Below are 40817 nucleotides of genomic sequence, written 5' to 3'. Positions count from 1 at the left end.
GGGTGGCCGGCATCCGCGAGACGGCCGCCCAGCTTCCCGGCCGCGTCGAACTCGGCTACACCTCGGGCGCCGGCCCGCGGGTTCCCGACGTCGTGACGAACTCAACACGCTGGTTCTCGCACGCCGCCGGAGGGGCTGAACGGCCGAAGCTCCCGGGCGATCTCCGCGCGCAGCGCCCCGGGGGTGTCCTGCCGTCCGAAGATCGCCACCCGGACGGTGGCGCTGACATCACGGCCGGCGGAAGGGCTAGACGGCCGAAGCTCCCGGGCGATCTCCGCGCGCAGCGCCCCGGGGGGGCCCTGCCGTCCGAAGATCGCCACCCGGACGGTGGCGCTGACATCACGGCCGAGCCGATCACGCACCGGGCCAGGCAGTCGCGGATGCCGGGCCGGATCGACCTGTGCGTATGAGCCGGATCCTGGTGAGCCGGTCAACGGCATTCCGCGGGCGGCCCCGGTGCCCGACGTGCTGCGGTCGGCCGCGCTGATGTTCGTCGGGGTTCCTCGCGGTACGCGCCCGCTGGAGGGCTCGCGGTACGCGCCGGCTGGAGGGTGAGTGGGCGGCTCAGCCCGGCGGGCGCGACGCGGGCCCGACCCGGCAGCGGGTCGCGGTCTTCGGCGCGGCGGCACCTGTTCCGCGTACCGGAAAAGGAAGCGGAAGAGGTGCCGCCGGAGGGACCACCGGGGGTTTCAGCACCAGGTCAGCGTGGAGTTCGTCCTGGTGACGTTGCTGATGGTGTTGTTGCTGCCGGTGCAGGGGCTCCAGGTGATGCCGGTGTTGGACACCGTGAGGTTCTGCAGGCGGATGCCCGACGAGGGGGCGAATTCGGTGCGGTTGGCGATGCGGATCTCGCCGCCGCCGCTGACCGTGCCGGAGACGCCGGCGATGGTGGTGTTGTAGCAGTTCTCGAGCAGGATCGAGTTGTTGCCGGTGTTGGCGATGTCGACGCGGTCGATGGTGGCGCCGCCGCTCTCCGAGACGCAGAACACGCCCCGGCCGCCGCCGCGCGCCTTGACCGTGCCGACCTTGATGTTGTTGGGGTAGGCGTCGCCGATGCGGCCGTTGCGGTTGGCCATCCGGAAGGCGGCGTACCCGGTGCCGGTTCCGGCGTTGTCGGCGTCGACCGTGCCGACCGTCGCGTTGATCGTCTGGTTGAGCAGCAGGCCGGACTCGCCGACGCTGCGGGCCGTGACCGTGCCGATGGTGATGCCGTCGACGCCGTAGGTCTCGACCGCGTGCGAGCGGGCGCCGGAGACGTAGACGTTGTCGACGCGCACGTTGCGGGTCCACTGGCTGGTGTCGCCGCGGTTGTCGATGCGCACGCCGAGGCCGCCGCTGAGGCGCATGTCGATCTGCCCGAGCCACACGTTGGTGACGTTGCGCAGGAAGATGCCGTAGATCGGCGCGCCGGTCACGTTGAGGTACGGGACCTCGATGTTGCTGACGCCGCGCGCGTAGACCGGGGCGTAGTCGCCGCTGCCCGAGCCGGTCACGTTGATCGTGCCGCAGACCGACAGCGACGTGTAGCTCGCCAGGGAGATGCGGCTGCCGGCGGTCATGCTGCCGTTGCCGCGGACCACGACCCGCTGCATCGAGGTACGCCCGGCGGTGAGGCTGCCGATGCCGGCCTGCACGGCGGCGCGGAAGTCGGTGCCGGTGTAGACGGCGGTTCCGGCGCTGTTGCGGGCGGTCCAGGTGCTGCCGTTGACGGTCACCTCGGACTGGAAGGCGCCGCTGCCGCAGCCGGCCGAGCCACCGGTGCCGGTGCCGACCTGGACCATCTGCCACTGCTGGTTGGGGTTGCCGAGGTCGGCGTACTGGGCGATCTTGGCGCCGTCGGTGGTGGAGTGCTCCCACACCTCGACGGCCTTGCCGCTGTGCCGGTTGAGGAGGCGGACGTGGCCGCTGTCCGAGTCCTTCAGGGTGAACTGCTGGCGGGTGGTGCCGTTGTCGGTGTTCTGGACGAGCTGGGTGCCGTCGGTGGCGTTCGGCAACTCCAGGACCAGGCCGCTGTGCCGGCTGCGGATCTTGTAGTAACCACTGCCGACGTCGGTGAACTGCCACTGCTGCCGGTTGCCGTCGTTGCGGGTGAACTGGGCGATGCCCGCGCCGGCGGTGGTGGCCAGGTTGTAGACGTCCATGGCCTTGCCGCTGTTGCGGTTGACGAGGACGTACCAGGCCGCCGTGTTGACGGTGGCGGCACTGGCCTGCTGGATTCCGAGGGCCGCGCCCGCTCCGGCGAGCGTCGTGACCACGAGGGCGATGAGGGCGGCGCGCCAGCGCCGCCTCCGAACCGGGGATGACATTGGGGGATCCCTAGCTCAGATCGGGGAATGTGAGCGCTCACAGGATGCGCATCCGCCCCCATCGCAGTCAAGTTCGTCGATGCGTCAGCCGAGGGTGCAGCTCAGCCCGGCCGGCGTGGCGGCCGGTCCGTTGCCGACGAAACCGAACGTGGTGCTCGCGGCGGGCGCCAGCGCACCGTTGTGGGCCGCGTTGCGAACCGTCACCGCGGGCGTGCCGACCACCCCGTTCCACAGTGAGCCGACCGTGGTCCCGGCCGGATAGGTCCACTTCACCGTCCACGCGGCCCCGGCCGTCGTGCCGGTGTTCTTGACCGTGACCTCGGCCTGGAACCCACCGGTCCACGAGCCGATGGTCTTGAACGTGGCCGAGCAGCCCTGGTCGCCGCCGCCTCCCCCACCGCTGCCGGTGGTGACGGTGCGGCCGGCCGAGGCGGCGGAGACGTTACCGGCCGCGTCGCGGGCCCGGACGCTGAACGTGTACGCCGTGTTCGCGCTCAATCCGGTCGCCGTGTACGAGGCGGCCGACACGGTCGCCACCACGGTCCCGTTGCGCAGCACCTCGTAGGACGTCACGCCCACGTTGTCGGTCGACGCCGCCCAGGTCAGGGCCACGCTGTTCGCGGTCACCTCACCGGCGGCCGGCTGCCCCGGCGCGGTCGGCGCGGTGGTGTCGCCGTCCTCGCCGCCGTCGCCGTAGCGCTGACCGAGACTGATCCCGGTGGTGCTGCCGTCGCCGCCGAGCGGCACCTGATGGTCGAGTCCGACGAACTTTCCGTCGTGCTGCCACAGCGCCGGCTTGAGCAGCGCGTACTTCTGCTCGTCCCAGGTCTTCCAGTCGTCGAGCAGCAGACCGCCGGTGTCGCCGGAGTTGGGGTTGAGCACCCAGAACGTCTGGTGCAGCCGGTGCTCGGCGATCAGGTCACGCAGCGCGGTCATCCACTTGTCCTGGCGCACGTCCTGGCCGAGACGGCCGCCCCACTCGCCGATCAGCAGCGGCGCGGTGCCGTTCTCGTGCAGGTAGAACCAGTTGGGACGCCACACGTCGTCGGTGAGGCTGGCCTTGTCGAACGGCTTGTCGAACCACGGCTGATTGAAGACGAGCGGCCCGTAGTCGTGCGGCGAGTAGACCAACTGGTCCTGGTGCTGACCGAGATTGATCGGGTGGTCCTTGACTCCGCGCAGGTTGCCGCCCCACCAGTTGTAGTAGTAGTTCGGCGACAGGTCGGGGTCGGTGTTCGGCGAGTTCCAGGTCTCGCCCTCGCGCGGGTAGACCTCGTTGCCCTCGACCAGGATCAGCACTTTCGGGTTGATGGCCAGGATCCGCTTGGCGGCGGTCTCGGCGGTGTTCTTCCAGTTGTCGACGTCGGTCGAGTTGTCCCACTTGGCGCGGGCGGTGTCGTTCGGGGTGCCGTGCGGCTCGTTCTTCAGGTCGAAGGCGACGACCGTGTCGTTGGTCTTCCAGCGGGTGGCCGCCCACTCCCAGGCCTGGTAGTACAGCTCCGGGGTGATCGAGCCCTTGTACCAGACCGGGTGGATGTGCCCGGAGTTGTCAGCCTCGGCGGAGTGCACGTCGAGGAGGACCTTGATGCCGTACCTCTCGCACAGGTCCAGCCAGAACTCGAAGATCTCCAGGCTGTCCATGCCGGTCAGCTCGGGGTTGGCGTAGGTGTTCACGTTCGGCGCGGCGGCCTGCCCGTTCTTCCACTCCAGCAGCAGCTGGGTGGAGATCGGAACCCGGACCAGGTTGATGCCGCGGTCGGCCATCGACTCGGTGACCTGGGTGATGTTGGCCGACCACAGGCCGTGGAAGACCCGTTCGGAAGCGTTGAATCCGAACCAGTTCGCGCCGGTGAGCCAGACCGGATCTCCGGCTTCGTCGACGATCTGGTTGCCCTGCACGTGGAGCCAGTCGGATGCCGGCTCGGCCGCTGCCACCCCGGGCGCGGCCACGGCTGGCGCGGTGACGCCGCCGGTCAGCGCCAGGGCAAGTCCGGCTGCTGCGGCGGCCACGCGTCTCCTTGCTTGCCTGTCGAACACGCTGGAACTCCTTCATGGGGGATCGGGGACGGGTGCGCGGGAGCGCTCCCACGACATCCTGTAATCTCCTGGACACAAAACACAACCCTCAGCCATCAATGAACACCGAAGTCAGGAGAAGAGGCCCCGGCCTCTGAGTCCCTGCGCGCTCGCCCCGTCGGCACGGACCATGAATCGCCGACGGTCCCAGCCGGCGCCGCCGACACGCCGGCCGGCCTTCGGGTCGCGTCGCTGACCGCACAGGGCCGCTCGTCGCCTGATGGGAACGGAGGTGCCGGGTCAGCCGCCGGCAGACTCGGTGGGCTGCGGTCATTCGCGAATTCCGGGACGGATCGGACTGGTCGTGCCTACGGTGAAAGATGCCGCGCGATTGATATCCGGGAAGAAGGCCAACCATGTGGCGTAGCCCTCCGGTTTCCGGACATGGAGGCGCAAACTATCGAGCCATCATGATCATTCTTGCCTTCCTGACCGTCACCGTGCTCGCCATGGTCGACTGGTTCGCCGGCCGTGGGGTCATCATTCTGGGCAACCTCGTGGCGGGGCCCGCAATCGTCGCGGGGACAGGCCGCCCGAAAGCGGTATTGGCGGTCAGCGCATACACCGGCGTTGTGCTCAACGCAATGGTTTGGCATCCCAACCGGATTTGGGGTTCCGAGACACACATCTTCTACAACATCACAGGCGTGGCGGTGACGGTGTTGAGTTACCTCATCGCGGTGCAGGTACGGGCCGTGGAACGCGCCGGAGAAGTTGCGGACAGCCAATGGCGCATGCTCGCCGCTGTCGTCGCTCATTCAGACGACGCGATCGTCGCAGCCGACCTGGACGGCCGGATACTCGCGTACAACACAGGGGCCGAACGCCTGTACGGCTATCCCGCCGACGAGGTGGTCGGGTCCTCGGTCCAGGCGTTCGACGCGCTTACCGTTCCCGAGGGTGCGCCCGGCCCGAGCGCCGGGGAGATCATGGGCCGGATCGCCCTCGGTGAGGGCAGCATCCGGTTCGAGTCGGTTCGCGCTCACCGGGACGGGACCACGAAAGACGTCTCGATCGTCATATCGCCGGTACGGGATGAACATGGCGCCGTCGCGGGGGTGTCCGCGGTGACACGCGACATCAGCGCGGTCCGACGCGCCGAGGAACAAGCTCATCAGGCCCAGCGAATGGCCTCGCTCGGTCAGCTGGCCGGCGGCGTCGCCCACGATTTCAACAACCTGCTCGGCATCATGTTGACTTTCATCACTTTCGCCGAGGAAGCGGTCGCCGACCCGAGGGTGGCAACCTTGGCCCCGGACGCTTCCAGTGATCTGAACAAAGCCCGGCTGGCGGGACAACGTGCCGTCGATCTGACCCGGCAATTGCTGATGTTCACCCGTCAGGACACGGTGCGGCTGGAAAACCTCGACATGAACAGCTGCATCGCCGAAGTGCAGGCGATGCTGGGCCGGACCATAGGCGAGAACATCCGCCTGGTCGTCAGACCGGCACCCCAACCGTTGATCATTCACGCTGACGCCGGGCAGATCCAGCAGGTCCTGTTGAACCTCGCCGTCAATGCACGGGACGCGATGCCGGACGGCGGCACCCTCGTGGTCGAAGCGGCGGAAGCCACCTTGGATCGCGATCACGCGGACCTGCATCCCCCGCCGGCGGGTGGACGGTACGCACGGCTCCTGGTCAGCGACACCGGAACCGGGATGCCCCCCGATGTCGCAGCCCGAGTGTTCGAGCCGTTCTACACGACGAAGCCCAAGGGGCATGGCACCGGAATGGGGCTTGCCACCGTTTACGGCATCGTCACCGAATCCGGTGGCAGTATCAACATTTACACCGAACCAGGAATCGGCACGACCTTCCGGGTCTACTTCCCGATAGCGACCAGCAAGGTGGCCACCCAGGCCACCGCAGCGGGACCAGCCCTGACGTTGCCGGACAGCGCCGGGCGTACAGTATTGATCGTTGAGGACGAGGTCCTGCTCGGCGAATCCGTCAGCCGAATCCTGCGGAGCAGCGGCTACCGGACGCTGGTGGCGGACAGCGGCGAGAAGGCACTCGCTCTTGACGCCGAGCATGGCTGCGACCTGTTGCTCACCGACGTGATCATGCCGGAGATGTCCGGCCGCCAACTCGTCGAAAGACTGCAGCACCGGCATGGGCGTCGCCTGCCGGTGTTGTTCATGTCGGGCTACTCCGACGGGCTCCTCGGCCCCGCCCAGATCCTCGACGCGGGGATCGACTTCATCGAAAAGCCGTTCACGGCCGAACAGTTGCTCACCAAGGTCGGAGCTGTCCTCGCCGACCTGGACGCCGTCGCCACCGCGCCTCGAACCAACGGCGACGGAGACGGTGACGGCGACTGAACCGGCGCCGTGGGGTGGAGGCCACGGGGCCGGCTCCGCCCTCGCCGTCGGCGCGGATGCCCCCAGCCGGGCCCGCCGACCAGGCGCCTCCCCATCCAGCAGGATCACCGCGACGCCCAGCGCCGCCCACCCGAGCGCGGCGTAGCACCGGTACGGAGCCGGGAGCGCTTCCACTGACGGTATTTGATCTTCCGGTAACCGGGTTCGAGGCTTTCGGAAAAATGTCGGTGGCCGCTGCTACGGTCTGCGCCGTGACCATCAATCACTTCCTGACGACGTTCGCGGGTCTGCCCGTTGTAGATTTCGGCGGCGGGCCCGATCCGGCCGATCCCGCCGCCGTGGCGTGGCGCATCGACATGGAGGATTTCGAGGCCTCCGAGGAGGAGTTCGCCGCCGCCTTCGAGAAGATGCTGGAGCGCAGCGGCCCCGCCGGCCCCACCGCGCTCATCGTCGGCGAGTGGGGGTCCGCCTACGAGACCACCGCGCCGATCGAGCTGCTGGTCGGCAACGCGTCGCGGCTCACCGGTCTGCGCGCGTTGTTCCTCGGCGAGATGAGCTCCGAGCAGTGCGAGGTCTCCTGGATCCGGCAGGGCGACATCACCCCGCTGCTGACCGCCTTCCCCGCGCTGGAGCGGCTGTGGGTGCGCGGCGCCGAAGGCCTCGATCTGACCCCGCTGCGCCACGAGGGTCTGCGTGAGCTGGTCATCCAGTCCGGCGGCCTGCCCGCCTCGGTGGTCCGTGCGGTCGGCGCCTGCGACCTGCCCCACCTCACCCACCTGGAGCTGTGGCTCGGGGTGGCCGCCTACGGCGGCGACGCCGGGGCCGACGATCTCGAGCCGGTCCTGTCCGGCCGCACGCTGCCCGCCCTCACCCACCTGGGCCTGCGCAACGCGGAGATCGCCGAGGAGCTGGCCGCCGCGGTCGCCGCCGCGCCGGTGGTCTCACGTCTCACCAGCCTCGACCTGTCCCTCGGGGTCCTCGGCGACACGGGCGCGGCGAGCCTGCTGGCCGGGCAGCCGCTCACCCATCTGGAGTCACTGTCGCTGCACCACCATTTCATGACGCCGGAGATGGCCCAGCGCCTCGTCGACGACCTGCCCGGCGTCACGGTCGACGTCTCCGACCCGCAGAGCGAGGAGCGCTGGGGCCGCTACACCGCCGTGGCGGAGTAGATGCGGCTCGCCGTCGTCGGCAACCCGGCCAACCGCCGGGTCACCCTGTTCACCGCCGCCGCACGGCGGTCCGGGCTTCCCTCGCCGGCCGTCTATCCGTGGCGTGACCTGCTGCTCTCCGGCCACGGCCCCGGCCCCGGCGAGCTGGTGCGCATCGACTCGCCCGGCGAGGACGCCGAGGTGGACCGGCTGCTGCGCTCCCTCGGCAGCGGCCACCCGCAGACGACGGCCCGGCACGGCGAGATCCTCGGGACGGCGGCGGCCTTCGCCGGCCTGCGGGCCGCCCTCGACCGGATCACCGCGGGCGGCGGGCTGCCGCTCAGCCTGCCCGCGGACATCCTGACCATGACCGACAAGCGCCGGTGCCATGCCCTGCTGTCGTCGGCCGGGGTGCCGGTGCCGCCGGCGCTCACGCCTTCCAGCGTGGCGCCTCCCGCTCCCGCTTCGCCCTCCGGCGCCACCTTCTCCCCCGCCTCGCCGGCCTTTCCTGCTTCGCCCTCCAGCGCCACCTTCTCCCCCGCGGCGCCCGCCGGTTCCACCTCGTCGGCCTCGCCTTCTTACGCAGCGCCTTCCTGGCCCACCTCGTCGGCCTCTTCTGTGACGTCTTCCTCCCTCTCCTCGGTGTCCTCGCCGCTGCGCGCTCTCCCCACCTCGGCCAGTTCGGCGGCCGACCGGAGCCCTTTCCCGGCCGGGGGATTCGACGGCTACGGGTCGCTGCGGGCGGCGATGCGGGCGGCCGGGTGGAGCCGGGTGTTCGTGAAGCCCGCCCACGGCTCGTCAGCCTCCGGAGTGGTGGCCCTCGCCACCGCCGGGCGGCGGGTCACCGCGATCACCTCGGTCGAGCTGAGCGGCGGGTCCCTCTTCAACAACCTGCGGGTGCGCCGTTACGACGACGAGTCCGCCATCCGCACGATCATCGACCGGCTGGCGCCGGACGGGCTGCACGTCGAGCAGTGGTTCCCGAAGGCGTCCCTCGGTGACCGGGTCGTCGACCTGCGGGTCGTCACGATCGCCGGCCGGCCACGGCACGTGGTGGTCCGGACCAGCCGGTCACCGATGACGAACCTGCACCTCGGCAACGCCCGCGGCGACGTCGAGGCGGTGCGCGCGGCCGCCGGGGAGCGGTCCTGGAGCGCCGCCATGGAGACGTGCGAGCGAGTGGCGGCGTGCTTTCCCCGTACCCTGCAGGCCGGTGTTGATCTGATGTTCCGGGTCGGTTGGCGGGACCATGCGGTGGCCGAGGTGAACGCGTTCGGCGACCTGCTGCCCGGCGTGCTCGTGGACGGTCTGGACACGTATGGCGCGCAGGTGGCCGCCATCCCCTCGTGGGCGGGCGCGGCGTGCGCGAGCTGATCGGCAGTCATGATCTGCTGTTCGTCACGCTGGACACGCTGCGGTTCGACGTGGCGCAGCGGTGCCTGGCCGACGGGCGCACCCCACGGCTGGCGAAGGTGCTGCCCGGCGGCGTGTGGGAGCGGCGGCACAGTCCGGCGACTTTCACGTACGCGGCGCATCACGCGTTCTTCGCCGGTTTCCTTCCCACGCCGGTGGCGCCGGGGCCGCACGAGCGGCTGTTCGCGGCCCGGTTCGGCGGCAGCGAGACGAGCGGCCCACGGACGTTCGTGTTCGACGCCCCCGATCTGCCGGCCGGGCTGGCCGCCGCCGGATATCACACGGTCTGCCTGGGCGGGGTGGGTTTCTTCAACCCGGCCGCGCCGCTGGGCCGGGTGCTGCCGGGCCTGTTCGCCGAGTCGCATTGGGAGAAGGCGTTCGGGGTGACCGCGCCCGACTGCCTCGGCGCCCAGCTGGACCGGCTGGAGTCGATCGTGGCCGGGCTGCCCCGGGAGCGGCCGCTGTTCACGTTCCTCAACGTTGCGGCGATGCATCAGCCCAACCGGCACTACGTCCCCGGCGCGACGGCGGACTCGGTGGAGACCCACGCGGCCGCTCTGGAGTATGTGGACGGGCGGCTCGGCAGACTGTTCGCGCTGGCCGGTGGGCGCGGACGGCCCTGCCTGGTGATCATCTGCTCGGATCACGGCACCCTCTACGGCGAGGACGGTCACGTCGGTCACCGGGTCGCGCACGAGACGGTGTGGACCGTGCCGTTCGCCGAGTTCGTTCTGGAGCCTTCATGAGCCTCGACGCATCGCCCTACCAGGGATATCTGTATGCGTACCCGCACAAGACCGCCTACCGGAGACTCGACCCGCGCCCGCTGTTGAGCGACGTGTGGGCGGGCGAGCGGCAGGACTCCCTTTTCGGGTACGTTCATCTGCCGTTCTGTGAGATGCGGTGCGGGTTCTGCAACCTGTTCACCCGCGCCAACCCACCGGACGAGCAGGTGACCGCCTACCTCGCACAGTTGCGCTGGCAGGCGTCCGAGGTCCGCGACAGTCTCTCCCCCGGCGCCGTCTTCTCCCGGCTGGCGATCGGTGGTGGCACCCCCACCTATCTGACCGCGCCCGAGCTGTCCGAACTGTTCGACATCCTCGGCGGCGTCTTCGGCACGGCCGCGGTCCCGCTGTCGGTGGAGACGTCCCCGGCGACCGCGACACCCGACCGGCTGGCGGTGCTCGCCGGCCACGGGGCGACCCGGATCAGCATCGGCGTGCAGAGTTTCCTCGACGCGGAGGCCCGTGCCGCCGGCCGGCCACAGCGACTCGGCGAGGTTCAGGCCGCGCTGTCGGCGATCCGGGAAGCGCGGATCCCGGTGCTCAACATCGACCTGATCTACGGCATCGACGGGCAGACCCCGGCCACCTGGCAGCATTCGCTCGACGAGGCGCTGCGCTGGCGGCCCGAGGAGCTGTACCTGTATCCGCTCTACGTGCGCCCGCTGACCGGCCTGGGCCGGCGCGCCCACGCCCGCGCCGACTGGGACCGGCAGCGCCAGGAGCTGTACCGGCAGGCGGTCGGCGTGCTCACGGCCGCCGGTTACGTGCGGCATTCGATGCGCCAGTTCCGCCGGGCCGGCGCGCCCGAGCCGGACGGCCCCGACTACTGCTGCCAGGACGACGGCATGGTCGGGCTGGGCTGCGGCGCCCGCTCCTACACGACGGAACTGCACTATTCGTTCGACTACGCGGTCGCCGTCCCCGGGGTCCGCGCGGTTCTCGACGACTATCTCTCCCGGCCCCGAACCGACTTCCGGTACGCGGAGATCGGCTTCCACCTGGACGCCCTCGAACAGCGGCGGCGCTGGCTGCTCAAGGCGCTGCTGCGGGCCGAGGGGATGGACTCGGCCGCCTATGTCACCCGGTTCGGCACCGCCCACACCGCCGACTTTCCCCGGCTGGCCGAGCTGGTGGACCGTGGCTGGCTGAACCCGGCCCGGACCCGCCTCACCGATGAGGGCCTGGCCTGGTCCGACGCCATCGGCCCGTGGCTGGTCTCCAGCGGAGTCCGCGAGGCGATGCGGGGTTACGTCCTCCGGTGACCGGCCACGACGACCTTTACGTGCTCTATCGTGGGCCGCTCGCGAGCTGCAACTACGACTGCCCCTACTGCCCGTTCGCCAAGCGGGTGGACCCGCCCGGTCTGCTGCGTGCCGACCGTGCCGCCTTGGAACGCTTCACCGGCTGGGTGGAGTCCACCACCGACCGGCGGCTGTCGGTGCTGTTCACCCCGTGGGGCGAGGGACTCTCCCGCTCCTGGTACCGCGACGCCATGGTGCGCCTGTCCCACCTGCCGCACGTGGCCCGGGTCGCGATCCAGACCAACCTGGCGGCCCGCACCGGCTGGCTGGCCGGGGCCGACCGCCGGGCCGTCGCGCTGTGGGCCACCTATCACCCGGGTGAGGTGACCCGGGACCGGTTCCTGACCCGCTGCGCCGAACTCGGCGACCTCGGCATCCGCTACTCGGTCGGCGTCGTCGGCCTCCCCGCCCACTACGACGAGGCGACGGCGCTGCGCTCGGCGCTGCCGCCCACGGTGTACCTGTGGGTCAATGCCGCCGACGCCCACGTCTACACCGCCGAGGAGGAACGCCGGTGGACCGCCCTCGACCCCCGTTTCGGCGACAGCGTCCGGCCGCACGCGTCGCTGGGCCTGCCCTGCCACGCCGGTGAGACGGCCATCTCGGTGCTCGGCGACGGCACGGTACGCCGCTGCCACTTCATCCAGGAGCCGATCGGCAACCTCTACGACGGCTCGTGGCGTGCGGCCCTACGGCCACGCCCGTGCACCAACTCGCTGTGCGACTGCCATATCGGCTACGTGCACCTCAAACCCCTGCGCCTACGTGATGTCTACGCCGACGGCCTGCTCGAACGCATCCCCGCGGTGTGGCCCCTGTCCTGACCCCTCGACCGACGCCGGCACCGCCTCGCCCGCGTGACAGCCTCGCCCGCGTGACAGCCTCGCCCGCGTGACAGCCTCGCCCGCCGGCACCAGTCCGCCTCCGACGGTTCTCGCTCCACGCGGCCTCAACAGCCCGGCCGGCATCGCCCGCCACCTACGGTGACCGAGTCGGTGGCGCACTCGTGCCCGTATCTCTGGCGCACCACGATGCGTGAGTCGCGGCGGACCTTCGGCGTCAGCGTGATTTCGCACTCGAAGTCGTCGGACAGCAGCGGCGCCGGCAGCGGCGCCTCCTCGGCGAAGCCGAACCCGACGCTGGTGTTTCGCGACGTGGATGTGGCGCCGGTTCTCGGCCTCGTCGATCGATGCGCCAGCAAGTCACCCAGCCGAGGGAACCCGCCACACCGTTGGACCACCCGCACCAGGTGGAGCCAGAAGAGGTTCGACTACTGGGGCCGGAACCATTTCTTCAAATCACCCGGCGCTGCGGGGGCGAGACGCCCGCCGAATCCTCGGCTGCTTCGGTCGCTCCCCGGCTGAGGAACGCTGTTGCGGTCAGGTCTGGATCAAGGGCTGGTACTCGTTCTCGGTCAGGCCGAACGTCCACGCCACGCCCTCGCGAGCCGAGCGGGTCCGGGGTGGGACGCGCAGCCAGTAGACGCGGCTGGTGCCGTCGGGCTCAGGGGTGGAATTGATCACCTCGACCATCGCCAAGGGTTCGTCGCCGGGAAGGTCGAGCCACCACAGTGTGCCGGTCTCGTCGGCGCTCATCCGGCGGGCGCCGGCCTCACGCAGGTAACGCTCGTAGCCGAAGTGCTCCAGCATCACGCGGCGGATCTCGGCGTTCGTCTCCCGGCGGACCCGGTCGACGGTCAGCGACGGCAGCTCGGCCGCCAGGGCGGAGGGGATCGGCATGCCGCGCCAAGCCCACAGACCGTAGCCGTCGGCGAACTCCATGGCCGGGCCCTCGCCACGGTGCATCCGGCCCACGTTGTCCCGGGCCAGGGTGACGGGACGTTGGGTCAGCACGGCGACCCGCTCGAAGGCCCACCACCAGCCGCTGTGCCGTGCCACCCGAGCCAGGCCGGCGAGCCCCGCGCTCAGGCCGGCCTCGGGGCACAACCGTGCCGCGGCCTCGAACGTGCTCAGCCAGGGCCCGTCGTGCTGCCCGTAGACGGCGTCGAGCACCACCGGACCGGCGCCCGGCAGATCGGCGGCGAGGTCCTCACTCAACCGGGACCGCAGCCGCCCCGCGACCATGTCCATCACCAGCGGCCAGGATCTGCGCCCGGCCGCGGCGCTGAGCTGGGCCCATCCATCCGCGCCGAGCGCGGCGAGAGCCGCTTTCCGGGCCGCTGCCCACGGCGCTGTCCGCACCCGGCCGCGCACCGGCCGGCCGGCGCTCTCCCCCGGCGCCCAGCCCTGCCGGCGGAGGCCTGCGTGCGCCTCGGCGAACCACGGTGGCGACTCGGGGCCCGGCTCGGCGCGGCCGGACAGCAGCGCCGCGGCGGCCGCCCCGGAACGCGGCGAGCCGAACCAGTGGATCCGCTCGGGTGGCGGGGCGCCGGCGAGACGGTAGGCCTCCCTGACGCCCTCCTCGGCCGCCGCCCGGTCGGCCGGGCCGGTCTCCGTCGCCGTTGCCAGCCACTGGTCCTCGATGGCCGCGGCCATCGATTCCTGCGCGTGGGTCAGTCGCACCGCCGCCCCCTCAGTCCGCGACCGGCCGGAAAGCGCCCGGAATGTACTCCCGCTGGCGCACCACCCGGTAGCACCCGGCCGGGAGCGGGATCGGGCCGTGCTCCTCGTGGGTGACCCGGCCGTGCGCCGGGACCTCGAGGAACATCCGCTCCGGGTCGTCGAGGTCGGCCAGCAGCTGGAGACCCGGCCCACCGACCACATGCGCGTGACCGGTCGCCTCGCCGCGGGCCAGCACCATCCGCCCGCGCCGGTCACGTGGCACCGGCGCACAGGCCGGCACGTCGCCCTCCGGCACCGGGATGATCAGCACATCGCCCTGACGATACATCGGGCCTCCTCAGCAGCACTTTCTCTGTCGCGAAGGACGCTACCGAGGGGGTACGACACTTTTCGGCGAGCCGGGTTCCCGGTGGCACGGGGCGTCTCACGGGCGTCCCGTGCCACCGGGGCACCGTGAAATCAGAGGCGGATCCGCTGGCCGGTGAAGATGAGGCCGGGGCTGGGGATGCGGTCCTTGTTGAGGGCGTAGAGCGTACGCCAACCGCCCTTGATCTTGAATTTGCGGGCGATCGAGGCGAGCGTGTCGCCGGAGCGGACCACGTAGATCTTGCCGCTCGGCTTCTTGACTGCGGGCTTCTTGGCGGCGGGCTTCCTCGTGCTGGTCTTCTTGTAGACGCCGGGCTTCTTTCCGCAGGTGGGCCATGGGCTCAGGCCGCGCTTCCGGTAGAGCTTCTCGGCGATCGCGATCTGTTCGGCCTTGCTGGCCTTGTCGGCGGTCGGCGCGTACTTGCCGCCGCCGTTCGCCTTCCACGTGCTGCGGCTGAACTGCAGGCCGCCGTAATACCCGTTTCCGGTGTTGATGTGCCACCTGCCGCCGGACTCGCACTTGGCGAGAACGTCCCAGTTGACCTGGCGGGCCGCCTGGGCCGGGGTCGCCGGGGCGAGCAGAAGGCCGGCTCCGGTCACACCGGCGGTCACCAGACCGAGGGCAAGGCGCGTTCGTCTACCGATCCGAGACATGGATTTTCCTCCACGCCTACGAGGTGAGCTGTCGGGTTCGGGCAGAGTGGCCCGGCCGTTTCACACACGGCTTCACCCCGAGGCGCGCACGGCGCGCCGGAAATCGTGGGTCCCCCGCTCCTGCCGTCGATTCGTGTCTGTGAACGGTGGCAGGATTCGGCGGTCCGTCCACAGTGCCCGCCGTACGCGGGACGGCCCGACGGTAACCACGGTGAATGGATGAATGCCAAGTCTCACGCCGGGGATAGTGACGTTCTTCTCAGTATTCGCCCGATTTGATCTTGTTTTCGCCCAGGAATAACCGGCACGGGGGTTATTCCTGTTTAGAGCGGCTTTTCGTCCCACATCAGGACCCCTGCCGGCGGGCGCGCCATCTCCGGCCCGGGGCAGAATCGAGATCATGGAACCACCCGAGATGATCAATGCCGGGGACCTCGTTCTCAAACGCTGGGAGCCGGAGTGGGCCGCGGAACTGGCGGTCGCCGTCCAGGAGTCGTTGCCCGAGTTGAGGCCTTGGCTGCCGTTCGCGAACGAGGACTACGGCATCGAACAGGCTCGCGACTTCATCGCCCGGAACTTCGACGGCGACGACTTCAACTACGCGATCTTCACGACGGTCGGGGAGCTGATCGGATCGATCGGCCTGATGACCCGGATGGGGCCGGACATCCTGGAGGTCGGCTACTGGATTCGTACGCCGTACGCCGGCCGCGGCCACACAACCGCCGCCGTTCGGGTGATCACCCGTGTGGCCCTGACCCTGCCCGGCATCGAGCGGGTGGCGATCCGCCACCATCCGGCCAACGCCGGGTCGGCCGCGGTCGCCGCCAAGGCCGGTTTCGCCGAGACCGGCCGCGACGGCGACGACGTCATCCGGGAGTACCGCGGCGCTTGACTCTCCTGTCAGGGGAGACTCGATCCTCGGTGAGGAACGGAGGAACCACATGGACGATCTGATCCCGATCGGGCGCTTTTCCCTGATGAGCCGGCTGTCGATCAAGGCGCTGCGCTTCTACGACGAGCAGGGCCTGCTGACCCCGGCCTGGGTCGACCCGTCGTCCGGCTACCGCTACTACCGGCGAGCGCAGGCCGGCCAGGCCGAGGCGATCCGGGTACTGCGCCAGATCGACATGCCGATCGGGGAGATCCACGATCTGCTGTCGTCCAAGGACCCGGAGATCATCGGCAAGCGCCTGCAGGATCACCGGGAACGGCTACGGGCCCGGCTCGACGAGCAGGAGCGCATGCTGCGGTTCCTCGAACGACTCATCGATCAAGGAGGATTTACCATGCCATACCAGGTGACGGCCAAACAGATCGACACCCGTGCGGTGGCGGCCCTGCGCCTGCACACCAGTCTCACCGCGATCGGCGCCGACATGGCCCGCGGCTTCGGCACCCTGGTCAGCGCCATCGGCACGGCCGGCGCCTCGCCCACCGGAGCGCCGTTCGTCATCTACCACAACGTCATCGACGAGCGGATCCCCGGCGACATCGAGATCTGCATCCCGGTCCCGGCGGGCACCCGGTTCCCGGACGGCCCGGTCGTCTTCCGTGAGGTCCCGGGCGGGCCGGCGGCGACCACCGTCCACCGGGGGCCGTACCAGGAGATCTCCCCCGCCTACCATGGGGTCTTCGCGTGGATCGAGGACGAGGGCCGTAAGCCGTCCGGGCCGCCGTGCGAGGTCTACCTCAACGATCCGCAGACCGTCGCGCCGGAGGATCTGCTCACCGAGGTCCAGTTCCCGATCGACCGTCTCTGATTCCACGGCGCGGGGATCCAGGCCGATGACGACCCGGATCCCTGTCGGTGCCCCAATAGGCCATAGCTTGGCCCGGCTGCCCTTCCCGGACCAGGCTCGCGGGGGCACGGCGTGACGGCCGGCCCACCCGCCCGATCCGGCCACGCCCACGAAGCCGGGCCACGCCCGCGAAGCCGGGCCACGCCCTCCAAGCCGGGCCACGCCCTCCAAGCCGGGCCACTGGCTCAAAGACGAGCTGTGACCGCAGAGCCGTTGGTCCGCGGCGCGGGGACGAGACGGTCACGGTGGCTCGTGGAGGTGGCCCGGCCCTCGACCGCCTGGAAGCCGCACGACGTCAGCGTGTGCGGGCGCAGCAGCATCGACGTGGGCACCGGGGCGATCTCCCGCCAGGCGAAACACTCCCGGATGATCTGGGCGTTCTCGCCACCGGTGATCTCCCGGTCGGCTTCGAGGATGGCGCGGAGCATGCCGTGGTAGGTCAGGAAGTCGGGAGAGATGCTGCCCCAGGTGACGGCCAGCAGCCGGCCCAGGTAGTCACGGGCCCGCAACAGCGAGTCCTTGAACGCGCCCTCGTTGCCGGTGTAGGCGGCCGTGAACTCGGCCTGGATCTCGTCGAGGTCCTGTGCCGTGCCGGGCAGGTTCGTCGACCGGATCCGCAGGTCGTCGTTGATCAGCTTCTTGGCGACCAGGTCGTGCTGGAACACCTCGACCATGGTGTCGAAGATCGCGCCGGTCAGCGGCAGCGAACGGTCGTGCGGCTCGTCGCCGATGTCCGACATCCGCATGCCGTTGAAGGCGACCCGGATCTCCCGGCTGTCCGACAGCTCCCCCACCCGGTCCAGGCCGTTGATGGTGAGCAGGTTGCCCTTCGTCGCCTCGAGCAGGTGATCGACGAGCGAGTGGAAGTGCAGTGACGCCACGATCGCCACCAGGTCACCGGCCGACTCGTGCATGCCGCCGTAGTCGATGCCCTCGTCGAACGGGCTGGCCGGCACACCGACCTCGGCGAAGATGATGCTGTGCCCCAGCTCGTGGGCGAGCACGTCGAAATTCTCACAGAACGGCCGGGTGTGGTCGATCGTCCCGTTCGGTGACCGGCCGAACCCGAATTCGAGGAACCCGTACCCCGACTGCGCATTGTTCCACTCGATCAACGGAATCAGTTCCAGCCGATCGAAATCGGACTCGAAATGCCAATGAATGGTGTGCCCGAAATAGTCCTCCCAGATGTCCAGGACCCGGCGCACGGTCGCGTACATCGTCGCCGCCGAGAATTCCCGGCTCGCCGGATCCAGGTGATCGAAATGCCCGTCGCCGTTGGGCTGAATCGGGGGGCGCGCGTCACCCCGGAACGGTGGCCGGAAGAAATTGTTGTAGGGCAGTTTGCCGATGGCGTCGATCACGAACATCCGGTCGTCGCCCGGTCCGGGCCGCATGACGGACGGTTCGACCGAGACGACCACCGGCTCGGGCTCCGGGAAGAGCGGCCCCGATCCGTCCGCTTTCTGAAGGAATCGGGGTTGCGGAAAGATCCGGAATCGGGTGCCGACATCCGCGAGCCTGCGATCCAGTTCCAAAGACATGAGAGCCTCCGGCCGCCGTTGATTTTCTGAGAGCCTCCAGCGGATTCCTCAGCAGCGGCAAAGTCAACGCACCTGTCCAAGAACCATCCGAAAGACGCGGTGCCCGGCTGTTCCCGGGCCGACGCCCGACGCGACGGGGCGTGGGTCAGCCCACGCCACCCAGCACTCTGAGCAATGCCCCGGTGAGATGTTCGGCAGCCTCCTCGGCGCTCCAGCCGAGTGTCCGGGTCAGGTCCACGACCACCCGCTCATCGAAGATCGTCACCCACATCAGCACCGCGAACCGCACGTCCTGCCGCGGCACACCGCCCGACTCGATGGCCGCCTCCACCAGCCGGGCGAGCCGTTCGTACAGTCCGCCGACGAACGAGTCCTCGGCCCCACGCCGCGCCAGCACACCCCGCGGTGACCGAATGTGCACAGCCGCCGCACCCCATCGCGACGCCTGCGCCACCCATTCCCGGCAGACCGCGCGCACGCCGTCCAGCGGATCCGTGGCCTCCGGCAGACGGTCGAAGGCCTCCAGCAGATCCGCGATCAACTCGGCGAAGAACGCGTCGACCGCGCTCGCCGTATCGGAGAAGTTCCGGTAGGCGGTCGCCGTCGAGACCCCGGCCAGCCCGGCCGCCTCCGCCAGCGAGAATCCCGGCCCGCGCTCGGCCAGCAACTCACCCACCGCGGCCAGCAGCGCCGCACGCCGCAATCGCGCGTCCCCGCGGCGTGGCCGCTCCCGAGCATCCGCCGCCGACATGCCGAAATCCTAAAGACCGAACCCGTTCCCGGTACGGGCACACCTCCCACAAACGCGACGCCACCGTCCCGCCGAGCCCCGCGAGGCCACTGCCACGCAAGGCCGCAACGCGCCCTACGGCGCGAGTGGGGGGTCACCCGAACACGGCCTCCGGCCGGCCGTGCGCGCCGCCTCACACCCGCCGGAACAGCACCAACAACCAGCAGGAACTCCGGCCGGCCGTGAGCGCCGCGCACGCCCGCCGGAACAGCACCAGCAGCCGGCTGGAACCCTCGGCCGGCCGTGAGCGCCGCCTCACGGCCGGCCGACAGGGTGCTGACGGCCGGCCGTACAAGACCGGTCGCTGAGCGGACCGTCGACCACGGTCGTGTGATGGTCAGTGGGGAAACATGGCGGGCGCCAGGCCGTAGCGGGGTGGCAGGTCGGGCCAGCTCAGGGGGTGGCCGTCCAGGAGGCCCGGTGGGCTGATGCCGGTCCAGCCGTCGCCGAGCGGGATCCGGTACTCCTCGGTGTTCGGGGGCGCGTCGTCCGTACCGGAAGGGTGGGGTTGATCCAGAAGCCAGGCCGCGGTCGCGGCGAGCGAGACGGAGACGTGTGCGGCGGGGCCACCGCGGGCCCGCGCGGCGAGGGCGGTGAGCGTGCCGGCGGCGAGCAGATAGCCGGTGGCGTGGTCGAGCATCTGGCACGGGAGCGTGCCGGGACGGATGCCGTCGGGGCTGGTCGCCCAGCCGATGCCGGTGGCGATCTGGACCAGGCTGTCGAAGCCGCGGCGGCCCGCCCGCGGGCCGGTGTCTCCCCAGGCGCAGAGGGTGGCGACGATCGTGCCGGGGTGGCGTTCGGCGATCTGGTCCGGTTCGAGGCCCAGCTTGCGCAGCGCGCCCGGGCGGTAGCCGGTGACCACCACGTCGGCGTGGTCGACCAGGCTGTGCAGCAGCCGCGCGCCCTCGACGGTGGTGGCGTCGATCTCGGTGCTGGCCTTGCCGATGACGCCGTCGACGGCGTGCATCGGTAGTTCTGGACGGTTCGGGTCGTCGACGCGCAGAACGTCGGCGCCGAGGGCGGCCAGCATCCGGGTGCCGGCCGGTCCGGCGATCACCCGGGTCAGATCGAGGACCCGCACCCCGGAGGCGGGCAGCGGACCCGGCGGAAAGGACACCGGGGCGGCGCCGGCGGCGACGGGGGCGATCGACACCAGCGGCGGGCTGGACGGATGTTCGGTGCGCCACTGCTGGGCGGTTCGGGCGGCCACCGCGAGGCCGCCGGCGGCGTAGACCCGGCGTTCCACCTCGGCGGCCGGGAGGGCGGCGATCGCCGGTCCCGGGTCGTCCGGCACGCCGAGCGCGGTCAGCAGCGCGGCCCGGTGCCACGGGTAGTTGGCGTGGGTGCGCACCCACCCGTCGGCGGCCGGCCACAGGCGGGACAGGGGCGCGAACCCGCCGATGCCGTTGCCGGCGGCGTCGCGCAGATGCGCCTCGCTGCGCATCACGGCCGCCACGTGCCCGGTGTCCAGGGCGATGTGCGGCCGGCGGCCGGTGCGGGCGGCCGACAGTTCCCCGGCGGCGGCGAGGCAGGCGGCCACCGAGGCGACCGCGCAGTCGCCGACGGCGAGCGGCGAGGCGAACACCGGGCCGCCGGTCACGTGCGGGGCGGCGTGCGCGGGCAGGCCGAGGGTTTCCAGCACGCCGGTGAGGCAGGCGCCGGGGTCGGCGGGGCGGGCCGGGTTCTGGTGTCGCTGCTCCACCCCGCCATCATGCCAACCGGTAGCGTGACGGGCATGACGGGTTTCGGGGGACGACCGGACGTGGAACTGGCGCTGGTGCTGGACTGCGCCGACCTGGACCGGGCTGCCGCGTTCTGGGGCGGGGTGCTCGGCTGTCCGGCGCCGCCGGCCGGGACGCACGGCACCTACCGGCAGCTGCGGCCCGCCGACGACAACGGGCTGGAGCTGCTGTTGCAGCGGGTTCCGGAGGCGCACACCGTCAAGAACCGGCTCCATCTGGATCTGCGGGTGCCGGATCTGGACGCCGAGGTGAAGCGGGTGACGGCGCTGGGCGCGCGCCGGATCACCGAGGAGCCGGTCGAGGAGGACGGCTGGACGTGGCACGTCCTGGCCGACCCGGACGGCAATGAGTTCTGTGTGCTCCAGCCGCCGGCTCAGCAGTAGCCGGAGGGGCACTCGCCGCTGGCGAGCAGCTCGTACTGACGGCACTTGGGGCAGCGGGGCGGCTCGGGGCGGGGCGCCGGTTTCACGGCTTTCGGCTTCGCGGCGGCCCGGGTGGTGGTCGCGCCACCGGTGGCGGCGGCCCGGGTGCGCGGGGTCGCCACCTTGCGGCCGGCGGCGGTCTGCTCGACGGCCTCCACTGCGGCGGCCAGCAGCGCGTCGTAGTTGGCGTCGATCAGATACGCCTCGACGTGCACCGAGGTGACCGGCTCGTCGTCCTTCACGTAGGCGCCGTCGATGGCGAGCGCCACCTCGTTGGCCCGCTGCTGGTCGAGGGCCAGGTCGATGCCGCCGGGGTGGATGTGCACCGCGATGGCGTTCGTCTCCTTGGGTCGCACCTGCAGGGAGCGGCCCGAGGGCCGCACGTCCACGCTGGTGCGGCCGCGAAGCTCCAGCAACAATCGTGCCACCGACGGAGCCGCGCCCATGTCAGCGGGCTCAATCCCGTACGTGTCCATCTGCCCTCCGCTCAACGACGCCCGGGGGTGTCGGCAGGTACCGCAGGTGAGCCTATCCCGGGCCGGGCGGCTCGATGGCGCCGGACGCGCACCGCTGTGTGCTTCGACACGCGAAGATCGACGTGCCTGCTCACGCGCTACCCGGCCGGGGGACGCGCGGGGAAGGCGTTGTGACCCGCCCCCGGTTTTCCGCGGCTGTAACGGAGCCGAAAAAATCTTCCCGGAGGATGAGAACTGAGAAAACGTTCTCAGTTACTCGGGAGGCTGTCATGTCCACGAAGGCCAGGGTCGCGGTCATCGGCGCGGGAGCGGTCGGCACGGTCGTCGCGGCGGCGGCGGTCGATGCTGGGCACGATGTCGTCGTCTGCGCGCGGCGGCGTCCGCCGCGACTGGTCGTCGAGCGGGCCGACAGCGTCCGCGAGCTGGACGTCCCGGTGCTGGTCGACCCGGGCGAGGCGACCGAGGTGGACTGGGTGCTGCTCGCCACGAAGGCGCAGGACGCGGCCGGGGCGGCGGCCTGGTTCGGGCCGCTCGTGGGGCCGGACACGACCGTGGTGGTGCTGCAGAACGGGGTGGATCACGCGGAGCGGATCGGCCCGCTGGTGCCGGGTGGCACCCGGGTGCTCCCGGCTCTGGTCTACGTGGCGGCCGAGTCCCTGGGGCCGGGCCACGTGCTGCACCGCATGGGCGCCCGGATCACGGTGCCCGCCGCGCCCGGGACGGCCGGGGACACGGCCCGGGCCACGTTCAGCGAGGAGCCGGCCGGACCGGTCGCCGAGCTGTCGAAGACCGATCCGGCGGACCGGTTCACCGCGCTGCTGGACGGATCCTGGCTGCATGTGGAGCGGGTGGCCGACTTCCCCACGGCGGCGTGGCGCAAGCTGCTGACCAACGTCGGGGCCAACCCGGTGACCTCGCTGACGATGAAGCGGATGTCGGTGATCCAGCACGAGCCGGCGGTCCGGGAGCTGACCCGCGCGCTGCTCGGCGAGGCGATCGCGGTGGGCCGGGCCGCCGGGGCCGCGCTGTCCGACGCCGACGTCGAGCACACGCTGGAGATCTACGAGGGGTTCGCCCCCGACGACGGCACGTCGATGCTCTACGACCGGCTGGCGGGGCGGGCCACCGAGCACGAGCTGATCACCGGCGCGGTGGTCCGGCTGGGCGAGCGGCTGGGTGTGCCGGTGCCGCTGAACCGGGCGATCCTGGCGCTGATGCACGGGGTGAACCACAAGTAGGTCACGGCATCCGGACCGACAGGACACCCTGGACCGGGGTGGTGACCTGGGTGACCACCCCGGTACGCACGTTCCAGGTGATCAGGCCCTCCCGGTCGGTCTTCGCCAGCAGCAGGTCGCCGCCGATCCATTCGAGGACCGCGCAGCAGCCCTTGGTGCGCCCGTGGCCGAGGTCGAGGATCCGCTCCACCACACCGGTCCGCGCGTTGACGACCGTCAGCATCTCGGGCCTCCTGCCCCAGGCGGCCGCCGCCACCCGGCCGGCGCCGTCGGGCACGGCGGGGCCGTACCACTCGCTGATCCGGTAGCCGCCGGGCAGGGCGCTCTCGTCGATCGGCGCTTCCCACGCCGGCGACGGGTCGCCGAGCACCCAGCCGCGGGCCATCCGCTTCTCCTCGGAGGCGACGAGTTCGACGAGCGCCCCGGAGGTGACCTCGCGGCTTCCGGCGCTGCTCCACGCCGAGATCCCGGCAGGTTCGGGAGTGACCGTGCCGGTGCGCCAGTCGACCCGGACCACGCCGGGCCCGTTCGCGCCGACCAGGACGGTCCCGTCGCCCCACCACATGACCTTCTCCTGGTAGCCGGGCACCGGGATGCGGTGGGCCTTGCCGGTGGTCAGATCGATGACGACCAGGGCCTGCGGCTGGGGCACGGCGACCCGGCGCCCGTCCGGGGAGAGCGAGGTGGAGCGCAGCGCGTACGCCTGATTGCCGTCCTCGTCGCGGGTGGGACCGAGGTCGCCCACGTCGATCCGGGTCCACCGACCGTCGAGGCCGAGCACGTGCGGGGCGTCGTCGAGATCCCCGGTGGACTCGGTCCGCTGGAGGACCGCGACGGCCCGGTCCACCGGATGCCGGGACAGTCGCGGTGCGTCGGCCGGGATGGTCAGCGTCTCCGGGAAGGGCGGCAGGGTTCCGCGCGCCGGGTCGGCCGGCATGGCGTCGACGCCGGGCGCGACGGCGACCGCGGACGGCGACACGGCCGGCGGCGCGGGCCTGCGGTCCCCGTCGCCGCCGAGCGGGACGGCCACCGCGACGGCCGCGGTGAAGGCGGCCACTCCGGCGGTCAGGCGACGGCGGCGGCGGACCCGGCGGGCGGTGGCCCAGGCGGTCGCGGCGAGCGACGGCGCGGGGACCCCGGACGAGGTCTCCTCGAGCAGTTCGGTGAGCCGGTTCGTTCCCATCGTCAGCCCTTCCCGACCATCTCGCCGAGCTCCGGCGCGAACTCCCGGAGTTTGCGCAGACCCGCGCTGGCCTGGCTCTTCACCGTTCCGACCGTGACGCCGAGGATCTCGGCGGTGCGCGCCTCGGTGAGGTCGTCGAAGTACCGCAGCACCAGCACGGCCCGCTGGCGTGGCGGCAGTCTGCGCAGCGCCGCCGCGAAGAGCAACCGGCTGGGCACGTCCTCGCCGCGCTCGGAGCGCTCCGGCGGTGCGTCGCTGAGGTCCTCGCGCCGGCGGCGGCGCCACCAGGAGACGGCGTCGCGGTAGATGACCGTCCGCAGGAACGCCTCCGGGTCGCCGTCGCGGACGCGGCTCCACCGCAGGGCGAGTTTGACGAGAGCGCCCTGCAACAGGTCCTCGGCGAGGTGGTGGTCGCCGCAGACGAGGTACGCCGAGCGCAGCAGCCGGTGCTGGCGTGCCTCGACGAAGGCGGCGAAGTCGGTGTCCACACCATTGGAACGCGTGGGCCGCCCTGGATGGTTGGGTGGCTGCCGAAGGATTCCGGATCGGCGCGATGACGGTCGTCTATAGCAGGATGATCTCGACATCACTCGCCGTGGCGTTCCGCTTCGTCGATCCGACCCAGCCGGCCGCCCGCGTCAAGGAGGACCCAGATTGAGGATCACCGACGCCAGGGTCATCGTGACCTGCCCGGACCGCAACTTCGTCACGCTGAAGATCGTCACCGACGAGGGGGTGCACGGGGTCGGCGACGCGACGCTCAACGGGCGTGAGCTGGCCGTTGCCGCCTATCTGACCGAGCATGTCGTGCCGCAGTTGATCGGGCGGGACCCGGCCCGGATCGAGGACATCTGGCAGTACCTGTACAAGGGCGCCTACTGGCGTCGCGGCCCGGTGACGATGACCGCCATCGCGGCCGTCGACACCGCCCTGTGGGACATCAAGGGCAAGGTGGCCGGGCTGCCCGTCTATCAGCTGCTCGGCGGCCGGTCACGGGAGGGCGTGACCGTTTACGGCCACGCCAACGCCGCCGACATCGAGTCCGTTCTGTCGGAGGTCTCGGATTACGTCTCCCTCGGCTATCGCGCCGTACGGGTCCAGACTGGGATCCCCGGGCTGGAGAGCACCTACGGCGTCGGCAAGGACCGCATGTTCTACGAGCCCGCCGACGCGGCGCTCCCCACCGAGAACGTCTGGTCCACCGCCCACTATCTCGACCATGTGCCGAAGGTGTTCGCCCGGGTCCGCGAGGAGTTCGGGCCCACGCTCGGACTGCTACACGACGTACATCACCGGCTCACCCCGATCGAGGCGGCCCGGCTCGGCAAGAGCCTGGAGCCGTACCACCTGACCTGGATCGAGGACCCGGTCCCGGCCGAACTGCAGGAGGGCTTCCGCCTCATCCGGCGGCACACCACCACCCCGATCGCGGTCGGCGAGGTGTTCAGCTCCGTCTGGGACTGTCAGCAACTGATCACCGAGCAGCTCATCGACTACATCCGTGCGACCGTCGTGCACGCCGGCGGGATCACCCACCTGCGGCGCATCTTCGACCTGGCCGGCCTCTATCACGTACGCAGCGGGTCGCACGGCGCGACCGACCTCTCCCCCGTCTGCATGGCCGCCGCCCTGCACCTCGACCTGGCCATCCCCAACTTCGGCCTCCAGGAGTACATGCGCCACACCGAGGCCACCGACGCGGTGTTCCCGCACGGCTACCACTTCGAGGGCGGCTACCTGCACCCGTCCGAGGAGCCGGGACTGGGCGTCGACATCGACGAGGAACTGGCCGCGCGGTACCCGTACCGGCCGGCGTCCCTGCCGGTGAACCGCCTGGAGGACGGCACCATGCACAGTTGGTGAGGACGCCGGCGGCACTGTCAGGCCAGGTTCTTGCGGGTGACGGTCCACTGGGGGTGCACGCACAGGCCGCAGGACGGCCCGGCGAACATCGACCGCGCGGTCTGGTCACCCTTGAGCCGCCACTTCAGCCAGGCCACGCCGACCCGGCCGTACTCTCCGCCGTCGGGCTGGGAGAACGTGCCGTAGTGGCCCACCGGCAGGTGCCCCATGAAGGCGGGCAGCCCGGCCGGCAGGCGGCCGTAGTCGTCGACCGCGTTCGGGTAGGCGATGTCGTCCGGGCCGCCGGTGATGTAGGCGACCGGCGCGTGCAGCCGGGCCAGGCGGTAGTTATCCAGATCGCTGAGCAGCCCGCTGTTCCAGAACACGGTGGTGTCCACCCGGGCGTCGGCGCTCGCCTCCAGCGCTTCCAGTCCGCCGCAGGACTGGCCCATCACCGCGATCTTCCCGGTGTCGAGGCGACCGCGGTACTTGCTGCCGAGGCGGGAGTTCTCCGCGACGGCCCAGTCGATCGCTTCGGTCAGCATGCTCGCGTCGGTGCTGCCGGTGCCGCCGGGCCGGCCGTTCGCGATGACCAGGAAGCCGTGCGAGGCGAACTCCTTCAGGATGTTCTGGAACCAGGTGCCGTCGGCCCGGCAGGCACCGTTGCCCCACACCACGATCGGCATCAGGCCCGCGGGCAGGGTGGCGGGGCGGTAGATCGTGTGGTCGTACAGCCGGATGGTGGTCTCGTAGTCGGCCGGGTAGGGCCCGGATCCGCCGGGCGCGGCCTGGGCGCCGGCCGGCAGGGCGACGACGGCGACTACGGTGGCGGCCAGCGCCGCCAGCAACTTTCGCATGGGAACTCCTTCACGGACAGGCGGCCACTCGGACGACCGTGCCGGATCCGCACGGACCGTCTCTCGTATCCAACGATGACCGTCTATGCAACTCCGGGGATCGGTGAAATCACCTGCGCCGCCGACAGGAAACCTGCCGATGCCGGGCCGTCCCCCTAGTGCTGAGACAGGGCCCTGAGACGTTCCAACTCCCCCGGGGTACCGATGGCGGCCCGCTGTTCGGGCCGGCTCGCATACTCCACGACGGCCCGGGCCAGGACGTCCGGATCCGCGCCGACCCTCGTCAGCGAGGCGGTGCCCCCGAACCGCAGGCCCCGTCTGCGAACCCGGCCCTCATCCGCCACCACCAAGGTGACCTTCTCACCGGAGGGACGAGACGCCCAGGGAGCGCCCAGCGCGTCCCACGGCACGAAGAACGACCCGAACGGCTGCCGGTCCTCGATCCCCTCCGGGCGCAGCCGCACCCCGTTCCCGCGCAGCGCCGCCGTCCAGAAGGTCACCAGGATCAGGACCTGGAACAGCACGGTCCAGGCCGCCGGGAACACGAGGTCCGCACGGCCCAGGCCGCCGAGGCTGCGGCCGCAGATGACGGTGTAGCCCGCCGCCAGGAGGATCACGACCGGGTCCGCCGGCACTTCGAAGGCGGGCAGGCCGGGACGGGCCACCAGCGACGCCGAACGGAGCACCGAGATCGCTCCCAGGATGAAAGCCAGCACCAGACCACTCACTGCGGTGCTCACGCTGAAGTCGAAGTCCACCGCGTCCAGGACGGCGCCTCCGGCCAGCCCGATCAGCAGCGCGCCGACCAGCAGGACCAGCCGGCCCCGGACCAGCCGGCCAAGAAAGTCGATCTTCACGGCCGGGAGTCTAGGACGTACCCGCCAGCGACGATGAACCGTGAGACAGGCCACCGCCGCTGTTGGCATGCTCGATCGGGTGCGCGCCTGTCTGCTTCTCCTGGTACTGCTCGCCGGCTGCGGAACCGCGCCGGCACCACCGCCGGTCTCCTCCGGCTCAGCCGCGACGGCGCCCGGCACCTTCCGGAGCACGAGCAGACCATTGAGTACGGGCTGGAAGATCACCGTCTACTACACGGCCGTCGAGGAGTTCCACCACGACGATCCGGTCCCGGTCACCGGCTGCCCGAGACTGGACTGCGAGAACGGCGACGACCACCTCGGCGAGTACCCGGAGAGCTTCGTGAACGCGGTCGAGGCCGAGGGCACCGGGAAGACGCTGAGCGGACGGTTCCTGAACTGGTCCTACGACACCGGGTTCTGGCTGGACGACGCGCCGCGCGCCAGCGACGGCGGATCGCTGACCCCGTTCGTCTCCGCGGCCGCCGACCCGGGCGTACTGCCGCAGGGCACCGGGTTCACGATCGCGGACTGCGGCCGTCAGGAGGACGGTTCGGCGCCGCCGGCCGCCGTCTGCGCCCGGCTGCGGAAGGCGGAGTGGCGGATCAGTGACGAGTTCACGCCGGGCCTGGGCGGTTCACGGCACGTCGACGCCTACATCGGGCCGGAGACCGGCCCCGGATTCACCGAATCCGAGTGGTACCTCACCCTGGAGAACGCGAAGCTCGCCGTGGGGTGAGGTACCGGTCGGCGGATCAGGCCTTGCAGTTGTTCTTCTTGTTCCAGGCGGCGACCGCCTTGGCCGGGCTCTTCTGCCCGCCCTTGCGCCACGAGGTGAGGTACGACGCGGGCCAGACGACGCCGCGGCGGACCTTCCAGTCGCCGGTCTTCTTGCACGCCGGCGAGATGCCGTAGTGCACGTGGCAGACGCCGCTGGAGTTGCCGGTCTTGCCGACCTTGCCCAGCGACTGGCCGGCCTTGACCCGGACACCCTTCTTGACGCCGGCGGTCACCTTGCTCAGGTGCGAGCCGTAGTAGCGGACGCCGTCGTCGCCGAGGATGGAGACGAACTTGCCACCGTTGTACGGCCCGTCCGGACCGCCCTTCTTGTACTTGTCGACCCGGCTCACCTCGAGGACGACACCACTGGTGGTGGCGACGAACGGCTTACCGCAGGCGGCGAAGATGTCCGTCGCCGGGTAGCCGGAGTGGGTCTTGTGGTACGAGGCGTTCTTCGCCTGTACCGGGAACACGTACTTGTAGGTGGCGGCGGCCGCGGCCAGTTCGACCTCGACGGGCGCCATCGCGGCCGCGGGCGCGGCCTCTGCGGAGGGCTCCGCGGGACTCGATCCGGGGGCGCCGCAGCCGGACAGGCTCACGGCGGCCGCGGCGAGTCCCGCCAGCCAGATTTTCTTTCGCATCGCGACACCTTAGGCCGGGACCGTTGCGTCCCGCTGTCCCGGGCCGGGCGGCCCACCGCAGGTCGCGGCGGAAATGGTGAGGCCCGAGGGCATGGCCAGCCCCCGGGCCTCCGTTTACCACTGAGTTGCGCACGCCAGCACGTTTAAGAACACGGATCATTCTGATGACATCGGGTTTTGCCTTTAAACTACCGCCCCCCGAAAGCGGGGCGGGCCGGAATTGAACCGGCATCCGGTGTCTCTGTCCTGCTCGTTCGATCTGGCGATCAGTGGTGAATGCTGACATTGGAGCGAGAATCTGAGTCTCATCCCGGCTGCCTCTGCCGATTGGGCTACCCCCGCACGAGTGCAGGGGGCGGGACTCGAACCCGCACTGTCACCGGGTGGTTCAGCTTCAGCCTCAGCTGTCAGCTTCGCGCCCGAAATGGGGGCGCACCCCGCGCTCCCACGGGGGTCTGTGACGGGTCGTCACCCGAACAGATAGTCGAAGACCGCGGCGCCGACCCGCTGGTCGACGGCCTCGGTGTTGTTGGCCTCCTCGCGAGCGAACTTCACCGCGGTCTGCAGCGCCAGCACGCGGTCGAGGATCTCGTTGACCCGCTTGGCAGGCAGGGCGCCGGAGAACTTCACGGTGGTCCAGTAGCCGACGGTGACGTCCTCGTAATACACCTCGACCTGGGCCGGGTGCTTCTCGGTGGCCTCCGCCTTCACATGGTTGCGCGGCACCTTCTTGGTGCGGTTGGTGCGCACCGGCTCGGTCCGCCAGCTGTCGGTGGAGTCGTCGCGGACCCAGGACTCGGCCGCGTCCAGGACCGGCAGCTTCTTCACGAAGGTGTGCAGGTCGACCAGCTGCTTCTCGAGGAAGAGCAGGTAGGTCACCGGCACTCCGGCGGCGATGGTGCGGCCGTCGACGACCACGTCGGCGCGGGCCACACAGTTCGTCCAGTCCTTGGTGGCGGTGACGTCGAACAGCCGGGTCAGAGTGCGGGACACCTCCCGGAGGATCTCCTCCGCCTTGATCTGCACCCGGGTCGACTCGGCGGGCAGCTGCTCGCCCTCCTCGTCCTTCGGCTGGTAGGTCCGGGAGATGCCGGCGAGCGGCGCCGTCTTCTGCACGGCGTGATGGGCCTCGCTCAGGTCGGCGAACGCCTTGCTCTTGACGCCCTTCTCGACGGCGATGATCTGGTTCAGCTTCGGCACCGGTGTCCCCTTTCAGCGGTGCGAACGCTAGCACCGGCCCGCCACCGGATCGAACGAATTAGGGCGTATCCGGTACGGGGCCCTGGATGTCCTGCCGGGCGACCCGGCACCAGGCGTTCTCCAGCACCTCGGTGAGGGCCCCGGTGCCCGGGAACGCGACGTCGTCGACGGAGCTGATCGGCCGGGCCGGAAAGCGGGAGTTGACGGCCGCCGCGCCGGTCATGCCGGACAGGTCGGCGGTGGTGAGCGCCCGGGAGATCTGCGGGACACCGGCCGCGCCTAGCTCGCCGCGCAGCAGCCGCATCGTGACGCCGGCCAGCATGGGCGCGTCCGGCCAGACCACCCGGGCACCGTCCCACAGGACGAGGTTCCACACCGAGCCCTCCCGCAGGAACCCGTCACGGCCGGTGAAGACGACATCGTCGAAGCCGGCCCGCCGCGCCTCGGCGGCGTGGTGGAACAGGCCCAGGGTGGCGCGGTGCTTGAGGTGGGGCAGCTCGCGTTCGTACACGATGGTGCGGGCCCGGATCGGCGGCGGCGGCGTGTCGGCGCCGGGCTCCAGGACCGACACCATCACGTCGGCGGCGGACAGCACGGTGACCCGGACCGTGGCGTCCGGCTCGCCGCGCAGCGCGTGCGCGATCAGCGCCCGGATCGTGTCGTCGCCGGCCGGCTCGGCGCCAGGGAACAGCTCGGCCGAGCCCTGCCGCAGGCGCTCCAGATGCAGGTCGAACCCGGCCACCGCACCGCCGCGCACCTGCATGGTGGTGAAGTGGCCGAGGATCATGGTGGCGGCACGGTGCAGCGCCTCGATGCCCGGCGCCACGCCGTTGATCTCCACATACGTCACCCGGTCATGTCTACCCGATGCCCGTCAGGCCGATCGGCTCCCGCGTCGCGCGGCGACGGCGGGACAACCGGCCCGTGGACGGCGCGACCGGGCGCCGGTTGCGGCAGCCCGGCGACAAGCGCGACCGGGCACCGGGTCCAGCGGCCCGGCGACAAGCGCGACCGGGCGCCGGCCGCGGCAATTCCGCAACTGGCACGACAGGCGCCGGGAACCGGCAGCCCGGCGACAAGCGCGACCGGAGCGCGCGAGCGGTCAACGGGCGCCCGAGCGTTCCGCGCCGATCCCGGCGGCGACGACCAGGCCGACACCGGCGACCGCCGCCCATCCCGGCACCTGGTGCAGCAGCACGAGGCCGGTGACCACGGCGATGGCCGGCTCCAGGCTCATCAGGGTGCCGAAGGCGGCCGTGGTGAGCCGGCGCAGCGCCAGGAACTCCAGCACGAACGGCACCACCGGCAGCAGCACGGCCAGGAACAGGCCCATCACCAGCAGGTCCACGGTGAGCCGGCCGAAGACCTGCGGGCCGGCGACGACGGTGGCGACCAGGCCGGCCACCGGCATCGAGACCGCCAGGCCGCTCAGTCCGGCGGCCTCGTCGCCGACATGCTGGGTGAGCAGGATGTACGCGGCCCAGCACACCGCCGCGGCCAGGGCGAACCCCACCCCCACCGGGTCGGCGCCGCCGTGCCACGGTTCGGTCAGCAGCAGCACTCCGCCGCCCGCGAGCAGCGGCCACAACAGCCGCCGGCCACGGAACACGGCCACCCCGAGCGGGCCGAGGAACTCCAGGGCGCTCGCCGTGCCCAGCGGCAGCCGGGCCACCGCCGCCATGAACAGCATCGTCATCACCCCGGTCACCACGCCGAGGGCGACCGCCGACCACAGCGCCCGCCGGGTCAGGCCGGCCGGCCGGGGCCGCACCAGCAGGAGCATCAGCACCCCGGCCCAGGCCAGCCGGATCCACGCGGCCCCGGCCACGCCCAGCTCGCCGATGAGGCCCACCGAGACGGCCAGGCCCAGTTGCACGCAGGTCATGGCGGCCACGGCCAGGGCCGCTCCGGTACGGGCGCCGGCTTGTGAACGTACGGCGGTGATCGTCATGCCGCCAGTAGATGCGATCCGAACCGTTCACGTCCACGTGACGATGCTGGACATACCGTTCGCCGATCCTGAACAATCCGGGGATGGACGTGCGCCGCCTGGAAACTCTGCTGATGCTGTCCCGCCTCGGGTCGATGCGCGCCGTCGCCGAGGAGACGCACACCACCACGTCGACCGTGTCGCAGCAGATCGCGGCGCTGGCCCGGGAGGCCGGGACGCCACTGGTCGAGCCGGACGGGCGGCGGGTGCGGCTCACCCCGGCCGGGCGGCGGCTCGCCGAGCACGCCGTGACGATCCTGGCCGCGCTGGAGGCGGCACGGCTCGATCTGGACCCGGCCGCGGAACCCGCCGGGACATTGCGCGTCGCCGGTTTCGGCACGGCCATCCGGCGATCGCTGATGCCCGTCGTGGCCCGGCTCGCCGACGACCACCCCCGGGTACGTGTACGCATCCACGAACACGAGACCGACGAGGCCCTCGCCATGATCGCCGCCGACGACCTGGATCTGGCCCTCACCTACGACTTCACCCTGGCGCCCGCCTTCCCGGACCGGACCGTCGTGTCGCGCCACCTGTGGTCGGCGGAGTGGGCGCTGGGCGTCCCGGCCGGCGACCCCGCGCCGGACGGCGACGCGCCGGCCGTCTTCGCCCGCTACCGCGACCACGACTGGATCGTGAACTCGCGCGGCGCCGCCGACGAGCAGGTGGTCCGCACGATCGCGTCGATGGCCGGCTTCGAGCCGCTGATCACCCACCGCTCGGACAGCCTGGAACTGTTGCAGGACCTGGTGGTGGCGGGTCTCGGTGTCGGCCTGCTGCCGGCGGCTCTGCCGGCCCACCCCGGTGTGCGGCTGCTGCCGTTGCGTGACCCGGCCGCGGTGCTGCGCTGTCATGCCGTGGTCCGCGCCGGCCGCACCGGCTGGCCCCCGCTGGCCCTGCTGCTGCGCCTGCTCGACGAGGCCGGCTCGCCCACGGAGACAGGTCCACCCCGGCCTCGATGACCGGCACAGAACCCAGCGTGTGGATTTCAGGCGCGAATCGCACCCGAACCTCACACGCTGGAATTCAACTCTGCCTTCGGTCCGGAGACGCCGGGTCGCGCCGGGGCGTCCACCCATACCGTCACTTCCGGCGTGCCCGTCGCCACCGCCGTACCGGATGCGGCAGGATCCGCGGTGTGAGCGTGCCGGGTGTGCGGTGGGAACTGGCTGGCGCGGACCGGATGCTGCTGCGCCAGGACGGCCGGGCGGTCCTGTTCGCCCGGGTGCATCCGAGCCGGTACGGTGTCCGCCTGTTCCGCACCGGCGCCTTCCGTTCCCCGGTGGAGCCGGTCCGGGCCGGGGAGGCCCGGCGGATCACCACGGCCGAGGGCTGGGCCTACCGTTTCGGTGGATCGTGGCCCCGCCTGCCGGGTGTCCGGAAGCTGCCCGCGTACTGCCTGACCGTCGACCTGCTCGCGGACTTCCCGGACGCCGAACTCGACTGGTGCGACGGCTGGAACGGGGTGGTCCCGCTGCGCCCGCTGCCGTCGCCGGACGACGGCCGGGTGAAGTCCTACCGCAAACTGGCCCGCGCCGGAGTGCTGCCCCCGCTGCTGTTGTGGTGGGCGAGCAATCTGGACGGTTACCTGCTGGTCGACGGCCACAGCCGCCTGGCCGCCGCCCGCGCCGAGGGTTCGTCCGCGGTGACGCTGGCCGTCACGCCCGGCGAGTACGAGCGCACCCGGGCACAGCCGCTGCGCGGCGGCACCGCCGAATGGGATCGCCTGGCCGCCGAGGCCGCCCCGGCCTGGGATTCCACGGACTGGGCGGACGGGTGACGCGGCACGGACCGGCTCGGTGGAATCCCAGGCCGGGAAGCGCCGACACCGAAGCGCGCGAAGTGGCGGGCGAGACCACCCGGCACGGTCGGCACTGCGCCGTGCCGGCCGCGGACCTTCCGGCGCCGACGCCCGCTAACCCATTCACCCCTTTCCGGTACGCGCGACCCCCGCCCCGCCCGACTGGACCGTTCCGCCCGTCCAGCGCGATCCTGCTGCCACTCGAGCCTCTGCCGCGCCCGCCGGGCTGAGCCCGTCGGCCGGCCCCCAGAGCCGCCTCGAGCCCCCGAAGCCGGCCGACCACCCACCGAGCTCAGCCCGGCGGGCGCGGCACAGGCTGGACCACCCGGCGAGCATGCGCGGCACGGACGGGACGGCCCGAACATGGCGGGGCGGGGCGCACGCGTACGAGATGGACCCGGTCACCCTGGGTGCTGAGCAGGGTGACCGGGTCGCTGTGGGTGAGCGGCGTCGTCAGCGCCAGGTGTCGCTCAGGGTGACCTGACCGCTCGCCGGGACCGTGGCGGTGCGGTTGGCGCCGGACTCCCAGGTGACGGTGCCGTCGGTGTTCTTGCGGATGTACTTGTACTGGAAGGATGTTCCGGCGGGCAGCGAGACGGTGCCGCGCCAGATCGGGTAGGTGCCGGCGGAGAGGGCCACCGCGTTGGCGGGCGCCCAGTTGCCGAGGGCGGCCTGGTTGCCGACGACGAAGATGTTCTGGCCGTAGGTCGTGGTGGCCGTGACGCCGAAGGTGGCGCCGGACGCCGCGGTGCTCGACGGGGTCGGGGAGGCGGAGGTGGCCGACGGGGTCGGCGACGGCGAGGTGGTGGTCGGCGACGTGGTCGGGGTGACGCGGCTCGCGCCGACGTAGAGGGCGACCGCGTCACCGGCGGCGATGGTGGCGGTGAACTGGCCGGACGAGTTGACCGTGTAGGTGGTGCCGGTGCAGCCGCCGGACGAGGTCGGGTCGCCGTGCTGGACGTCGCAGTAGGTGCCGGCCGGCAACGACGTCTGGAAGGTGCGGGTCAGGCTGCCGGTCTCGTGGTTGATGGCGACGTAGCCCTTGGAGCCGCGGCCGAAGGCGATCTGGTCGGCGCCGTTGGACCACCAGTTGGTGACGGCCGTGCCGCGGACCGCGTTGCGGAAGCCGACCATGTTGCCGACCTGCCGCCACGCGTGCTGGCATTTCCAGCCGTCGGTGTAGCAGGCGTTCACCGTCCCGTTGTTGGGCGGGCCGGCGTCGTTGTTGCTGAACTCGTAGCCGGAGTTGATGTCGGGGGCGCCGTACGGCCAGGCAAGCGTGAACACCTGGGCGAGCGTGTACGCCGACCCGTTCTTGTAGCTGAGGGTGTCGCCGCCGCGCTCGGTGTCGTGGTTGTCGACGAACACCGAGACCTGGTTGCTGGGCATGTAGCCCCAGGCGGTGCCGAAGTTCGACAGGTAGGCGAGGTTCTCGTTGAGGAACACCCGCTTGAGGTCGCGGGCGAACCGGAACTCCTGCACGTCGCCGTTGCCGGTGTACTCGGTCGGCTGGACCGCCTCGCCGGAGCCGAAGATGACCTCCTGCTTCCAGTAGGCGCCGGTGTTGGACAGCTTCGACTTGATGCCGGCCAGATCGGCGGCGGACATGTGCTTGGCCGCGTCGATCCGGAAGCCGTCCACGCCGAGTGACGCCAGGTCGTTCATGTAACCGGCGATCTTGCCGCGGACGTAGTCGCTGCCGGTGTTCAGGTCGGAGAGGCTGACCAGTTCACAATCCTGGACGTTGCCGCGGTTGGTGTAGTCGCTGATCGGGGTGCGGCAGGAGTGGAAGTCGGCGTCCGAGTAGATGCCGGGGTAGTTGTACTTGGAGTAGCTACTGCCGCCGGTGCCGGTGCCGGACCCGGCGCTCATGTGGTTGACGACGGTGTCGGCGATGACCTTCACCCCGGCCGCGTGGCAGGTGTTGACCATGTTGGCGAAGGCGGTGCGGTCACCGAGGCGGCCGGCGATCTTGTAGGACACCGGCTGGTACGACGTCCACCACTGGCTGCCCTGGATGTGCTCCATCGGCGGGGAGACCTGGACGTAGCCGTAGCCGAGCGGGCCGAGGGTGCTGGTGCACTCGCGGGCGATCGAGGCGAACGACCACTCGAACATGACAGCGGTGACGTCCTTCTCGCCGGGCGGGGCGGCGAACGCGTCGCCTCCGGTGGCGATCTGGGCGACGCCGAAACCGCCGACCCCCAGCGCGAGGGTGGTGGCGGCGAGGATGCGGGTCAGGCGTCGCCGCCTGCGGGGAGTGTCCACATCTGGCTCCTGGATCTGGGGAACGGGGACGGGCATGCAAGGACTTGCTGAAACAGGCTTGAAACTTTCTGCAAATCTTTGCGGCAAACATAGATACCAGCGAGTTCACCCGTCAAGACATGTCCCGGAAACAAGAAAAACGCCGCCCGGTAACGGGCGGCGTCCTCTACGGAGCGTGTCAGGCGAGACCGTTCTCGGTCAGGAACTCCTTGGCCACGGTCTTGATGTCCTTCTTGTCCACCTGCACCTGGGCCAGATAGGAGGTGAGGTTCTCGGTGGTCAGCTTCGCCGACACCGCGTTGAGCGCGCCGCTGACGGTCTCGTTGTTCGCCTCGGTGCGGATCAGCGGGAGGACGTTCTGCGCCAGGTAGAGGTTCTTCGGGTCCCCCAGCACGACGAACTTGTTGGTGACGATCGACGAGTCGGTGGAGAAGATGTTCGCCACGTCGATGTCGCCGTCCTTGAGCGCGGTGACGGTCAGCGGGCCGCCGGAGTCGAGCGGCTTGAACTCCTTGAACTCGACGCCGTACACCTCCTTGAGGCCCTTGAGGCCCTGGTGCCGCTCGGCGAACTCGGGCCCGGCGCCGACCACGAGCTGACCGGCGACCACCTTCAGGTCCTCGATCGTCTTGAGGTTGTGCTTGGTGGCGGTCTCCGCGGTGACCGTCAGGGTGTCCTTGTCCTCGGCGGCGGACTGCTCCAGCACCTCGGTCCCGGCCGGCAGCACCTTCTTGAGCGCGGCCAGCACGTCGGCCGAGCTGCTCACACCCTGCGGGGCGCCGCCCGGGGTGAGCGCGGCGAGCAGGGCGCCGTTGTACTCCGGCAGCAGCGAGATCGAGCCGTCCTGGAGCGCCTTGAGGTAGGCCTCGCGGGCGCCGATGTTGAACTTGCGGGTGACGGTGACGCCCTTGGCCTCCAGGGCTTGCGAGTAGATCTCGCCGAGCAGCTCGGACTCGGCGAAGTTCGCCGAGCCGACGGTGACCGCCGAGGAGCCGGCCTTGGTCTCCTCGGCGAGTGGATCACTGTCGGCGCCGCAGGCGGTTAGCGACAGTGTCAGGGCAAGGGCAGCGGCGATGCGCTTCATCTAGTGGGTGCCTTTCAATCCGGGAGAGACGATCCGGCGCTGCACCAGCGCCAGCAGAAGATCGACGAGTACGGCCAGGACGGCGACGACGATGGCGCCGGCCAGCACCCGCGAGTAGTCGTTGACGGCCAGACCGTCGATGAGCAGCCGGCCCAGCCCGCTGAGGCCGACCGCGGCGGCCACCGTGGCGGTGGCGACCACCTGGAGGGCGGCGCTGCGGAAGCCGCTCATCAGCACCGGCAGCGCCATCGGCAGCTCGACCCGGGTGAGCACCTGCCAGGACCGCATCCCCATGCCGCGGGCCGCGTCGACGACGCGGTGGTCGAGGCTGCGCATCCCCGCGTACGTGGAGGTCAGGATCGGTGGGATGACCAGCACGGTGAGCGCGATCAGGACCGGCAGCAGGCCCAGGCCGAGCAGGGTGACGAGCAGCATCAGCAGGCCGAGGGTGGGCAGCGAGCGGCCCGCGTTGCCGGCGTTGATGGCCAGGAACGCGCCACGGCCGGTGTGGCCGATGTAGAGGCCGACCGGCAGCGCCACGATCGTGCCGAGCAGCAGGGCGAGCGCCGTGTAGCCGAGGTGGGCCAGGATCAGCGTCGGGATGCTGCCGGGGGCGCCGAGCTCCCAGTGCGCGGGGTCGAGCAGGTAGGAGAGGTTCACGCGGCACGCGTCCACGGGGTGACGGCTCGCTGCACGAGCACGATGAGCAGGTCGGCGAGCCCGGCGAGCAGTACCGACAGGACGATGCCGACGATGATCGGCTCCAGATAGAACAGCTGGAACCCGCGGGTGAACAGCTGGCCGAGCCCGCCGATGCCGATCAGGGCGCCGACGCTGACCAGGCTGATGTTCGACACGGTGGCGACGCGCAGCCCGGCCAGGATGACCGGCAGCGCGATCGGCAGCTCCACCCCGGCCAGGCGCCGCAGCCGGCGGTAGCCCATCGCGGTGGCGGCCTGGACCACGACCGGGTCGACCGAGCGCAGGCCGTCGGCGACGGTACGCGCGAGCAGCGCCACCGTGTAGAGAGTGAGCGCCACGACGACGTTGACCGGGGACAGCACCTTGGTCCCGAGGACGACCGGCAGGAAGACGAAGAGCGCCAGCGACGGGATCGAGTAGATGACCCCGCAGATGTTGACCAGCGGGTGGTAGAGGACCGGGAAGCGGACGCCCAGGTAGCCGATCGGCAGCGCGGCGGCGAACCCGAACAGCACCGGCAGCAGGGCGAGGTAGAGGTGTTCCTGGAGCGCCAGCCAGATGGTCTCGGCGTTGTTGGTCAGGTATTGGATCATGAGCGCCGGCCGGCCAGGTAGTCGGCCAGGTCGTGATGGCTGACCAGGCCGTCGGCGGCCCCGTCCGGGCCGACCCGGACCGCGATGCCGACGGGTGAGCGGATCGCCAGGTCGGTGACGACCCGCAGCGAGTCGTCCTTGGTGAAGGTGCCGCCGGTGGCGCGCAGGCCGTCCTGGCCGGGCCAGCCGAGCGGGCGTCCCGCGCCGTCCAGGATCAGGCCGTCGACCGGTCTCACCGGCAGTCCGGCCGCGCTGTCGAAGGAGAGGCCGCGCAACCCGCGGTCGCGGCCGACGAACTCGGCCACGAAGTCGTCGGCCGGCGCGGCCAGCAGCTCCTTGGGGGTGCCGACCTGGGCGAGGTGGCCACCCTGCCGGAAGACGGCGACCCGGTCACCGAGTTTGACGGCCTCGTCGATGTCGTGGGTGACCAGGGCGATGGTCTTGCCGAGGTCCTCCTGCAGGCGCAGGAACTCGCGGTGCAGCTGCTCGCGGACCACCGGGTCGACGGCGCTGAACGGCTCGTCCATCAGCATGATCGGCGGGTCGGCGGCGAGCGCCCGGGCGACGCCGACGCGCTGTTGCTGGCCGCCGGAGAGCTGGGCCGGGTAGCGCTTGGCGAACCCGGCCGGGAGCCCGACGCGTTCGAGCAGCTCACCGGCGGCGGCGCGGGCCTCCCGGCGGGTCTTGCCGAGCAGCATGGGGACGGTGGCCACGTTGTCCAGCACGGTGCGGTGCGGGAAGAGGCCGGCGTGCTGGATGACGTAGCCGATGCCGCGCCGCAGGACCGCCGGGTCGCGGCCGGCCACGTCCTCGCCGTCGATCAGGACCCGGCCGGAGGTGGGGGTGACCATCCGGTTGATCATCCGGAGGGACGTGGTCTTGCCGCAGCCCGACGGGCCGACCAGCGCGGTCAGCTTGCCGGTGGGCAGCTCGAGGCTGAGGTGGTCCACCGCCGTCGAGCCGCCCGGGTAGACCTTGACGACGTCCTCGAATGTGATCATGGCACTCCCGGTTGATCTCCCGAACGCCTATTCATACTCCAGTTGTAGTGAATAGGGTGTCAACGTCCGGCTACGGCTCGACAGTCACACACCGACGATCTCAGAGATGGTCCACAACGCCTCCGTTGCGTTGGAGATCACAGTGGATGCGGTTTGGCATGATCGACCCGGTGACCGCCCGACCAACCCGTGCCGCCTGGCTGCTCGGCGCCGGATTCGCCCTGGTCATCGTGGTGATCGCGGCGGTGGTGCTGCCCCGGCTGCGCCCGCCCGGCCCACGGCCGGCCTTCCAGCTGCCGGTGACCTGCGGCCAGACGTGGACGCTGGGCACGTATCCGGGACACGACGACTTCGACATCGACTTCTTCCCCACCGAGGGGCCGGCGTGGGGGCGGCCGGTGCTGGCGTCCTTCGGCGGGACGGTCACCGAGGCGGGACTCAACGGCACGCTGGGCTCGCGGACGCCGGACAATCCGCAGGGGCCGCACGGCACCGGCGCCGGTTACTGGGTGAAGATCGACCACGGCGGCCGGTGGGAGACGGTGTACCTGCATCTGCTCGAACCTCCGGCGGTCGAGCCCGGCCAGCGGGTGGAGACCGGTCACCGGCTCGGGCGGGTGGGCAGCACCGGCAAGTCCGGGGCGCCGCACCTGCACTACGAGCAACTGCGGGCCGGGGCGAAGGTGGAGAGTCACTTCGACGGCGTGCCCGCCGGGATCACCACCGACGACCGCGAGTACTCGGTGGAGCGGACCAGCCGCAACTGCGGATGAACGCACGCTTCCCCGGCCTTACCGTCGCCGGGGGCCGGGGAAGCGATCATGCCGGTCAGGACTTGAAGACGTCCTTGATCTTCTCGCCGGCCTGCTTGAGGTTGGAGCTGCGCTGGTCGGCCTTACCCTCGGCCTCGAGACGCTCGTCGTCGGTGGCCCGGCCCACGCCTTCCTTGACCTTGCCGCCGAGCTCCTCGGTCTTGTTGTCCACCTTGTCATCGAATGCCATACCCATCGCTTAGAGCGACCGGCGATAGGCGTTACTTGAGTCGGCGGGTTGTCGGCCGGGTGTCCCAGCGGTAGAGGGTGCGGGCTCGTTGGATGAGTTGACGG

The 40817-nt window shown here is 70.9% G+C and carries 39 protein-coding genes, 1 pseudogene and 1 riboswitch; of the genes and pseudogenes, 17 read left to right on the top strand and 23 right to left on the bottom strand.

The window, feature by feature from the left end:
• Positions 1-410: pseudogene (locus tag AB0I88_RS33610) on the top strand (hypothetical protein); the annotation flags it as partial.
• 279 nt (positions 411-689) lie between these two features.
• Here the strand turns inward: AB0I88_RS33610 and AB0I88_RS33605 are convergent.
• Both AB0I88_RS33605 and AB0I88_RS33600 read right to left on the bottom strand, forming a co-directional pair.
• Positions 690-2306, bottom strand: a complete 1617-nt coding sequence (locus AB0I88_RS33605) for an RICIN domain-containing protein (RefSeq protein ID WP_361034038.1) — start codon at positions 2304-2306, stop codon at positions 690-692.
• A gap of 84 nt (positions 2307-2390) precedes the next feature.
• The gene (locus tag AB0I88_RS33600) at positions 2391-4283 is read right to left on the bottom strand and encodes a cellulase family glycosylhydrolase (protein ID WP_361034041.1); all 1893 of its coding nucleotides are present in this window, start codon (positions 4281-4283) and stop codon (positions 2391-2393) included.
• Positions 4284-4792: 509 nt separating this feature from the next.
• Here AB0I88_RS33600 and AB0I88_RS33595 point away from each other — a divergent pair.
• The 6 genes from AB0I88_RS33595 to AB0I88_RS33570 all read left to right on the top strand — a co-directional run bounded on the left by AB0I88_RS33595 (position 4793) and on the right by AB0I88_RS33570 (position 12180).
• Complete coding sequence (locus tag AB0I88_RS33595; protein ID WP_361034035.1) at positions 4793-6706, top strand: ATP-binding protein; 1914 nt, start codon at positions 4793-4795, stop codon at positions 6704-6706.
• A 251-nt stretch (positions 6707-6957) separates the two neighbouring features.
• Complete coding sequence (locus AB0I88_RS33590) at positions 6958-7878, top strand: STM4015 family protein (RefSeq protein ID WP_361034032.1); 921 nt, start codon at positions 6958-6960, stop codon at positions 7876-7878.
• The gene (locus AB0I88_RS33585) at positions 7879-9231 is read left to right on the top strand and encodes an STM4014 family protein (RefSeq protein WP_361034029.1); all 1353 of its coding nucleotides are present in this window, start codon (positions 7879-7881) and stop codon (positions 9229-9231) included. It begins immediately after the preceding gene.
• A complete protein-coding gene (locus tag AB0I88_RS33580) occupies positions 9219-10016 on the top strand; it encodes an STM4013/SEN3800 family hydrolase (RefSeq protein ID WP_361034026.1) in 798 nt (265 codons plus the stop codon). Before AB0I88_RS33585 ends, AB0I88_RS33580 begins: the two co-directional genes overlap by 13 nt.
• Complete coding sequence (locus AB0I88_RS33575; RefSeq protein ID WP_361034023.1) at positions 10013-11317, top strand: STM4012 family radical SAM protein; 1305 nt, start codon at positions 10013-10015, stop codon at positions 11315-11317. Before AB0I88_RS33580 ends, AB0I88_RS33575 begins: the two co-directional genes overlap by 4 nt.
• The gene (locus AB0I88_RS33570; protein WP_361034020.1) at positions 11314-12180 is read left to right on the top strand and encodes an STM4011 family radical SAM protein; all 867 of its coding nucleotides are present in this window, start codon (positions 11314-11316) and stop codon (positions 12178-12180) included. The genes AB0I88_RS33575 and AB0I88_RS33570 overlap by 4 nt, the downstream gene beginning before the upstream one ends.
• A gap of 555 nt (positions 12181-12735) precedes the next feature.
• Here AB0I88_RS33570 and AB0I88_RS33565 read toward each other — a convergent pair.
• The 3 genes from AB0I88_RS33565 to AB0I88_RS33555 all read right to left on the bottom strand — a co-directional run bounded on the left by AB0I88_RS33565 (position 12736) and on the right by AB0I88_RS33555 (position 14856).
• A complete protein-coding gene (locus AB0I88_RS33565; RefSeq protein ID WP_361034018.1) occupies positions 12736-13878 on the bottom strand; it encodes a DUF6745 domain-containing protein in 1143 nt (380 codons plus the stop codon).
• 10 nt (positions 13879-13888) lie between these two features.
• The gene (locus AB0I88_RS33560; protein ID WP_361034015.1) at positions 13889-14206 is read right to left on the bottom strand and encodes a hypothetical protein; all 318 of its coding nucleotides are present in this window, start codon (positions 14204-14206) and stop codon (positions 13889-13891) included.
• Between the two features lie 131 nt (positions 14207-14337).
• A complete protein-coding gene (locus AB0I88_RS33555; RefSeq protein WP_361034012.1) occupies positions 14338-14856 on the bottom strand; it encodes a transglycosylase family protein in 519 nt (172 codons plus the stop codon).
• A gap of 40 nt (positions 14857-14896) precedes the next feature.
• Positions 14897-15070: riboswitch (cyclic di-AMP (ydaO/yuaA leader) on the bottom strand.
• 228 nt (positions 15071-15298) lie between these two features.
• Between AB0I88_RS33555 and AB0I88_RS33550 the strand changes: the two genes are divergently transcribed.
• Together AB0I88_RS33550 and AB0I88_RS33545 are read left to right on the top strand one after the other, a co-directional pair.
• On the top strand, positions 15299-15793 hold the full coding sequence (locus tag AB0I88_RS33550; protein ID WP_361034009.1) for a GNAT family N-acetyltransferase: 495 nt from the start codon (positions 15299-15301) through the stop codon (positions 15791-15793).
• Between the two features lie 49 nt (positions 15794-15842).
• Complete coding sequence (locus AB0I88_RS33545; RefSeq protein WP_361034006.1) at positions 15843-16661, top strand: MerR family transcriptional regulator; 819 nt, start codon at positions 15843-15845, stop codon at positions 16659-16661.
• 224 nt (positions 16662-16885) lie between these two features.
• On the opposite strand, the gene AB0I88_RS33540 is transcribed toward AB0I88_RS33545, so the two are convergent.
• The 3 genes from AB0I88_RS33540 to AB0I88_RS33530 all read right to left on the bottom strand — a co-directional run bounded on the left by AB0I88_RS33540 (position 16886) and on the right by AB0I88_RS33530 (position 20736).
• Positions 16886-18244 carry a hypothetical protein gene (locus tag AB0I88_RS33540; protein ID WP_361034003.1) on the bottom strand — a complete coding sequence of 453 codons (1359 nt, stop codon included), beginning with the start codon at positions 18242-18244 and terminating at the stop codon, positions 16886-16888.
• A gap of 145 nt (positions 18245-18389) precedes the next feature.
• Positions 18390-18995 carry a TetR/AcrR family transcriptional regulator gene (locus AB0I88_RS33535; RefSeq protein ID WP_361034000.1) on the bottom strand — a complete coding sequence of 202 codons (606 nt, stop codon included), beginning with the start codon at positions 18993-18995 and terminating at the stop codon, positions 18390-18392.
• Between the two features lie 376 nt (positions 18996-19371).
• Positions 19372-20736, bottom strand: coding sequence for a CoA transferase (locus tag AB0I88_RS33530; protein WP_361033997.1), 1365 nt, complete (start codon positions 20734-20736; stop codon positions 19372-19374).
• Between the two features lie 33 nt (positions 20737-20769).
• Between AB0I88_RS33530 and AB0I88_RS33525 the strand changes: the two genes are divergently transcribed.
• Positions 20770-21159 (top strand): VOC family protein, encoded by a 390-nt coding sequence (locus AB0I88_RS33525; RefSeq protein ID WP_361033994.1) that lies wholly within the window; start codon positions 20770-20772, stop codon positions 21157-21159.
• Here AB0I88_RS33525 and AB0I88_RS33520 read toward each other — a convergent pair.
• Positions 21150-21626, bottom strand: coding sequence for a hypothetical protein (locus AB0I88_RS33520; RefSeq protein WP_361033992.1), 477 nt, complete (start codon positions 21624-21626; stop codon positions 21150-21152). The two genes, AB0I88_RS33525 and AB0I88_RS33520, sit on opposite strands and share 10 nt — an antisense overlap.
• A 317-nt stretch (positions 21627-21943) precedes the next feature.
• Between AB0I88_RS33520 and AB0I88_RS33515 the strand changes: the two genes are divergently transcribed.
• Complete coding sequence (locus AB0I88_RS33515) at positions 21944-22912, top strand: 2-dehydropantoate 2-reductase (protein WP_361033989.1); 969 nt, start codon at positions 21944-21946, stop codon at positions 22910-22912.
• Between the two features lies 1 nt (position 22913).
• Here AB0I88_RS33515 and AB0I88_RS33510 read toward each other — a convergent pair whose 3' ends face one another.
• Positions 22914-24095 carry a hypothetical protein gene (locus tag AB0I88_RS33510; protein WP_361033986.1) on the bottom strand — a complete coding sequence of 394 codons (1182 nt, stop codon included), beginning with the start codon at positions 24093-24095 and terminating at the stop codon, positions 22914-22916.
• Between the two features lie 2 nt (positions 24096-24097).
• A complete protein-coding gene (locus AB0I88_RS33505; protein ID WP_361033983.1) occupies positions 24098-24583 on the bottom strand; it encodes a SigE family RNA polymerase sigma factor in 486 nt (161 codons plus the stop codon).
• A 35-nt stretch (positions 24584-24618) separates the two neighbouring features.
• Here AB0I88_RS33505 and AB0I88_RS33500 point away from each other — a divergent pair, with 35 nt between their 5' ends.
• Positions 24619-24753 (top strand): hypothetical protein, encoded by a 135-nt coding sequence (locus tag AB0I88_RS33500; protein ID WP_361033980.1) that lies wholly within the window; start codon positions 24619-24621, stop codon positions 24751-24753.
• The gene (gene manD, locus AB0I88_RS33495) at positions 24750-25958 is read left to right on the top strand and encodes a D-mannonate dehydratase ManD (RefSeq protein WP_361033977.1); all 1209 of its coding nucleotides are present in this window, start codon (positions 24750-24752) and stop codon (positions 25956-25958) included. The genes AB0I88_RS33500 and manD overlap by 4 nt, the downstream gene beginning before the upstream one ends.
• Positions 25959-25975: 17 nt before the next feature.
• Here the strand turns inward: manD and AB0I88_RS33490 are convergent, their stop codons facing one another.
• Together AB0I88_RS33490 and AB0I88_RS33485 are read right to left on the bottom strand one after the other, a co-directional pair.
• Positions 25976-26794 (bottom strand): alpha/beta hydrolase, encoded by an 819-nt coding sequence (locus AB0I88_RS33490; protein ID WP_361033974.1) that lies wholly within the window; start codon positions 26792-26794, stop codon positions 25976-25978.
• Between the two features lie 155 nt (positions 26795-26949).
• Positions 26950-27651, bottom strand: coding sequence for a hypothetical protein (locus AB0I88_RS33485; RefSeq protein WP_361033971.1), 702 nt, complete (start codon positions 27649-27651; stop codon positions 26950-26952).
• Positions 27652-27691: 40 nt separating this feature from the next.
• On the opposite strand from AB0I88_RS33485, the gene AB0I88_RS33480 reads away from it, so the two are divergent.
• Positions 27692-28390, top strand: coding sequence for a hypothetical protein (locus AB0I88_RS33480; RefSeq protein WP_361033968.1), 699 nt, complete (start codon positions 27692-27694; stop codon positions 28388-28390).
• A gap of 16 nt (positions 28391-28406) precedes the next feature.
• Here AB0I88_RS33480 and AB0I88_RS33475 read toward each other — a convergent pair whose 3' ends face one another.
• From AB0I88_RS33475 to AB0I88_RS33460, 4 genes are all read right to left on the bottom strand, one after another.
• Positions 28407-29072: a M23 family metallopeptidase gene (locus tag AB0I88_RS33475; RefSeq protein ID WP_361033965.1), complete on the bottom strand. Its 666-nt coding sequence runs from the start codon at positions 29070-29072 to the stop codon at positions 28407-28409.
• Positions 29073-29540: 468 nt separating this feature from the next.
• Positions 29541-30272, bottom strand: a complete 732-nt coding sequence (locus AB0I88_RS33470; protein ID WP_361033962.1) for a hypothetical protein — start codon at positions 30270-30272, stop codon at positions 29541-29543.
• Between the two features lie 58 nt (positions 30273-30330).
• Positions 30331-31122 carry an aminotransferase class IV gene (locus tag AB0I88_RS33465; RefSeq protein WP_361033959.1) on the bottom strand — a complete coding sequence of 264 codons (792 nt, stop codon included), beginning with the start codon at positions 31120-31122 and terminating at the stop codon, positions 30331-30333.
• A 252-nt stretch (positions 31123-31374) separates the two neighbouring features.
• The gene (locus AB0I88_RS33460) at positions 31375-32223 is read right to left on the bottom strand and encodes an EamA family transporter (protein WP_361033956.1); all 849 of its coding nucleotides are present in this window, start codon (positions 32221-32223) and stop codon (positions 31375-31377) included.
• An 83-nt stretch (positions 32224-32306) separates the two neighbouring features.
• Between AB0I88_RS33460 and AB0I88_RS33455 the strand changes: the two genes are divergently transcribed.
• On the top strand, positions 32307-33224 hold the full coding sequence (locus tag AB0I88_RS33455; protein ID WP_361033953.1) for a LysR family transcriptional regulator: 918 nt from the start codon (positions 32307-32309) through the stop codon (positions 33222-33224).
• Between the two features lie 176 nt (positions 33225-33400).
• The gene (locus AB0I88_RS33450; RefSeq protein WP_361033950.1) at positions 33401-34042 is read left to right on the top strand and encodes a ParB/Srx family N-terminal domain-containing protein; all 642 of its coding nucleotides are present in this window, start codon (positions 33401-33403) and stop codon (positions 34040-34042) included.
• Positions 34043-34516: 474 nt separating this feature from the next.
• Here AB0I88_RS33450 and AB0I88_RS33445 read toward each other — a convergent pair whose 3' ends face one another.
• From AB0I88_RS33445 to AB0I88_RS33425, 5 genes are all read right to left on the bottom strand, one after another.
• A complete protein-coding gene (locus AB0I88_RS33445) occupies positions 34517-36331 on the bottom strand; it encodes a carbohydrate-binding module family 20 domain-containing protein (RefSeq protein WP_361033947.1) in 1815 nt (604 codons plus the stop codon).
• A gap of 178 nt (positions 36332-36509) precedes the next feature.
• On the bottom strand, positions 36510-37415 hold the full coding sequence (locus AB0I88_RS33440; RefSeq protein WP_361033944.1) for an ABC transporter substrate-binding protein: 906 nt from the start codon (positions 37413-37415) through the stop codon (positions 36510-36512).
• Complete coding sequence (locus tag AB0I88_RS33435; protein ID WP_361033941.1) at positions 37416-38075, bottom strand: ABC transporter permease subunit; 660 nt, start codon at positions 38073-38075, stop codon at positions 37416-37418.
• On the bottom strand, positions 38072-38710 hold the full coding sequence (locus AB0I88_RS33430; protein ID WP_361033938.1) for an ABC transporter permease subunit: 639 nt from the start codon (positions 38708-38710) through the stop codon (positions 38072-38074). Before AB0I88_RS33430 ends, AB0I88_RS33435 begins: the two co-directional genes overlap by 4 nt.
• Positions 38707-39711: an ATP-binding cassette domain-containing protein gene (locus tag AB0I88_RS33425; protein WP_361033934.1), complete on the bottom strand. Its 1005-nt coding sequence runs from the start codon at positions 39709-39711 to the stop codon at positions 38707-38709. Before AB0I88_RS33425 ends, AB0I88_RS33430 begins: the two co-directional genes overlap by 4 nt.
• A 170-nt stretch (positions 39712-39881) precedes the next feature.
• On the opposite strand from AB0I88_RS33425, the gene AB0I88_RS33420 reads away from it, so the two are divergent.
• The gene (locus tag AB0I88_RS33420; RefSeq protein ID WP_361033931.1) at positions 39882-40484 is read left to right on the top strand and encodes a M23 family metallopeptidase; all 603 of its coding nucleotides are present in this window, start codon (positions 39882-39884) and stop codon (positions 40482-40484) included.
• 55 nt (positions 40485-40539) lie between these two features.
• Here AB0I88_RS33420 and AB0I88_RS33415 read toward each other — a convergent pair whose 3' ends face one another.
• Positions 40540-40713 (bottom strand): CsbD family protein, encoded by a 174-nt coding sequence (locus AB0I88_RS33415; protein ID WP_361033928.1) that lies wholly within the window; start codon positions 40711-40713, stop codon positions 40540-40542.
• Positions 40714-40817 lie beyond the last annotated feature (104 nt).

The sequence above is a fragment of the Actinoplanes sp. NPDC049802 genome (assembly GCF_040656595.1).
Taxonomy (GTDB): domain Bacteria; phylum Actinomycetota; class Actinomycetes; order Mycobacteriales; family Micromonosporaceae; genus Actinoplanes.
Note: the sequence above shows the minus strand (reverse complement) of the source record. Positions and strands in the feature narration are given on the sequence as shown.

Excerpts from the sequence above, each read along its gene's own strand:
- AB0I88_RS33605 (WP_361034038.1), bottom strand. The coding sequence starts at position 2,306 with ATGTCATCCCCGGTTCGGAGGCGGCGCTGGCGCGCCGCCCTCATCGCC.
- AB0I88_RS33595 (WP_361034035.1), top strand. The coding sequence starts at position 4,793 with ATGATCATTCTTGCCTTCCTGACCGTCACCGTGCTCGCCATGGTCGAC.
- AB0I88_RS33585 (WP_361034029.1), top strand. The coding sequence starts at position 7,879 with ATGCGGCTCGCCGTCGTCGGCAACCCGGCCAACCGCCGGGTCACCCTG.
- AB0I88_RS33575 (WP_361034023.1), top strand. The coding sequence starts at position 10,013 with ATGAGCCTCGACGCATCGCCCTACCAGGGATATCTGTATGCGTACCCG.
- AB0I88_RS33560 (WP_361034015.1), bottom strand. The coding sequence starts at position 14,206 with ATGTATCGTCAGGGCGATGTGCTGATCATCCCGGTGCCGGAGGGCGAC.
- AB0I88_RS33550 (WP_361034009.1), top strand. The coding sequence starts at position 15,299 with ATGGAACCACCCGAGATGATCAATGCCGGGGACCTCGTTCTCAAACGC.
- AB0I88_RS33545 (WP_361034006.1), top strand. The coding sequence starts at position 15,843 with ATGGACGATCTGATCCCGATCGGGCGCTTTTCCCTGATGAGCCGGCTG.
- AB0I88_RS33540 (WP_361034003.1), bottom strand. The coding sequence starts at position 18,244 with ATGTCTTTGGAACTGGATCGCAGGCTCGCGGATGTCGGCACCCGATTC.
- AB0I88_RS33535 (WP_361034000.1), bottom strand. The coding sequence starts at position 18,995 with ATGTCGGCGGCGGATGCTCGGGAGCGGCCACGCCGCGGGGACGCGCGA.
- AB0I88_RS33525 (WP_361033994.1), top strand. The coding sequence starts at position 20,770 with ATGACGGGTTTCGGGGGACGACCGGACGTGGAACTGGCGCTGGTGCTG.
- AB0I88_RS33515 (WP_361033989.1), top strand. The coding sequence starts at position 21,944 with ATGTCCACGAAGGCCAGGGTCGCGGTCATCGGCGCGGGAGCGGTCGGC.
- AB0I88_RS33510 (WP_361033986.1), bottom strand. The coding sequence starts at position 24,095 with ATGGGAACGAACCGGCTCACCGAACTGCTCGAGGAGACCTCGTCCGGG.
- AB0I88_RS33490 (WP_361033974.1), bottom strand. The coding sequence starts at position 26,794 with ATGCGAAAGTTGCTGGCGGCGCTGGCCGCCACCGTAGTCGCCGTCGTC.
- AB0I88_RS33475 (WP_361033965.1), bottom strand. The coding sequence starts at position 29,072 with ATGCGAAAGAAAATCTGGCTGGCGGGACTCGCCGCGGCCGCCGTGAGC.
- AB0I88_RS33460 (WP_361033956.1), bottom strand. The coding sequence starts at position 32,223 with ATGACGATCACCGCCGTACGTTCACAAGCCGGCGCCCGTACCGGAGCG.
- AB0I88_RS33455 (WP_361033953.1), top strand. The coding sequence starts at position 32,307 with ATGGACGTGCGCCGCCTGGAAACTCTGCTGATGCTGTCCCGCCTCGGG.
- AB0I88_RS33440 (WP_361033944.1), bottom strand. The coding sequence starts at position 37,415 with ATGAAGCGCATCGCCGCTGCCCTTGCCCTGACACTGTCGCTAACCGCC.
- AB0I88_RS33430 (WP_361033938.1), bottom strand. The coding sequence starts at position 38,710 with ATGATCCAATACCTGACCAACAACGCCGAGACCATCTGGCTGGCGCTC.
- AB0I88_RS33425 (WP_361033934.1), bottom strand. The coding sequence starts at position 39,711 with ATGATCACATTCGAGGACGTCGTCAAGGTCTACCCGGGCGGCTCGACG.
- AB0I88_RS33415 (WP_361033928.1), bottom strand. The coding sequence starts at position 40,713 with ATGGCATTCGATGACAAGGTGGACAACAAGACCGAGGAGCTCGGCGGC.